The 57,671-nt window shown below is 39.4% G+C and carries 59 protein-coding genes and 1 tRNA gene (1 of these 60 running past the window's edge); 59 read left to right on the top strand and 1 reads right to left on the bottom strand.

The genetic code is table 11. From position 1 onward, the window contains the following. The 9 genes from MF646_RS19440 to MF646_RS19400 form a co-directional block, all read left to right on the top strand. Positions 1–1,154, top strand: the 3' portion of a protein-coding gene (locus MF646_RS19440) for an aminotransferase class I/II-fold pyridoxal phosphate-dependent enzyme (protein WP_250098157.1). 295 nt of this gene lie to the left of the window's left edge; 1,154 of the gene's 1,449 nt are visible here — the last part of the coding sequence; its start codon lies beyond the left edge, outside the window; its stop codon occupies positions 1,152–1,154. Beyond that, positions 1,147–1,785, top strand: a complete 639-nt coding sequence (gene tmk, locus MF646_RS19435) for a dTMP kinase (RefSeq protein WP_250098156.1) — start codon at positions 1,147–1,149, stop codon at positions 1,783–1,785. The genes MF646_RS19440 and tmk overlap by 8 nt, the downstream gene beginning before the upstream one ends. Before the next feature lie 21 nt (positions 1,786–1,806). Then, positions 1,807–2,136, top strand: coding sequence for a cyclic-di-AMP receptor (locus MF646_RS19430; protein ID WP_034633666.1), 330 nt, complete (start codon positions 1,807–1,809; stop codon positions 2,134–2,136). Positions 2,137–2,150: 14 nt separating this feature from the next. After that, a complete protein-coding gene (gene holB / locus MF646_RS19425; RefSeq protein WP_250098155.1) occupies positions 2,151–3,140 on the top strand; it encodes a DNA polymerase III subunit delta' in 990 nt (329 codons plus the stop codon). Between the two features lie 4 nt (positions 3,141–3,144). Beyond that, positions 3,145–3,972: a PSP1 domain-containing protein gene (locus MF646_RS19420; RefSeq protein WP_250098154.1), complete on the top strand. Its 828-nt coding sequence runs from the start codon at positions 3,145–3,147 to the stop codon at positions 3,970–3,972. 15 nt (positions 3,973–3,987) lie between these two features. After that, positions 3,988–4,341: a DNA replication initiation control protein YabA gene (gene yabA, locus MF646_RS19415; protein ID WP_250098153.1), complete on the top strand. Its 354-nt coding sequence runs from the start codon at positions 3,988–3,990 to the stop codon at positions 4,339–4,341. Between the two features lie 91 nt (positions 4,342–4,432). Next, positions 4,433–5,170 carry a tRNA1(Val) (adenine(37)-N6)-methyltransferase gene (locus MF646_RS19410; RefSeq protein ID WP_250098152.1) on the top strand — a complete coding sequence of 246 codons (738 nt, stop codon included), beginning with the start codon at positions 4,433–4,435 and terminating at the stop codon, positions 5,168–5,170. 17 nt (positions 5,171–5,187) lie between these two features. Then, positions 5,188–6,048, top strand: coding sequence for a 16S rRNA (cytidine(1402)-2'-O)-methyltransferase (gene rsmI, locus MF646_RS19405; protein WP_250098151.1), 861 nt, complete (start codon positions 5,188–5,190; stop codon positions 6,046–6,048). 121 nt (positions 6,049–6,169) lie between these two features. Next, the gene (locus tag MF646_RS19400) at positions 6,170–6,535 is read left to right on the top strand and encodes a hypothetical protein (RefSeq protein WP_250098150.1); all 366 of its coding nucleotides are present in this window, start codon (positions 6,170–6,172) and stop codon (positions 6,533–6,535) included. Positions 6,536–6,736: 201 nt separating this feature from the next. Here MF646_RS19400 and MF646_RS19395 read toward each other — a convergent pair whose 3' ends face one another. After that, positions 6,737–7,027 carry an AbrB/MazE/SpoVT family DNA-binding domain-containing protein gene (locus MF646_RS19395; RefSeq protein ID WP_250098149.1) on the bottom strand — a complete coding sequence of 97 codons (291 nt, stop codon included), beginning with the start codon at positions 7,025–7,027 and terminating at the stop codon, positions 6,737–6,739. A gap of 200 nt (positions 7,028–7,227) precedes the next feature. On the opposite strand from MF646_RS19395, the gene MF646_RS19390 reads away from it, so the two are divergent. The 50 genes from MF646_RS19390 to lysS all read left to right on the top strand — a co-directional run bounded on the left by MF646_RS19390 (position 7,228) and on the right by lysS (position 57,410). Beyond that, positions 7,228–8,187: a DNA double-strand break repair nuclease NurA gene (locus MF646_RS19390; RefSeq protein WP_250098148.1), complete on the top strand. Its 960-nt coding sequence runs from the start codon at positions 7,228–7,230 to the stop codon at positions 8,185–8,187. Between the two features lie 29 nt (positions 8,188–8,216). Further along, positions 8,217–10,049 carry an ATP-binding protein gene (locus MF646_RS19385; RefSeq protein ID WP_250098147.1) on the top strand — a complete coding sequence of 611 codons (1,833 nt, stop codon included), beginning with the start codon at positions 8,217–8,219 and terminating at the stop codon, positions 10,047–10,049. A 393-nt stretch (positions 10,050–10,442) separates the two neighbouring features. Continuing rightward, positions 10,443–12,425, top strand: a complete 1,983-nt coding sequence (metG, locus tag MF646_RS19380; RefSeq protein WP_250098146.1) for a methionine--tRNA ligase — start codon at positions 10,443–10,445, stop codon at positions 12,423–12,425. 70 nt (positions 12,426–12,495) lie between these two features. Beyond that, complete coding sequence (locus MF646_RS19375) at positions 12,496–13,263, top strand: TatD family hydrolase (protein WP_250098145.1); 768 nt, start codon at positions 12,496–12,498, stop codon at positions 13,261–13,263. 229 nt (positions 13,264–13,492) lie between these two features. Further along, positions 13,493–14,716, top strand: coding sequence for a G5 and 3D domain-containing protein (locus tag MF646_RS19370; protein WP_250098144.1), 1,224 nt, complete (start codon positions 13,493–13,495; stop codon positions 14,714–14,716). Positions 14,717–14,986: 270 nt separating this feature from the next. Then, on the top strand, positions 14,987–15,556 hold the full coding sequence (gene rnmV / locus MF646_RS19365) for a ribonuclease M5 (protein WP_250098143.1): 570 nt from the start codon (positions 14,987–14,989) through the stop codon (positions 15,554–15,556). Continuing rightward, complete coding sequence (gene rsmA, locus MF646_RS19360; RefSeq protein WP_275980379.1) at positions 15,553–16,434, top strand: 16S rRNA (adenine(1518)-N(6)/adenine(1519)-N(6))-dimethyltransferase RsmA; 882 nt, start codon at positions 15,553–15,555, stop codon at positions 16,432–16,434. Before rnmV ends, rsmA begins: the two co-directional genes overlap by 4 nt. A gap of 49 nt (positions 16,435–16,483) precedes the next feature. After that, complete coding sequence (gene yabG, locus MF646_RS19355) at positions 16,484–17,341, top strand: sporulation peptidase YabG (RefSeq protein ID WP_250098142.1); 858 nt, start codon at positions 16,484–16,486, stop codon at positions 17,339–17,341. 407 nt (positions 17,342–17,748) lie between these two features. Then, the gene (gene veg, locus MF646_RS19350) at positions 17,749–18,015 is read left to right on the top strand and encodes a biofilm formation stimulator Veg (protein WP_034633697.1); all 267 of its coding nucleotides are present in this window, start codon (positions 17,749–17,751) and stop codon (positions 18,013–18,015) included. A 146-nt stretch (positions 18,016–18,161) separates the two neighbouring features. Further along, on the top strand, positions 18,162–18,350 hold the full coding sequence (locus MF646_RS19345) for a small, acid-soluble spore protein, alpha/beta type (RefSeq protein ID WP_250098141.1): 189 nt from the start codon (positions 18,162–18,164) through the stop codon (positions 18,348–18,350). 196 nt (positions 18,351–18,546) lie between these two features. Further along, on the top strand, positions 18,547–19,419 hold the full coding sequence (gene ispE, locus MF646_RS19340; protein ID WP_338035517.1) for a 4-(cytidine 5'-diphospho)-2-C-methyl-D-erythritol kinase: 873 nt from the start codon (positions 18,547–18,549) through the stop codon (positions 19,417–19,419). A gap of 61 nt (positions 19,420–19,480) precedes the next feature. Continuing rightward, positions 19,481–20,332 (top strand): pur operon repressor, encoded by an 852-nt coding sequence (gene purR, locus MF646_RS19335; protein ID WP_250098139.1) that lies wholly within the window; start codon positions 19,481–19,483, stop codon positions 20,330–20,332. Then, positions 20,329–20,703 (top strand): RidA family protein, encoded by a 375-nt coding sequence (locus MF646_RS19330; RefSeq protein WP_250098138.1) that lies wholly within the window; start codon positions 20,329–20,331, stop codon positions 20,701–20,703. Before purR ends, MF646_RS19330 begins: the two co-directional genes overlap by 4 nt. Before the next feature lie 263 nt (positions 20,704–20,966). Further along, positions 20,967–21,260: a septation regulator SpoVG gene (spoVG, locus tag MF646_RS19325; protein ID WP_034633708.1), complete on the top strand. Its 294-nt coding sequence runs from the start codon at positions 20,967–20,969 to the stop codon at positions 21,258–21,260. Between the two features lie 256 nt (positions 21,261–21,516). Further along, a complete protein-coding gene (gene glmU / locus MF646_RS19320) occupies positions 21,517–22,875 on the top strand; it encodes a bifunctional UDP-N-acetylglucosamine diphosphorylase/glucosamine-1-phosphate N-acetyltransferase GlmU (RefSeq protein ID WP_250098137.1) in 1,359 nt (452 codons plus the stop codon). An 89-nt stretch (positions 22,876–22,964) separates the two neighbouring features. Further along, positions 22,965–23,915 (top strand): ribose-phosphate diphosphokinase, encoded by a 951-nt coding sequence (locus tag MF646_RS19315; RefSeq protein ID WP_250098136.1) that lies wholly within the window; start codon positions 22,965–22,967, stop codon positions 23,913–23,915. 93 nt (positions 23,916–24,008) lie between these two features. Further along, positions 24,009–24,641 (top strand): 50S ribosomal protein L25/general stress protein Ctc, encoded by a 633-nt coding sequence (locus MF646_RS19310; protein WP_250098135.1) that lies wholly within the window; start codon positions 24,009–24,011, stop codon positions 24,639–24,641. Between the two features lie 116 nt (positions 24,642–24,757). Beyond that, the gene (pth, locus tag MF646_RS19305) at positions 24,758–25,315 is read left to right on the top strand and encodes an aminoacyl-tRNA hydrolase (RefSeq protein WP_250098134.1); all 558 of its coding nucleotides are present in this window, start codon (positions 24,758–24,760) and stop codon (positions 25,313–25,315) included. Positions 25,316–25,384: 69 nt separating this feature from the next. Continuing rightward, a complete protein-coding gene (locus MF646_RS19300; protein ID WP_250098133.1) occupies positions 25,385–25,612 on the top strand; it encodes an anti-sigma-F factor Fin in 228 nt (75 codons plus the stop codon). Between the two features lie 167 nt (positions 25,613–25,779). Then, on the top strand, positions 25,780–29,301 hold the full coding sequence (mfd, locus tag MF646_RS19295) for a transcription-repair coupling factor (protein WP_250098132.1): 3,522 nt from the start codon (positions 25,780–25,782) through the stop codon (positions 29,299–29,301). A gap of 182 nt (positions 29,302–29,483) precedes the next feature. After that, a complete protein-coding gene (gene spoVT, locus MF646_RS19290) occupies positions 29,484–30,023 on the top strand; it encodes a stage V sporulation protein T (RefSeq protein WP_250098131.1) in 540 nt (179 codons plus the stop codon). A gap of 126 nt (positions 30,024–30,149) precedes the next feature. After that, positions 30,150–31,745 (top strand): putative polysaccharide biosynthesis protein, encoded by a 1,596-nt coding sequence (locus MF646_RS19285; RefSeq protein ID WP_250098130.1) that lies wholly within the window; start codon positions 30,150–30,152, stop codon positions 31,743–31,745. After that, a complete protein-coding gene (gene yabN, locus MF646_RS19280) occupies positions 31,742–33,205 on the top strand; it encodes a bifunctional methyltransferase/pyrophosphohydrolase YabN (protein WP_250098129.1) in 1,464 nt (487 codons plus the stop codon). Before MF646_RS19285 ends, yabN begins: the two co-directional genes overlap by 4 nt. 12 nt (positions 33,206–33,217) lie before the next feature. Continuing rightward, entirely contained in the window at positions 33,218–33,475 is a 258-nt protein-coding gene (locus MF646_RS19275) for an RNA-binding S4 domain-containing protein (RefSeq protein WP_250098128.1), read from the top strand. A gap of 82 nt (positions 33,476–33,557) precedes the next feature. Then, positions 33,558–33,869: a sporulation protein YabP gene (gene yabP, locus MF646_RS19270; protein WP_250098127.1), complete on the top strand. Its 312-nt coding sequence runs from the start codon at positions 33,558–33,560 to the stop codon at positions 33,867–33,869. Then, positions 33,866–34,453 (top strand): spore cortex biosynthesis protein YabQ, encoded by a 588-nt coding sequence (yabQ, locus tag MF646_RS19265; protein WP_250098126.1) that lies wholly within the window; start codon positions 33,866–33,868, stop codon positions 34,451–34,453. The genes yabP and yabQ overlap by 4 nt, the downstream gene beginning before the upstream one ends. A gap of 13 nt (positions 34,454–34,466) precedes the next feature. After that, positions 34,467–34,847, top strand: a complete 381-nt coding sequence (locus MF646_RS19260) for an FtsB family cell division protein (RefSeq protein WP_250098125.1) — start codon at positions 34,467–34,469, stop codon at positions 34,845–34,847. Between the two features lie 73 nt (positions 34,848–34,920). After that, a complete protein-coding gene (locus MF646_RS19255) occupies positions 34,921–35,424 on the top strand; it encodes a S1 domain-containing RNA-binding protein (RefSeq protein WP_250098124.1) in 504 nt (167 codons plus the stop codon). A 147-nt stretch (positions 35,425–35,571) separates the two neighbouring features. Continuing rightward, positions 35,572–35,648, top strand: a tRNA-Met gene (locus MF646_RS19250). A 273-nt stretch (positions 35,649–35,921) separates the two neighbouring features. Next, the gene (gene spoIIE, locus MF646_RS19245) at positions 35,922–38,429 is read left to right on the top strand and encodes a stage II sporulation protein E (RefSeq protein ID WP_250098123.1); all 2,508 of its coding nucleotides are present in this window, start codon (positions 35,922–35,924) and stop codon (positions 38,427–38,429) included. 789 nt (positions 38,430–39,218) lie between these two features. Further along, positions 39,219–39,959: a VWA domain-containing protein gene (locus tag MF646_RS19240; protein ID WP_250098122.1), complete on the top strand. Its 741-nt coding sequence runs from the start codon at positions 39,219–39,221 to the stop codon at positions 39,957–39,959. Further along, on the top strand, positions 39,925–40,923 hold the full coding sequence (locus tag MF646_RS19235; protein WP_250098161.1) for a serine/threonine protein kinase: 999 nt from the start codon (positions 39,925–39,927) through the stop codon (positions 40,921–40,923). Before MF646_RS19240 ends, MF646_RS19235 begins: the two co-directional genes overlap by 35 nt. An 18-nt stretch (positions 40,924–40,941) precedes the next feature. Next, complete coding sequence (locus MF646_RS19230; protein ID WP_250098121.1) at positions 40,942–41,694, top strand: threonine/serine exporter family protein; 753 nt, start codon at positions 40,942–40,944, stop codon at positions 41,692–41,694. A 22-nt stretch (positions 41,695–41,716) separates the two neighbouring features. Continuing rightward, positions 41,717–42,166: a threonine/serine exporter family protein gene (locus MF646_RS19225; RefSeq protein ID WP_250098120.1), complete on the top strand. Its 450-nt coding sequence runs from the start codon at positions 41,717–41,719 to the stop codon at positions 42,164–42,166. Then, positions 42,147–43,547 carry a tRNA lysidine(34) synthetase TilS gene (tilS, locus tag MF646_RS19220; RefSeq protein ID WP_250098119.1) on the top strand — a complete coding sequence of 467 codons (1,401 nt, stop codon included), beginning with the start codon at positions 42,147–42,149 and terminating at the stop codon, positions 43,545–43,547. The genes MF646_RS19225 and tilS overlap by 20 nt, the downstream gene beginning before the upstream one ends. Before the next feature lie 21 nt (positions 43,548–43,568). After that, entirely contained in the window at positions 43,569–44,108 is a 540-nt protein-coding gene (gene hpt / locus MF646_RS19215) for a hypoxanthine phosphoribosyltransferase (protein WP_250098160.1), read from the top strand. Between the two features lie 68 nt (positions 44,109–44,176). Continuing rightward, on the top strand, positions 44,177–46,168 hold the full coding sequence (ftsH, locus tag MF646_RS19210; protein ID WP_250098118.1) for an ATP-dependent zinc metalloprotease FtsH: 1,992 nt from the start codon (positions 44,177–44,179) through the stop codon (positions 46,166–46,168). 198 nt (positions 46,169–46,366) lie between these two features. Next, positions 46,367–47,131 carry a type III pantothenate kinase gene (locus MF646_RS19205; RefSeq protein WP_250098117.1) on the top strand — a complete coding sequence of 255 codons (765 nt, stop codon included), beginning with the start codon at positions 46,367–46,369 and terminating at the stop codon, positions 47,129–47,131. Positions 47,132–47,151: 20 nt separating this feature from the next. Beyond that, complete coding sequence (gene hslO, locus MF646_RS19200; protein WP_250098159.1) at positions 47,152–48,027, top strand: Hsp33 family molecular chaperone HslO; 876 nt, start codon at positions 47,152–47,154, stop codon at positions 48,025–48,027. A 129-nt stretch (positions 48,028–48,156) separates the two neighbouring features. Beyond that, positions 48,157–49,080, top strand: a complete 924-nt coding sequence (gene cysK, locus MF646_RS19195) for a cysteine synthase A (protein ID WP_250098116.1) — start codon at positions 48,157–48,159, stop codon at positions 49,078–49,080. A 122-nt stretch (positions 49,081–49,202) separates the two neighbouring features. Then, on the top strand, positions 49,203–49,859 hold the full coding sequence (locus MF646_RS19190) for a DUF421 domain-containing protein (protein WP_250098115.1): 657 nt from the start codon (positions 49,203–49,205) through the stop codon (positions 49,857–49,859). Between the two features lie 145 nt (positions 49,860–50,004). Further along, the gene (gene pabB, locus MF646_RS19185) at positions 50,005–51,453 is read left to right on the top strand and encodes an aminodeoxychorismate synthase, component I (protein ID WP_250098114.1); all 1,449 of its coding nucleotides are present in this window, start codon (positions 50,005–50,007) and stop codon (positions 51,451–51,453) included. 13 nt (positions 51,454–51,466) lie between these two features. Continuing rightward, positions 51,467–52,063, top strand: a complete 597-nt coding sequence (gene pabA, locus MF646_RS19180; protein ID WP_250098113.1) for an aminodeoxychorismate/anthranilate synthase component II — start codon at positions 51,467–51,469, stop codon at positions 52,061–52,063. After that, a complete protein-coding gene (gene pabC, locus MF646_RS19175) occupies positions 52,048–52,914 on the top strand; it encodes an aminodeoxychorismate lyase (protein WP_250098112.1) in 867 nt (288 codons plus the stop codon). Before pabA ends, pabC begins: the two co-directional genes overlap by 16 nt. After that, the gene (gene folP / locus MF646_RS19170; protein WP_250098111.1) at positions 52,911–53,720 is read left to right on the top strand and encodes a dihydropteroate synthase; all 810 of its coding nucleotides are present in this window, start codon (positions 52,911–52,913) and stop codon (positions 53,718–53,720) included. Before pabC ends, folP begins: the two co-directional genes overlap by 4 nt. Next, positions 53,713–54,075: a dihydroneopterin aldolase gene (folB, locus tag MF646_RS19165; protein WP_250098110.1), complete on the top strand. Its 363-nt coding sequence runs from the start codon at positions 53,713–53,715 to the stop codon at positions 54,073–54,075. The genes folP and folB overlap by 8 nt, the downstream gene beginning before the upstream one ends. After that, a complete protein-coding gene (gene folK / locus MF646_RS19160; protein WP_250098109.1) occupies positions 54,072–54,581 on the top strand; it encodes a 2-amino-4-hydroxy-6-hydroxymethyldihydropteridine diphosphokinase in 510 nt (169 codons plus the stop codon). The genes folB and folK overlap by 4 nt, the downstream gene beginning before the upstream one ends. Continuing rightward, a complete protein-coding gene (locus MF646_RS19155; RefSeq protein WP_250098108.1) occupies positions 54,551–54,748 on the top strand; it encodes a helix-turn-helix domain-containing protein in 198 nt (65 codons plus the stop codon). Before folK ends, MF646_RS19155 begins: the two co-directional genes overlap by 31 nt. 30 nt (positions 54,749–54,778) lie before the next feature. Beyond that, the gene (gene dusB, locus MF646_RS19150; protein ID WP_250098107.1) at positions 54,779–55,780 is read left to right on the top strand and encodes a tRNA dihydrouridine synthase DusB; all 1,002 of its coding nucleotides are present in this window, start codon (positions 54,779–54,781) and stop codon (positions 55,778–55,780) included. A 130-nt stretch (positions 55,781–55,910) separates the two neighbouring features. Next, positions 55,911–57,410 (top strand): lysine--tRNA ligase, encoded by a 1,500-nt coding sequence (gene lysS, locus MF646_RS19145; protein ID WP_250098106.1) that lies wholly within the window; start codon positions 55,911–55,913, stop codon positions 57,408–57,410. Positions 57,411–57,671: the final 261 nt, after the last annotated feature.

The following is a 57,671-nucleotide window of genomic DNA, read 5'->3' as shown; positions in this document are numbered from 1 at the left end:
GAGCGTTTGAACGAGGGGATCAGGTGTTTGTGCAGCGTAATAGCCACAAATCTGTTTTTCATGCAGTACAAATTGCAGGCTTGGTTCCTATTTTGTTAACGCCAGAGTTTGATCATGATTCGAGTCACGCTATTGGGATATCGGTTGAAACAGTAGCTGAAGCGGTACGTCAGTATCCAGATGCTAAGGGTATTATCTTAACTTATCCAAATTACTATGGAGTTAGCATAGATTTACAAGAAACAATTACAACTGCTAAGAAGCATGATTTACTTGTTTTAGTAGATGAGGCACATGCTGCTCACTATTGTCTAGGGACACCTTTTCCTGTATCAACTTTACAACAAGGAGCTGATGTCGTTGTTCAATCTGCACATAAAATGCTGCCGGCATTAACGATGAGCTCATTTCTTCATATAAATGAAAAACAATCTGATGCTTTTAGGCATAAGATAAAGGAAGCGCTGACTATGTTCCAATCAAGTAGTCCTTCTTATTTGCTAATGGCGTCATTGGATGGAGCAAGAGCCTATGCAGAAAGTATCTCGAAAACAGAAATTACTACAATTTTAGCAGGAGTTGAAGCAGTAAAAAAAGAATTATCTAACATTAAGCAAATAAAGGTTGTTAATTGGAGTGACAACTATCATTGTGATCCATTAAAAGTTACAATAAAGACAACAACCAACTTAACAGGATTTGAACTTCAAGATATTTTTTTAGAAAACAATCTTTATCCTGAACTTGCAGACGAGAAACATGTATTACTTGTTTTTGGATTAGGTACAATCGAAGTTCCTAGCCAGTCGCTTCAAGCAATTCGTCATTCATTAGAAGCTTATGAGGTTGTAGAGGAGAGACGTAGTAACCCGCTTCTTAACCTGAAGATAGGGGTGCAAAAGCTTGAACTACATTCAGATGATTTGCGTCAATTGACAAAGAAGAGAGTACCACTAGAAAGGGCTGTCGGGTGCATAGCGGCTGAAGCTGTTGTACCTTACCCACCCGGTATTCCATTAGTATTACCAGGTGAGCGAATGACTGAACAAGTGATCGATGAAATAAAGAAATTGATAGATGCAGGGGCAACGTTTCAAGTTGAACAGGATTTGAAAGATGTTTTGGTAGTTGATGTGGAGGATGACGATGAGTAAAGGTTTTTTTGTAACAGTAGAAGGTGGAGAAGGGGCAGGGAAGACAACTGTCTTAGATCGAATAGAAGCAGAGCTAGTAAGCAAAGGACTCGATGTCATACGTACTCGTGAACCAGGAGGCATTCGAATTTCTGAACAAATTAGAACAGTTATATTAGATGTCACACATACAGAAATGGATAGCCGAACGGAAGCACTATTATATGCAGCAGCTAGAAGACAGCATCTTGTTGAGAAAGTCATACCTGCCCTAAAACAAGGGAGTATTGTCCTATGTGACAGGTTCCTTGATAGTAGTCTTGCTTATCAAGGGTATGCAAGAGGGATTGGGTTCGATGAAGTAAAAGCGATCAATGAATTTGCAATTGAAGGCTATTTGCCTGATTTAACATTATTTTTCGATGTTGACCCGCAAATTGGCTTATCTCGTATTCAAAGTGATGAAGATCGTGAAGTAAATCGACTCGACCAAGAAAAAATGGAGTTTCATGAACGTGTTAGGGAAGGGTACCAAAAAGTGATTGAGGTCTATCCTGAGAGAATTAAGGTTATTAATGCAAATCAGGACGTTGAGACTGTTTATAAAGAGGCAATGAATGAGATCAATCACTTTGTAGGTCGCATACTTTAGTAATAAAGGAGCTGTCTAAAGATGAAACTAATTATGGCTGTAATCCAAGATAAAGATAGTAATAGATTGTCTGATGCATTAGTAAAAGCTGACTACCGTGCAACGAAGCTTGCTAGTACAGGAGGCTTCCTAAAAGCAGGGAACACGACGTTTCTTATTGGTACAGAAGATGAAAATATTGAAGACGTAATGTCAATTATAAAAGAAAATTGCAAAAGTCGAGATCAACTTGTTGCACCTATTTCCCCAATGGGTGGAAACGCTGATTCCTATGTGCCTTACCCAGTTGAAGTGCAAGTAGGTGGAGCAACAGTCTTTGTCTTGCCAGTTGAGCAGTTTGAGCAATTTTAAAGGTGTTGAAATAGATGGAAACGTGGAATCATTTAAAAGAAATACAACCGAGAATCATAGATTTACTGATTAAAACATTACAAAAGGACCGTCTTGCTCATGCCTACCTATTTGAAGGAAGCAAAGGAACCGGTAAGCGTGTAGTAGCTCTTCATTTAGCGAAGAGCTTCTTTTGTGAAAACAAAGACGAGGAGAATCCTTGTTTACAATGTCTGAATTGTAGACGGATTGAACATGGCAACCATCCAGATGTACATTTCATTGAACCGGATGGCCTATCAATTAAAAAGCATCAAGTAGAGCATTTGCAAAAAGAGTTTTCATACCGTGGTGTGGAATCAGCTAAGAAAGTTTATATTGTTGAACATGCTGATTTAATGACGGTTGGAGCAGCAAATAGTATATTAAAATTTTTAGAGGAACCAGCAACAGAGACATTAGCAATTCTTTTAACTGAACAAGGCAGTAAGGTGCTGCCAACGATTCATTCTCGAAGTCAGCATATGACGTTTGCTCCTTTATCAAGAGCTACTTTTTTGGACAAGCTCGTTCAGAATGGAAATTCTAACACAATTTCCAGTTTATTGGCTAGTTTAACAACAAGTTATCATGAGGCAGAGCAGTTATTAGAAGGAGATTGGATTGCACAAGCACGAACCGTAGTGATACAATTGATGGAGGAGCTCTCTACTAGACCGACTCAAGTTCTTTTTACATTACAAGAAAAGTGGTTACCACTTTTTAAAGAAAAATCACAGTTAGACATTGGATTAGATATGATTCTCTTATGGCTGCGTGATCTCATGTTTACAAAGGTCGGAAAAGTTGACTCTTTAAGTTATATTGATCAAATTGATCTATTACAACAGCAAGCCCTATCTAGCTCGCAGGATACAATTAGTCAAAAGATGTCTGCGGTTCTTCATGCAAAAAGGCAGCTTGTTGCTAATGTTAATCCTCAACTTATGATGGAAAAGCTGTTGCTTAATATACAGGAGGGATAGAAGATTGCATCAAGTTGTAGGTGTTCGCTTTAAGAAAGCGGGCAAAATCTATTATTTCTCCCCTGGTTCATTTCAGCTGGAGAAGGGAGAAACAGTCATCGTCGAAACGTCAAGAGGTGTTGAATTTGGCCGAGTTGTCATTGGCACAAAGACAGTCGGCGAGAACGATGTTGTTCTTCCATTAAAGCAAGTAATCCGGATTGCGACTGACAAAGATAAGTTAGTCGTTCAGGAAAATGTCGAACAAGCTAAGAAAGCGTTCGAGGTATGTACAGAGAAAATTATTGAACATAAGCTAGATATGAAGCTAGTAGATGTTGAATATACATTCGATCGGAATAAAGTATTGTTTTATTTTACCGCTGATGGTCGGATCGACTTTAGAGAATTAGTGAAAGATTTAGCAGCTGTATTTCGTACAAGGATTGAGCTTCGTCAAATTGGTGTGCGGGATGAAGCAAAAATGTTAGGTGGGATTGGTCCATGTGGTCGAGTCCTTTGCTGCTCATCGTTTTTAGGTGATTTTGAGCCGGTTTCTATTAAGATGGCCAAAGACCAAAATCTATCACTAAACCCAGCTAAGATATCAGGCTTGTGCGGCAGGTTAATGTGTTGTCTCAAATATGAGAACGACATGTATGAGTCAGCAAAGCAGGAATTACCTGATGTTGGGAAGAGGGTTAGAACACCTGAAGGAAGAGGAAAAGTGATTGGCTTAAACTTATTGGAAAAAGTCATTCAAGTTGAATTAGTTGAAGGTGAGCGAATAGTCGAGTTTACAATGGACGAACTAATGAGCAAGGAAAGCGTGCCGACTGAAGCCACAGAATAATGAGGTGGGAGCATCGTGGACAAAAAAGCAATTTTTACACAGGTGAGCCAACTAGAAGAACGGCTAGGTGAATTGCATCATGAGTTGCGAGGGTTGAAGGAACAGTTGGCCTACCTAATCGAAGAGAATCATTCTCTTCATATTGAAAATGAAAACCTTAGAGACCGTCTTGAAGCGCAAGAAGAAGCGCAGGAGGAAGGAAAGAACGATAAGGCTAGTAGTAAGAAAAAGCCCTTTGTAGGTGAAGGGTACGATAACTTAGCAAGGCTCTATCAGGAAGGATTCCATGTTTGTAATACACACTATGGAAGTATTCGATCAGATGGAGACGACTGCTTATTCTGTTTATCATTTTTACACCAAAAGTAAAACATCAATCAAATAGATTAATTAAGGGGGACAGATCTTGCGTTATCGTTAGGTCTGTCTTTTTAGCCTATTAAAGGAGTGCACAAAAAGCGTGAAATTATTTAATGGAGAACGTTTAGACTATATAGCGGGAACTGACTTAAAAGTTCTTCAGAGCCCAAATGTTTTCTCATTTTCAATTGATGCCATTCTGCTAGGGCGGTTTGTACAAGTACCAATTCAAAAAGGGAATATATTGGATTTATGTACAGGTAATGGTGTCATACCTGCCTTACTAACAACTAGGTCAAAAGCAAATATTATTGGAGTAGAGATTCAGAACAAACTAGTCGATATGGCGAGGCGAACAAGTGAACTAAATGAATTACATAATCAAATTCAATTTGTCGAATCAGATCTTAATCATATTCCAAGTGAACTGAAGCGAGGATTTTTTGATGTCGTTACATGTAATCCTCCTTATTTTGAAACCGTCACAGATGATGAAAAAAACCGTAATGAACATTTTGCAATAGCGAGACATGAAATTTATTGTACATTAGAAGACGTGGTCCGGGTTAGCAGTCAATATGTGAAGCAAAAAGGAAAAGTAGCGTTAGTACACCGGCCTGAAAGATTAACCGACATCGTTCATCATATGCGTACGTATCGTATTGAGCCAAAACGAATTCAATTTGTTCATCCTAAAGTCAATAAGGACGCTAATATGGTGCTTGTTGAAGGAATTAAAGATGGAAAAGCAGGTGTAACTTGTCTTCCACCGATTGTCGTTTACAATGAACAGGGGACATATACAGAACAATTTAGCTCAATTTATGAAGGAAAATGAGCGAGGAAGGGATTATCATGAACCAACAAACAAGTTACAGTGATGGAGTGGAAGGAACGCTTTATTTAATTCCGACACCAATAGGGAATCTTGAAGACATGACATTTCGTGCTGTTCGAATGCTTAAAGAAGTTGATGTAGTTGCAGCTGAAGATACGAGACAAACCCGTAAACTGTTTAATCATTTTGAGATTGAAACATCACTTGTCAGTTACCATGAGCATAACAAGAAAAAATCTGGCGAGTCATTAATTGATCAAATGAAGGCAGGAAAACAAGTTGCTCTTGTCAGTGATGCGGGAATGCCGGCCATTTCTGATCCTGGTCAAGACCTTGTTCAGGAGGCATTAAAGGAAGGGATGAAAGTGATCTCTTTACCTGGAGCAAATGCAGCATTAACAAGTTTAGTTGCTTCAGGCTTATCAACAGAACGTTTTGAGTTTGTTGGATTTCTCCCACGTCAAAACAAGCAGCGTCAAGCAATGCTCGAACAATTAAAAGGCAATCAGACGACGCTGATTTTTTATGAATCACCTCATCGTATAAAAGAAGCATTAGAGGCGATGTTCAAAGTGTTTGGAAATCGTCACATTAGCATTAGTCGTGAGCTCACTAAAAAATTTGAAGAGTATCAAAGAGGAACATTAGAAGAAGCGATAGAGTGGTGTCAAACAGGTACGGTAAAAGGAGAGTTTTGCCTTGTCGTAGAAGGAAGCAGTGAAAAGGAAGAAGAGGACAGTTGGTGGGACTCCTTAACAATCCTCCAACATACCAACCACTACATCGAACTTGGCATGCCATCAAAAGAAGCAATCAAACAAGTAGCCCGCGAACGAAATATACAAAAAAGAATCGTCTATGCAGAGTACCATAGCTAGAACGAAAAGGGCGATCTTCCCTTTTCGTTCTAGCGAAGCGATGAGCGGAGCCGCCGTAATGTTTTAAGCCTAAAGGAACGGGTTTCTCCTTTAGGCGCACGGCGAGAGAAGCCATCGCAACATGTTCGCACAGTTAAAAGGGAAAAAGCCCCAGGTTTCGCTATTTCTGTTTAGCGAAAACGATGACCAGAGCCGCCGTAATGTTTTAAGCCTTTTGAGTGATCTTCTCAAAAGGCGCACGGCGAGAGAAGCCATCGCAAACAATGTTCGCACACGTAAAGAGAAAAAGCCCCAGGTTTCGCTATTTCTGTTTAGCGAAAACGATGACCAGAGCCACCGTAATGTTTTAAGCCTTTTGAACGAACTTCTCAAAAGGCGCACGGCGAGAGAAGCCATCGCAAACAATGTTCGCACACGTAAAGAGAAAAAGGCCCGAGGTTTCGCTATTCTGTTTAGGAAGGATAGCGGAGCCGCCGTAATGTTTTAAGCCTTTTGAGTGATCTTCTCAAAAGGCGCACGGCGAGAGAAGCCATCGCAAACAATGTTCGCACTGTTTTACCTTTTATTTAATTTCTTTTTATCTAAACTAAAGGCCAATAAACAACAAAAAGGGTGGCTCACCGAGAACATACCAACAATATCAGGGATTGTGGTAGAACTAGGAGTAGCCACCCTTTTTAACAAGGAGTTAAGCTTGAGTAGAACGAGATACGTACTCTTGAAGCTCTTTAATAATTTCTTTTGCACCTTGCGGGCTAAGAATGATCTTGCCATTAGCAATCGAAAGATTCTCATCAGAAACTTCACCTGTAACTTGGCAAGTCATATTCGGTTTGTATTTTTTTAAGATGATGCGATCGTTATCAACATAAATTTCTAACGCATCTTTTTCAGCAATGTCTAATGTGCGACGTAGCTCGATTGGAATAACTACACGGCCTAATTCATCAACCTTACGAACGATTCCAGTAGATTTCATTGAATAAGTCTCCTCTCAGACTAAAAAGTAATTTATTTTTTTGGCGTCAATATTCGACAATTTTCTATCTGATTTTAGAGTACCAGTGTTTCCAAATCAAGTCAATTACTTTTTTATGTTAATTTAATATTAAAACAATTCTATCTCAAAGTGGAAACCGTTGATAAAATAGTATTTTTAATGCGAGGTGATTACAATATATGTTAGAAATTAACCATGGTCTTGTAGAAAAACTAAAAAAAATGAATGAAAATTTGTTAACCATTTACCAAAAAACACCTTCAGATAATTTAATTATTCGACAAAAACTTCAGTTGTCGAATGCGGAAATTCGACATATTCCTCGTTTTTCGACAAAGGCTTTGTCGGATTGGTTGAAAGGAAGAGAGTTAGCTGCTGTTGATGGCTCTGTTAATCAAACAAAAGGTGAGGCTCCACATATCCTCTACTTGTTTCAAGCATTAGCGAAAACAACAAAAGGGTATCAGTGCCAAGCTACAGATATATATTCGCCTTTGCTGCATAGTAAAGTTGAAGAAGACGAAAGCACCCCGGCAAATTACCGTTCACATTTATTAGCTAAATTAGAATTAGAAGTCGCGATACAATTACTAGAAGAAAGACCATTAGCCATTTTGCTTATGGACGGAGCTTTGTATCATTACCGGATTGATGCCCCGGACGAATGGGAAATGCTACGCAAAAAAGCAATTGAGAAGGATGTGTTGCTAGTTGGTGTTTCTGAAGAGATTACGACGGAAAATTTAGTGAAACTAGAACCATTTCTTCTGTTCGAAAAACAGCCCCATACATATGATCGCGATTTATTGTTTGGTGTCCTTGAGCAGGAGGAAATGGTTTTTATAGAAAAGATTCAAAGCAAAGCGGGATTGCAATCGGTCTGGATGAGGTTAACATCGGATCCTGCTATTACAGGCTTTGATGTGTTAGAGGAACAAGCATCTTTTAAAGACGAGATTGCAAGTCTGTTGTTAACTCTCACACCACGAGATGGGCGGGGGATTCCTCTTTGGCTAGACCATATTGATCGAGAGGTAAGGGTGACGGACAAGCTAGTCGAAGCACTTGTCGAACAATATATAGATCCTGATATTAGAAAGAAGTTTTTTGAGAAGAAACGAGTTTCTAGACCATATTGAGTGAGTTTGGGAAGAAGGAGGAGAAGTAAATGCAAATTGTAGGTGTTACAACGCAGCATGAAGTGTATGTTGCCTCAAAAACGCATAAATTTCGAATGAATGAAATGCTAGTTATTGAAGATGTGTCCCTTTATCAGCCAAAAGGCGAAGTTGTCGAAACATTTTCATACAATCGCTATATTCCTATGGGATTTGATAAAGGCATTGCTGATGAACAAGTATTAAAGACACTCGAACATATTGGCTATGATATCGGAGCAGATGATATTCACTTAGCGAAGGTTCGATTATTTGAAGAGGCCATTCAACCAATTCAAACAGGAGCTAGTGTCCGCCACCCTCACTTTGATGAGATATCTGATTTACTAGTAAAAACAGCGCCAGAGGACGGCCTTGTCTTAGGTGAGGTGAAGTCGACTGATTTTATTGATTCGACATTGCCTGATTCATTAAAAGGGCTGTTACATATTCACGACCATAATGGTTTGCGTGAGCAAAACGGCGTTCCTTTTGTTTTTGATATAAGAGCAATGCAGCAATATCCACATATTGGTGTGTTTGGTGGATCTGGTTCAGGAAAATCATTTGGCCTTAGAGTCATGCTTGAAGAGTTAATGAAGTTACAAATTCCAACTCTAGTCTTCGATCCTCATTTTGAGATGAACTTTGCAACGGAAGCATTAGATACAAACGGGGCTATTTCTTATCGAGAGCGTTACACAGTAGTCCAGATAGGGCAAGATGTCGGAGTTGATTTTTCGGCGCTTTCAACTAGAGATGTTGAACGGCTATTATCTGCTGCTGGATCATTAACAGAGTCCATGGTTAATGTGATTCAATCTGTTCATAAAAGAAAAGATAGCTATCAGTCTTTTAGCGACCGAATTGCTAATTTAGCAGAGGCGTTAGAACTGGGAAAGCATAAAATTGAAGGAATGCTTAACGATGGGGGAATGACTAGAGATGAGTTAACTCGCTTTTCAACATTCCGGAAATTGCTCGATCAATATGGTAGCCTTCCTTTAGCTTCAGTGAAAGGAATTTCATGGCGTGTCAACCGACTGTATCAAGCTGGGTTGTTCCAGCAAAATATTAGAGCGATTGAGCAAGGAATTCATGCTGGGAAGCTTGTTGTGATTCAAGGACCTGTATGGTTGTTGCAAGTATTTTCTAGTTATGTCATCGGCGCACTATACGGGAAAAGGCGGTCGTTTCGAGATGCTAAGCTACAACAAAAGCAAGGAGAGTTTTTTCCACCATTTGTCGTAGTTACAGATGAAGCTCATAATTTTGCACCAAAGGGCTATGATGCACCGGCAAAGTCAGTTTTAAAAGAGATCGCACAAGAAGGACGGAAGTATGGTGTCTTTCTAATCTTTGCTACACAGCGCCCGACCTTGCTTGATGAGACAATTACAGCTCAGTTGAATTCTAAGTTTGTGTTCAGGACGGTGCGCGGAACAGATATTCAAACGATTAAAGAAGAAACGGATCTAACGCATGATGAAGGAAAACGCCTCCCTTATTTACGGTCAGGAGATGTGTTTGTCTCATCAGCCATTATGGGACGGACCATGGCCATTCGAATTCGTATGGCACACTCTGCTAGTCCACACACATTAAATCCGTTTGATGAACTGAAAAAAATGAAAGAACAAGACTCGGAACAATTGGTAAAAGCCCTTGATTCTTATTTTCCATTAGCTGAGATGAATATTATGACTCACTTAACAAAACTAAACCAAGACGCAGAGAAAAACTGGGATGTCCAAACGTGGAAACAGGAGCTAGATCGTCTGAGCGGTGAGGGGGTTATTAAAAAAGAGAAAACTCCTTTTGCGACAATGTATAACCGCTCTTGACGAGATACAGTGAATTAGGTATATTTTGGTTAGAATTTTGACATGATACATATGTATGCTAAAACATGTCTTAACAATGGTTTTTCAATATATGATATCCAATGAAGGGATGAGTACAAATAGAGATCTATAGGTAGCAATGCTATGCAGAGAGCCGGGGTAGCTGGGAACCGGTATAGATTCTAGTTGGAAGATGGTCCTGGGAGGAGCTTGCTTTCGAGTGTTTGTACATAAGGGAGTAACGTTGCTGGCGTTAACAGAGGAAGTCTTAGACTTCATGAGCCTTCTTATTGTGAAATAAGAAGGGAATTTTGGGTGGTACCACGTGAGATGCTCTCGTCCCGATCGGATGAGGGCTTTTTGTATTGTTTTTTAAAATGAGGAGGAAGTATTGTGACAGATCAAAAAAAGACTTTTTATTTAACAACCCCAATTTATTACCCTAGTGATAAGCTTCATATTGGTCATGCTTACACAACGGTAGCAGGCGATGCGATGGCACGTTATAAGCGTCTTCGCGGCTATGATGTCCGTTTTTTAACTGGTACGGATGAGCATGGTCAAAAAATTGAAACAAAGGCAGCAGAAAAAGGCCAGACGCCTCAGGAATTTACAGACCAAATTGTTGCTGGAATTCAAGAGCTTTGGAAAAAGTTAGATGTATCCTATGATGATTTTATTCGTACGACAGAGGAGCGCCACAAAAAGGTTGTGGCACAAATTTTTGAGCGCTTACTTGAAAAAGGCGACATTTATTTAGATGAGTATGAAGGCTGGTATTCAATCCCTGATGAAACGTTTTATACAGAACGCCAGCTAGTCGACCCTGTAAAAAATGAAAACGGAGAAATCATTGGCGGAAAGAGCCCAGACAGTGGTCACCCGGTTGAAAAAGTACGTGAGCAATCGTATTTCTTTAAGATGAGTAACTATGCAGATCGGCTCTTAAAGTTCTATGAAGAGAATCCGACCTTTATTCAACCAGAATCTCGTAAAAATGAAATGATCAATAACTTTATTAAGCCGGGATTAGAAGATTTAGCTGTATCTCGTACTTCGTTTAAATGGGGTGTACAAGTTCCGAGTAACCCAAAACATGTCGTCTATGTATGGATTGACGCATTATCGAACTACATCACAGCGCTTGGATACGGTAGTGAAGATGAGGAGTTGTATAATAAATATTGGCCAGCTGATGTTCACTTAGTAGGGAAAGAAATTGTCCGTTTCCATACCATTTATTGGCCGATCATGCTAATGGCTCTTGATCTACCGCTTCCAAAGAAAGTATTTGGTCATGGTTGGCTGTTAATGAAAGACGGCAAGATGTCCAAATCAAAAGGAAATGTCGTTGATCCGGTACCACTTATTGATCGCTATGGTCTTGATGCTCTTCGTTACTATTTGCTGCGTGAAGTACCATTTGGATCAGATGGAGTTTTCACACCAGAAGGGTTTGTAGAGCGAGTCAATTATGATTTAGCAAATGATTTAGGAAACTTACTAAATCGAACAGTTGCTATGATCAACAAATACTTTGACGGTAACATCCCTGACTATGTAAAGGATGCAACTCCGTTTGATGCGCCTCTTGTTGAGCTAGTCGAAGCAACAGTGGAAAAAGTAGAAAATGCAATGGAAGAAATGGAATTTTCAGTAGCTCTGACAGCGATTTGGCAGTTGATTAGCCGTACGAATAAATACATTGATGAAACACAACCTTGGGTGCTTGCCAAAGATGAAGCGAAGAAAGAAGAGTTAGGATCTGTTATGTATCACCTTGCTGAGTCACTTCGTCAAGTATCGATTATGATTCAGCCATTTATGACGGAAACACCAAAACGAATCTGGAAACAATTAGGGCTCACAAGCGAAGTAGTAGCTTGGAATACACTTGAAACGTTTGCTCAAATTCCGAGTGGTACAACGGTTGAAAAAGGAGACCCTATCTTCCCTCGCTTAGACATGGAAGATGAAGTTGCTCATATTGTTGAAATGATGGGGGGTTCTGCGAAAAAAGCTGAGGAAGAGGCCGTTCCTGAAGTAGAAGAGAATGAAATCACAATTGATGATTTCACAAAGGTAGAATTACGTGTGGCAGAAGTCATAGAAGCAGAGCCTGTAAAAGGGGCAGATCGCTTATTAAAAATTCAGCTAGATCTTGGCCATGAAAAGCGCCAAGTTGTTTCCGGAATTGCTAAACACTATACACCGGAAGATTTGGTTGGGAAAAAGGTCATTTGCGTAACAAACCTAAAACCGGTTAAACTACGAGGGGAACTATCTCAAGGTATGATTCTAGCTGGTTCAAAAGGGAAGAAACTGCAGCTGGCTACGATAGATGGAAATCTGCCAAACGGGGCACAAGTAAAGTAAGCAATTAGGGGAGGGAGCATCGTATTCTCTCCCCTCTTAACTAATTATCTTGAAAGGAAGTATAGACAAAATGTTATTTGATACACATGTTCACTTAAATGCTGACCAGTTTGAGGAAGACCAGGATGAGGTTATTTTGCGTGCAAAGGAAGCTGGAGTGGAATATATGGTTGTCGTTGGTTTTGACGAAAAAACAATCAACCGTGCATTGGATTTAATTGAAAAGTATGAATTTATCTATGCAGCTGTCGGCTGGCATCCAGTAGATGCGATTGATATGACAGATGAACATTTACAATGGTTAGAAGAATTAAGCTCACATCCAAAAGTTGTTGCACTTGGTGAAATGGGTTTGGACTATCATTGGGATAAGTCACCAAAAGAAATTCAAAAAGAAGTATTTCGTAAGCAAATTCGTTTAGCAAAAAAAGTTCAATTGCCAATTATTATTCATAATCGTGAGGCAGATCAAGATATTGTTAACATTTTGAAAGAAGAGGAAGCAAGTGAAATCGGGGGGATTATGCACTGCTTTGGTGGAAGTGTAGAAATTGCTAAGGAATGTTTGGCCATGAATTTTCATATATCTCTTGGAGGTCCTGTTACATTCAAAAATGCCAAACGTCCGAAACAAGTTGCCAAGGAAATACCTATTGATCGACTACTTATTGAAACAGACTGTCCATATTTAGCGCCACATCCATTTCGAGGGAAAAGAAATGAACCGGCTTATGTGAAACTAGTAGCAGAAGAAATCGCGGAGCTAAAAGAGATAGAATTTGAACAATTAGCGAAGCAAACAACAGCAAATGCAAAAGAAATTTTTGGCATTTCTTGATAGCGAAAAATCACTTTTTTTGCCGAGGCTTGTCTAAATATAGCTTCATTCGAAACAGTTCTACAAACTTAGGCGGATGCATAGAGTGGACTTGTCGATAAGTTTTTGTTTCTTTTGCCAGCCTTTTCATAGATAATAAAGACAATGCGGCAATTAACAAAAATAGTGAGTTGACAAAAGGAGGTACAGTGTTTATAATTCGGACGTTGAGAAGGAGGAATTCATTGAGATGGAAACAAACAGGAGCCAACTCCTTCCTGCTATAAGTTTTAGGAAAAAGTTGGTCATCTCCGTTATCAGTCTCATACTCTTTGGAGGCGTGATTACTTACGCTGTATACGAGGCGACAAAAGCAACAGTAACAATCTCCATGGATGGTGAGGAAGTTACAGTGCAGACACATGCATCTACCGTTGCTGAACTGATGAAGGAGCAAGAATGGGAAGTCCAAGAATATGATTTTATAGATCCAGGGTTGGATACAGAGATAAAAGGAAATCTAACAATTACGTGGGATCAAGCTAAGAAAGTCTTTGTAACAATTCAAGGTCATGAAGAACCAGTATGGACGACTGCAGATGATGTGGAACAACTCATACAAGAATTGAATATTGACTTCAAAGAGGAACATGATTTAATTGCGCCAGCATTAAACGAAGAAATAACTGACAGAATGAATCTAATCTATGAATCTGCGTTTCAAGTTGAGCTTACTAGTGACGGCGAGCAGCATGAATTATGGACAACTTCGACGACTGTCGCTGACTTTTTAGAGAGAGAAAGTGTTACCTTAGGTGAGCTTGATCGTGTTGAGCCGGGGATAGATACAAGGCTTGACCGTGAATCAGAAATTCAAGTAATACGTGTAGAAAAAGTCACCGATGTGGTGGAAGAGTCCGTCGCTTTTGGAACAGTGACAAGAAAAGACAATTCATTAAGATCAGGAAAAGAAGAGGTTGTTCAAGCTGGTGAAGAAGGTACTGTCAATAAGCACTATGAAGTCGTGCTTGAAGACGGAAAAGAAGTATCTAGAGAGCTTGTGAAAACCGAGACAGTCAAAGAAAGTACAGACCGCATAGTCGCTGTTGGAACCCAACCTGCCCCTACTGTGTCACGTGGATCAAGCTCAAGCAGTAGTTCGAGTGGATCTGCTCCTAGTGGCGGTCGGACGCTAACCGTTACTGCTACAGCATATACTGCTGGTTGCAGCGGGTGTAGTGGGATTACAGCAACAGGTATTAATTTAAATAATAATCGCAATATGAAAGTAATTGCCGTTGATCCTAGCGTTATTCCTCTAGGCACACGTGTCCATGTTGAAGGATATGGAAATGCTATTGCTGGAGATACTGGCGGTGCAATTAAAGGAAATAAAATCGATGTTCATGTACCAACAAAAAGTGAAGCTTTTCGTTGGGGATCAAGAACGGTAAAAGTCACCATTTTAGATTAAGTGTCAGCCTATCACAGAGTGGTTATCCACTCTGTTTTTCTTATGCTTTAAGAAATGGAAAAGTTCGCTTGGGCCTATTTTTACCCATTACCTATACTTTAAAGTACATAAAACTCATGGAACAACCTCTAGGAAGCCGCAATAGCTTTATACGTTGTGCTCATTGCTTAGAGGGTCATACCAAAGGGGAAACCTTCTTTTTCAGTGCGCTCTGTTAATTCAATCATTTTCCGGCTAAAATAAGATTAGCCTAATTGTTAGGGGTATACTATGAAAATAAAAGAAGTGATTATTGTTGAAGGGAAAGATGATACGGTAGCTATAAAGAGAGCTGTCGATGCAGATACAATCGAAACAAATGGCTCAGCAATTAACGAAAGTACCCTTGCTCAAATTGCCCTTGCGCAAGAACGGAGAGGAGTAATCGTTTTAACTGACCCTGACTATCCAGGTGAACGAATTCGCCGGATTATTAGTGAACGAATTCCAGATTGTTTGCATGCTTTTTTACCAAAAAAAGAGGCGATATCAAAAAAACAAGATGATCTCGGTGTAGAAAATGCAACTCCAGAAGCGATACGCCAAGCTTTGATTCATGCAAAACAAGAGGATGATACAAAACAAGTGGAGTCAAACGTAATTGATTGGCAGGACCTACACGCTGCAGGTTTAATAGCTGGAAGCAATTCGAAAAGAAGAAGAGAACGTATTGGTGAGATTTTGCATATTGGCTATGCCAACGGAAAGCAACTTCATAAACGACTGCAAAAATTTCGAATTACTGAAGCTGAGTTCAAAGAAGCAATACAGCGTGTGTTTGAGGAGGAACAAAACGAATGATAAAAGACATAGCAACACCAGCACGTACGAAGGAGATATTAAATAAGTTTGGATTTAGCTTTAAAAAAAGTTTAGGACAAAATTTTTTAATTGACACAAATGTATTAAGAAATATTGTTGATGCAGCAAATATTAGCGAATCAACAGGTGTGATTGAAGTGGGTCCAGGAATTGGGGCGCTCACAGAACAATTAGCAAAACGAGCGAAAAAAGTCGTCTCTTTTGAAATTGACCAAAGACTGCTTCCTGTACTAGATGAAACACTAGCCCCTTACGACAATGTGAAAATTATTCACTCTGATGTTTTAAAGGCAGATATTCATCAAACGATAAAGGAGGAGTTCAAAGATACAAGTGACATTATGGTTGTCGCCAATTTGCCTTATTATGTCACAACTCCGATTTTGATGAAGCTATTAGAAGAGCATTTGCCAATTCGAGGTATTGTTGTCATGATTCAAGCTGAAGTTGCTGATAGAATTGCAGCAAAGCCAGGGACAAAGGAATATGGAGCGTTGTCCATTGCAGCTCAATATTTTGCAGAGGCAGAACGGGTTCTAACTGTACCTGCAACTGTATTCGTACCACAACCAAGAGTGGATTCTGCTGTCTTGCGTTTAACAGTTCGAGAAGAGCCTGCTGTGGCAGTTTCTGATGAACCTTATTTCTTTCAAGTGTTCCACGCGAGTTTTGCTAATCGGAGAAAGACGATTCTTAATAACCTAGTGCACAATTTAGGTCATAAGGAAAGAAAAACTGATATTGAAGAGGCTCTTCATGAAGCAAGCATTGACCCTAAGCGTAGAGGAGAGACATTATCCCTTGAGGAGTTTGCCCTTTTAAGTGAAGCTCTTCTGAAAAGATTCCCGAGAACTTAGCACACATGCCCCCTTTTCCACATATTTTAAGTGGAGAGGAGGCGTGACAATGAAGCTGAATAAAGGGGATATCGTCGCTCGCCTTTCGTATCAGTGTGATTTGTTGTTTAGGGTAGTAGAAATTTATGCCGACTATGTAGAACTCGCTGGAGAGGATATGCGTCTACTTGCCGATGCCCCGTTAGATGATGTTGTCATCGTTTCGGAAGAAGATCGAACAGCACATGCAAAAAAGGCGAGAGAACTTGAAGAAAATTCATATCGACTTTTCAGGCAAGATGCAAAATTGATGAAACAACGTGGAGACTACCAAGTCACATCAGGATACAAGAGCGAAACTGCTTATTTTGAATTGCGAGGGCGCGTCCTTCATATTGATGGTGATGCTCTATACCTTCGTAAATGTACAGAGTTATATAATAAATTAGGTGTTCCGGTATATGGAGTCCACCTTCCTGAACGTGAGATGCCTGAACAAATAGGTTCGTTATTAGAAATGGTTAAGCCTGATATTGTAGTTATAACCGGTCACGATGCGTATTTAAAAACAAAAGGAGATGAACGAGATGTGCGTGCCTATCGTAACACAAAGTACTTTGCAGAATGTGTACGGATTGCACGGAAACATTCGTGGCACCGTGATGATTTAATTGTTTTCGCTGGTGCTTGTCAATCTCATTTTGAAACGCTCATTAAAGCTGGAGCTAATTTTGCTAGTTCACCTGAACGTGTGAATATCCATGCTCTGGATCCTGTTTATATAGCTTCAAGAGTAAGTTTGACTTCGTTTATGGACCGTGTGAGTCTAGCCAATGTACTGCGTAATACAATAAGCGGTGAAAAGGGACTAGGCGGAATTGAAACAAAGGGTGTCATGAGGCGCGGCATGCCAATGAAATACGATTGAAAAGGAAGCCCTTAGATTGGGACCCAGATTGGGTAAGGTCTAAGGGTTTTTCGTTTTCACAAAAAAGAGAAGTTCACTCTTTTTCAATATAGGGAAAAGAGCGACCATTTGCGATGGCTTCACTCGTCGTGCGCTTTTTGAGAAACCCGCTCAAAAAGCTTAAAAGATAACGACGGCTCCGCGCATCGCAGCGTTTTCACAAAAAAGAGAAGTTCACTCTTTTTTGTGAAAACTTACATAATTTTTTTTGTTATTGGCATACTAAGGTTGAATTGGTAGTGGGGCTATTTTATTTTTTCGTCAAATTAGATTGACAAAATTCTTGTTCACTTGATATAATTTTAAATTTATTTGACGAAAATTGTAGATTGTGCTATACTACACATACAGTGAGGTGGGGTGTCGTAATGGCAAAAACGTTAATAGACATTAAGCGTGCATTAGATGCTAATGTTGGTAAGAGAATTACAATCAAGGCAAATGGTGGTCGTCGGAAAACGTCGGAGCGTTCTGGTCTTCTTGAGGAAACATACCCTTCTGTGTTCATAGTGAAATTAGATGAACAACAAAATGCATTTGAGCGCGTATCTTACAGTTATGCTGATATTCTTACAGAAACAGTAGAACTTATGCTCTGTGAAGAGGGTATTGATTCAACAGTTCTTAAGGCGTAATTGGGACTAGATATACGATATACAGACAAATATAACCCTCTGAAGGTTCAATTCAGAGGGTTATATTTGTTTTGATTTGAGTACATACTAAGTATGTCGTGTATAAAACGACATTTTCTGATATACAGAAAAGGAGTTGTTGTGACATGAGCAGGCGAAGAGGAATCATGTCTGACCAATTTAAAGAGGAACTTGCGAAGGAACTAGGCTTTTATGACACTGTTCAAAAAGAAGGCTGGGGCGGAATACGTTCAAGGGACGCTGGAAATATGGTCAAAAGGGCAATTGAAATCGCCGAAGAGCAGCTCGTCCTTCAACAAAACGATCGAAATTAATTACATGAAGCCAGAGCGAAAAGCCTGGCTTCTTTAATTATTAATTCTAGAGCGTGACAAAAAACGGCATTTACAAGTGAAATTTTCTAATTTCTTTTTGTTATGTGATAATATGACTATATTGTAGAAAAAGAGACAACAGGTGGTATGTTGATTAGACAAGTGATAAAATAGCCTAAGCAAATGGATATAGAAGGTGACGAGTGTGAGATGTTCAGTGAAAGCACCAGCGAAAATTAATTTGTCGCTTGATGCAATAAGAAAAAGGGAAGATGGTTTTCATGAGGTTGAAATGATTATGACGATGGTTGATCTTGCGGATCGGATTGACCTGACGGATAGAGAAGATGGGGTTATCAAAGTGGACGTATCAGAAGGATTTGTCCCTAATGATCATCGGAATTTAGCTTATCAAGCTGCTGACCTTTTGAAAAAGCGATATAACGTTAAAAAAGGCGTTTCAATTTATATTACAAAACGAATTCCTGTTGCCGCTGGGTTAGCTGGAGGGAGTAGTGATGCAGCTGCAACATTAAAGGGATTAAATCAATTATGGCAGTTAGGATTGAGCATGGATGAACTTGCTCGCCTTGGTGCTGAGATTGGATCGGACGTATCGTTTTGTGTATATGGAGGAACCGCTCTTGCGACGGGACGTGGAGAATTAATTCAACAAATTTCGCCCCCGCCTCCTTGTTGGGTGATCCTTGCCAAGCCGCCAATAGGAGTATCAACTGCAGAAGTGTATAAACGTTTAAATGTGCAAGAAATAGAACATGCCAATACAAAAGCAATGATCGAAGCAATTGAGCAACAAAGCTTTGCAGGCATTTGTGATAATTTACATAATGTACTTGAGTCAGTTACGTTGGACATGTATCCAGAAGTACGAAATATTAAAGAGCAAATGATTCGTTTCGGTGCTGATGGTGTATTAATGAGCGGAAGTGGACCAACTGTATTTGGACTAGTAGAACATGAATCAAGATTACATCGTGTTTACAATGGACTTAGGGGATTTTGTCAAGATGTCTACGCTGTCAGGTTAATTCGTTCAACAGACTCTTGATTAAAACCGAACGTACGTGATATATTTAAATTAAAATATTCGGTTTTTAAGTGGAGGTCGTATGAAAAAGCTTAAACGTAGTGGTCGTCTTGTTGATATGACCTATTTTTTACTGCAACACCCTCATGAGGTCATTTCTCTTACTCATTTTTCTGAACGTTATCAATCAGCTAAGTCTTCCATTAGTGAAGATTTAGTCATTGTTAAAGAGATTTTTGAAGGTGAAGGATATGGCTCTCTTCTAACTATTTCCGGAGCTAGCGGTGGAGTCAAGTTCATTCCTCGTATTCACCCCGAGCAAGCTGAAGAATTTGTCAATGAGGTGATTGAACAGCTTGCTGTACCTGAGAGAATCCTTCCAGGTGGGTATTTGTACATGATGGATCTTCTTGGAAGTCCAAAGTTCATTCAACGCTTAGGACAAGTCTTTGCTTCCGTTCTAGCCAATAAAAAAATAGATGCCGTCCTAACTGTTGCGACAAAAGGAATCCCTCTTGCATATGCGGTTGGTCAGTATTTAAATGTTCCGGTTAGCATTGTAAGGCGAGACCACCTTGTCACAGAAGGGTCAATGGTTAGCATTAATTATGTATCTGGCTCGTCGAAACGTATTCAGACGATGACGTTAGCGCGTCGAAGTTTAGCACCAGGGTCAAGAGTATTTATTGTCGATGACTTCATGAAAGCTGGTGGAACGATAAGAGGGATGATGGATTTGCTCGAGGAATTCCAAGCCGAGCTAGTAGGGATAGGCGTATTGGTAGAATCAGTTGAAGTCGAAGAGCGCTTAGTTGATGAGTATATGTCAATTACAAAGCTCTCAAATGTAGATGTTAGAAACAAAACAATTACTGTAGAACCAGGCAGTGTGTTAGAGTTATTACAAAAGATGGAATTGGAGGAGAACAAATGAAAACAATTCATACTAATTTAGCACCAGATGCAATCGGACCATATTCTCAGGGGGTAATTGTCAACAACATGTTCTATAGTTCGGGACAAATCCCTTTAACTGCTGAAGGGGAATTGCTACAAGGAACAGTAGAAGAGCAAACTCATCAAGTATTTAAAAACCTTAACGCTGTGTTAGAAGAAGCAGGTGCTTCATTTGAATCCGTCGTAAAAGCGACAGTATTTATTAAAAACATGGATGATTTCCCACGAATCAATGAAGTTTATGGAGAGTATTTCCATACACATAAGCCTGCAAGATCATGTGTAGAAGTGGCGAGACTACCTAAAGATGTGTTAGTTGAAATTGAAGTCATTGCATTAGTAAAGTGATCGCTAAAAGAGTGGTTATAAGCCGCTCTTTTTCTTTTTTTTGAATCAATTAATTAATTTTAAAATAGTCCTCCCTAGAGGTCAGACATTTAAAAGAAATGTTGTAATCGCTTTCGTTGGAAGATGACGAAAAGACAGTTTTTTTAGGAGTTTTCGAAAAAATCAATTTAAAAATTAAAAAATTTTTTGTCTAAAGAAGGAATTCCAAAATTTATAGAGAATTGTGTAAGTAAGAATAAACAAATATTAGGTGGTGGCCAACAATGCAGGTAACAGATGTGAGATTGCGTCGAGTAAATACGGAAGGCCGTATGCGGGCAATAGCTTCGATAACGATTGACCATGAGTTTGTGGTGCATGATATTCGCGTAATCGATGGTAATAACGGGTTATTTGTAGCAATGCCAAGTAAGAGAACTCCAGATGGTGAATTTCGCGACATCGCACACCCAATCTCTTCACAAACGAGAGAGAAAATCCAAACAGCCGTCCTAACAGAGTATGACAAAGCAGGAGAATACGAAGAAATTGAATTTGAAGAAGCTGGAGCTTCATAAAAACAGAAAGAGTCCTAAATAGGGCTCTTTTTTTGTCGAAACTAATTGCAAAGCTCTGTTTTTAAACGTAAGCTCCGCTTGGAAAGGTTGATTTTCCCCATTTTCAGTGCCTCCATTTGGAGGTGACATTCTTTTTATTTTTTAAAAAAAGAAGTGACAAAATTATTGTCATTGCTCATGAAACTGATATTTCCTTGAAAAGACCGCGTTTTTGAGATATATTCGTAATGGAAAACGCAACACCTGGAGGGGAATTATGAGCAATCGTTATGCGGTTATATTAGCAGCTGGTCAAGGAACAAGAATGAAGTCGAAATTATATAAGGTGCTTCATCCTGTCTGTGGAAAGCCAATGGTTCAACATGTTGTTGATCAAGTTTCTAGCTTAGGATTTGAGGAGAAAGTTGCTGTTGTTGGGTTTGGTGCGGAAGTTGTTCAACAACAATTAGGAGAAGAGGTCTCCTATGCTGTTCAAGAGGAGCAATTAGGCACAGGTCATGCAGTCATGCAGGCAGCGAGTATGTTAGAAGGCAAGGAAGGTACGACAGTTGTACTATGTGGTGATACGCCACTGTTGACGGCAGAAACGATTGATCAATTACTTAAACGCCATGATAAAGAAAAAGCTAAGGCAACAATTTTAACAGCTGTCGCTTCTGATCCTACAGGATACGGCAGAGTGATTCGTAATAAAGAGGGTCTTGTTGAACGTATTGTCGAACATAAAGATGCAACAGAAGAAGAGCGAGGCGTAACGGAAATTAATACAGGAACGTATTGCTTTGATAATGTAGCACTGTTTGAAGCTCTTAAAAAAGTTGGAAATGATAATGTTCAAGGAGAGTATTATCTTCCTGACGTCATTGAGATCCTCCAAAAAGGTGGAGAGACGATCTCGGCATACCAAACGCCTTCTTTTAATGAAACACTTGGTGTAAATGACAGAGTGGCTTTAGCTGAAGCGGAAGTAATTATGAAACGTCGAATAAATAATCATTGGATGAAGCAAGGTGTAACCATTATTGATCCAAATAATACTTATATCTCAACAGAAGCTTCCATTGGTCAGGATACTGTTCTTAATCCTGGAACAGTTATTTTAGGTACAACAACAATTGGTGATGAATGCATCATTGGTCCGAATACAGAGATTAAAGACAGTACAATTGGTAATGGTACGAACATTCGCCAATCTGTAGTGTATAATAGTGAAGTTGGAAACAATGTTACTATTGGACCGTTTGCACACATCAGACCTGACTCGACAATTTCCGATGATGTTCGGATTGGAAATTTTGTTGAAGTGAAAAAATCGGTAATGGGTCAAGGGAGTAAAGCTTCACACTTAAGTTATATTGGTGATGCAAAAGTGGGCAAAGATGTGAACTTTAGCTGTGGCGCAGTAACGGTCAATTACGATGGCAAGAATAAGTTTAAGACAGTGATTGAAGATGGGGCTTTCATTGGCTGTAACGCTAATTTAATTGCACCTGTAACAGTTGGGAAAGATGCATTAGTAGCAGCGGGTTCAACGATTACGGATGACGTTCCAAGTCAATCTCTTTCTATTGCTCGGGCTAGACAAACAAATAAAAGCGATTATTTGAAGAAGTAATGCTTTTAGATTTTCTTTGCATCTTCAATTTTGAGTAAATATAAAATTAAAAATTATAAGGTTAATTAGAATACCGGAGGGAAAATATAGTGGCTAAATATGGCGATCCTAGCTTAAAGGTTTTTACGTTAAATTCAAACAAAGGTCTTGCGCATGAGATAACTGAACATATAGGTGTACCTATGGGAAAAAGTTCTGTTACTCGTTTTAGTGATGGGGAAGTACAGATTAACATCGAAGAGAGTATTCGTGGTTGTGATGTCTATCTTATTCAATCTACTTCTGCTCCGGCTAACGAACATATCATGGAACTTTTGATTATGATTGATGCGCTGAAGAGAGCTTCAGCACGAACAATTAATGTTGTATTGCCTTACTATGGTTATGCTCGTCAAGACCGAAAAGCACGTGCTCGTGAACCGATCACAGCTAAGCTTGTGGCAAACCTTATTACAACAGCTGGTGCAACAAGAGTTCTTACTCTTGACTTACACGCTACCCAAATTCAAGGATTCTTTGACATCCCTGTAGATCAGTTAATGGGTGTACCGATTTTAGCTGACTATTTTTCTGAAAAACAACTTGATGATATTGTCATTGTTTCCCCAGATCATGGTGGGGTAGTACGTGCTCGTAAAATGGCTGATCGCTTAAAAGCTCCAATTGCCATTATTGATAAACGCAGACCAAAGCCGAATGTTTCTGAAGTTATGAATATTGTCGGAAACATTGAAGGGAAAACAGCGATCATCATTGATGACATTATTGATACAGCTGGTACGATTACACTTGCGGCTAATGCATTAGTCGAGCATGGTGCAAAAGAAGTGTATGCGTGCTGTACGCATCCAGTATTGTCAGGTCCGGCTATGGAGCGCATTAACAATTCCAAAATTAAAGAGCTTGTCGTAACAAACTCTATTGTTTTAGAAGATGAGAAGAAGAGCGAAAAAGTAACTGAGCTTTCTGTTGCAGCGCTAATGGGTGAAGCGATTATCCGTGTGCATGAACATGCGTCTGTAAGTACATTATTTGATTAAGTTAGCCGGGTAAATTGCTAAAAAAAGGTTTAAATACTCTTTTTAAGGGAACATATGATATAGAGGATTTAAATCTAATTTGAGGTGATTACTATGGCAACTGTTTTACAGGCAAATCCAAGAGATGACCTTAGAGGGTCAGCTACGAGAAAGATTCGCAAAGAAGGGTATGTTCCTGCTATCTTGTATGGTAACAAAATCGAAAGTCAACCAGTTGCTGTCATGAGTGTTGATCTACTCAAAACAGTTAGAGAAGTAGGGAAGAATGGATTGTTCTCGTTAGATGTAACAGGCAAAAAGAAGCATCAAGTCATGATTCATGACATTCAAATTGATCCTCTAAAAAATGAATATACACATATTGATTTCTTTGAAGTAGACATGACATCTGAAATTGATGCAAATGTTCCAGTAAGATTGACGGGTGAAGCTCCTGGAGAAAAAGAGGGAGGAATGGTTTCACACTTATTGTATGAAGTAGGTGTGAGATGTTTACCTGCTGATATTCCAGAAGAGATCACAGTCGATGTGTCTAGTCTAAATATTGGTGATTCTATTCAAGTAGCAGACATTCGTTCACAAGTCTCCGTTGATATAACGAGTGAAGATGAAGAAACGATTGTTACGGTACAGCCACAAGCTGCTGAACAAGAAAATGGCCAGGCTCCAAAAGAGCAGGCTGAAGAGGCAGAGGAAGCTGAAGAAGGTAAGTCTGAAGAAGAATAAGGACAAAGGTGTCTCAAAAGGTATGATATGCCTTTTGGGACACCTTTTTATAGAGGAATTAAGATCCAATTGGAGAACCATACTACAGTAGAAATAAAGTTCAAGGGGATGTTGAAGTGAAACTAGTTGTTGGCTTAGGGAATCCAGGACCTAAATATGCCGGAACTCGTCACAATGTCGGTTTTGATTGTATTGACTATTGTGCGAAGCAAGTGGGAATAGAGTTAGATCAATCAAAGTTTAAAGGTGTATTTGGAAAAGGGATGATCAATGGTGAGAAAGTTATTCTTCTAAAACCACTTACATATATGAATTTGTCAGGAGAAAGTGTTCGGCCATTAATGGACTATTTTAATATCGATGTAGAAGACGTCCTAATTATCTATGATGATATGGATTTACCAGTAGGGAAAATCAGACTACGTCAAAAAGGAAGTGCTGGTGGTCATAATGGAATTAAATCACTAATTCAACATTTGGGGACGCCAGAATTTAAACGTATTCGAGTCGGAGTAGACCGCCCGCAAAATGGAGAATCCATTGTGAATTATGTTCTAGGTACGTATCGACCAGAAGAACGAGAGCATGTTGAACAAGCCATAATCCACTCTTCAAAAGCGGTTGAAGCATGGACGACAAAGACTTTCCTTGAAGTTATGAACGAATTTAATTAAAATCGTATAGAGAGACTTTTTGCTGTTAATAATAATGGGTACTTAATATAGCAAAAGGAGGCTTTTGCCTTGACTATCCATTATCAATGCCGTCATTGTAAGACAAATCTTGGCGCAATTGATCAGCAAATGCAGTCTGAGTCATTAGGTTTCAATCATTTAACAAACGACGAACGAACAGATATGGTATCATATCATTCAAATGGAGATATGCATGTAAATGCAATCTGTGAGGATTGTCATGAAGCGTTAACGAGAAACCCAGACCTATATGAGTTGGATCATCTTATTCAATAATTTAAGGATTAACAAAGCTTTGGTTATTAACCAAAGCGTTTTTCTGTTATGTCATGCAGGATTCTAGTCATGAAGAAAGAATAGAGAAAAGAGAGTAAGAATATAGTAGGTAAGAGGAATTGAGCTATATATAATACTGAAGGTGAAGAATTAACAGGGGGAACATCATGTCAGGATTGCAACAATATTTACGTACTAACGATGAGATAAAAGCGGTTTCAGATAGTTTAGAAGCAAATATGAAAGAACAACTTATTTCAGGTTTAACAGGATCGGCGAGAACGTTGTTTATGTCATCGATCTACTTAGAAACGAAAAGATCGATGCTAGTTGTTACTCACAATTTGTTTCAAGCACAAAAGCTTTATGAAGATTTAGTAGGACTTCTATCGGAAGAGGAAGTTTTGTTATATCCAGTTAATGAATTAATTTCTGCTGAAATTGCGATAGCAAGTCCAGAAATGAAGGCGCAAAGAATTGATGTATTAAATAAGCTCACTCAATCATTTCAAGGGGTTATTATTGCCCCATTAGCAGGAGTGAGACGACAACTTCCACCAGCGCAATTGTGGAGAGACTGTCAAATTGCTATTGAAGTTGGAACAGATATAGGTGATATTTCTTCATTGCTAGAAAAGCTTGTTATGATGGGTTTTCAACGAGTAGATATGGTCGCTGCGCCGGGAGAAGTGAGTGTGCGTGGAGGCATTATTGATCTGTATCCATTAACGGAATCAGACCCAATAAGAATTGAGTTGTTTGACACAGAAGTTGATTCCATTCGAACGTTTGAAGTGGATAATCAGCGCTCAAAAGAAGAACGAAAGAATATCATTATCGGACCTGCTCAAGAAGTTCTCTTACATAAAGAGCATTATCAACAAGCAGCAAACCGTTTATCAGAAGGCCTAACAACGACTTTGAAAAAAGTGAAGGCGAAAGAAACGAAAGAAAAATTATCACAACATATTTCTTATGAAATTGGACAACTGAAACAAGGATCCACGTTTCAAGGAATGTATAAATATATGTCACTATATTATGAAGGGCAGCATTCACTTTTATCGTATGTTTCGGGTGATACGGTTGTTGTCATGGATGAGATTTCAAGGGTTAAAGAGATTTCTGATAATTTAGAGAAGGAAGAAGCGGAATGGAACACGGCATTGCTTGAGCAAGGAGAAATTGTTCATGATGTCTCGATGTCTGTTCCGATTTTTGAAGTGCTTAAACAATCTCCTTTATCGATTGTCTATTTGTCCCTTTTCCTAAAGCACGTGGCAGCAACAAATCCAGAAAATGTGATGACGATTTCATGTAAATCGATGCAACAATTTCACGGTCAAATGGAGCTTCTTGTATCTGAAGTCAACAGATGGCTTAAAGGCAATCAAGCTGTTGTATTTCTTGCTGCTTCCAAGGAACGTGCTAACAGGCTTTCGCTGAACTTAGAAGATGAGGGAATCGATACAAGAATTATTGAACAGGCTACCGAGCTAGTTGGTGGCAGAGTACAGATTGTTGTCGGTAGCTTGCAATCAGGGTTTGAACTTCCATCAAGTAAGCTCGTCGTTATTACTGAGGAAGAAGTGTTTGCTAAAAAGCAGTCAAAAAGGCCACAACGCAAGCAAGCTATCTCTAACGCTGAGAGAATCAAGAGTTACTCTGAGCTTAAGGTTGGCGATTTAATCGTTCATACGAATCACGGAATTGGAAAATATCTTGGTGTTGAAACGCTTGAAATCAATGGCTTGCATAAAGACTATCTTCATTTACGTTATGCAGGAAATGACAAGCTCTACGTCCCTGTCGAGCAAATTGATCAAGTTCAAAAGTATGTTGGCTCAGAAGAGAAAGATCCCAAAATATACGCCCTTGGTGGAAATGATTGGAAAAAGGTAAAGAAAAAGGTTCAGTCATCGGTAGAAGACATTGCTGATGATTTGATTAAGCTTTATGCAGAACGTGAAGCAAGTGTTGGGTTTGCATTCTCAGAAGATAACAATGAACAGGCTGAATTTGAATCATCTTTTCCATATCAAGAAACGGAAGACCAAATTCGTGCTATATCAGAAATTAAAGAAGATATGGAAAAAACCCGCCCAATGGATCGACTGTTATGTGGAGATGTCGGCTATGGTAAGACGGAAGTTGCTATTCGTGCTGCTTTTAAAGCAATTATGGATGGGAAACAAGTAGCTATTTTAGTACCAACAACCATTTTGGCCCAACAGCATTATGAAACAATCAAAGAAAGGTTCTCGGACTTTCCGATTAATATTGGTGTATTAAGTAGGTTCCGTTCTAAAAAAGAACAAACAGAAACATTAAAAGGAGTAAAGGCTGGATCAGTTGATTTGATCGTTGGGACCCACCGCCTTTTGTCAAAAGATGTTGTGTTTAAAGATTTAGGTTTACTGATTGTCGATGAAGAGCAGCGTTTTGGAGTAACTCACAAAGAAAAAATTAAACAGTTAAAAGCAAATATTGATGTTCTTACATTGACAGCAACTCCGATACCAAGAACGTTGCATATGTCAATGCTTGGCGTGCGTGATCTGTCTGTCATTGAAACGCCGCCTGAAAATCGTTTCCCTGTTCAAACGTATGTTGTCGAATATAATGCTGCATTAATTCGTGAAGCTATTGAACGTGAAATGAGCCGAGGTGGGCAAATTTATTTTCTTTATAACCGTGTAGATGATATTGAGCGAATGACAGAACAATTAGGCATGCTCGTTCCTGATGCTCGAATTAGTTATGCTCATGGGCAAATGAATGAGCGTGAACTAGAAACGATTATGCTTGAATTTTTAGAAGGAAATAGTGATGTGTTAGTGACAACAACCATTATTGAGACAGGCGTCGATATTCCAAATGTAAATACGTTAATTATTTATGACGCTGATAAAATGGGACTATCCCAGCTTTATCAAATTCGAGGACGAGTCGGTCGTTCGAATCGAGTTGCGTATGCATACTTCACGTATCAACGCGATAAAGTACTAACGGAAGTAGCAGAAAAACGATTGCAAGCAATTAAAGAGTTTACAGAGCTTGGTTCTGGTTTCAAAATTGCGATGCGTGATTTAACGATTCGAGGTGCAGGAAATCTCTTAGGTGCTCAACAGCACGGATTTATCGAGTCGGTCGGATTTGATCTCTATTCACAAATGCTAAAAGATGCGATTGAAGAACGAAAAGGGGATAAGCCGAAGGAGCCTCCTTTCCAAGTTGACCTTGATGTCAAAATTGATGCTTACATTCCGGAGTCATATATCCAAGATGCGAAACAAAAAATTGAAATGTATAAGAGATTCAAAGGTGCGGAATCAGCTAGTGATTTAACTGACTTGAAAGACGAGATGTTCGACCGTTTTGGTGAATATCCTACGCAAGTGGACTTCCTTCTTCGTTTAACACATATCAAATTAATCGCTAATGAAGAAAAAGTTGAACAAATTACAGAAACAAAAGATCAAATTGAAATGATTTTATCAGAAGAGACCTCTAAAAATATGGATGGGGCGAAACTGTTTGAAGTATCTCATAAATTAGGGCGAGAAATTGTTTTAGGTACAGCAGGAGATAAAATAAAATTTGTGATTAAAACAAAATCTTTAAGTGATGAGCAAGTGTTGCTCTTTATTGAAAAGTTACTTCAGGGGCTTCAAGACGCGAAAAAGTAACAAGTATTTGCCTCGTTTTTCTAGATAATGGAATAGGTGGGTTATTTAGCCTATCAAACAAATTCATGAATTGGTGAATAGTTCTTTTTTTACGAAAGATACTAGTGATAAGAAAAGAAATGGTTATTTTCTTACCACTTACCATCAAGTGAATACATCATTAGAAAGTGAGGCAATACAGTATGAAAGCTACAGGTATCGTACGTCGTATTGATGATTTAGGACGGGTTGTTATCCCGAAAGAAATCAGGAGAACACTTCGAATCCGAGAAGGAGATCCTCTCGAGATTTTCGTTGATCGTGATGGCGAAGTGATTTTGAAGAAGTATTCGCCTATTTCGGAGTTGGGTGATTTTGCCAAGGAGTATGCGGAAGCACTTTATGATAGTTTAAATCAATATGTGCTTATTGCTGACCGCGATACTTTTATTGCGGTTGCAGGAGCATCGAAAAAAGAGTATGCCAATAAAGGCATCGGTGAAATTGTTGAAAAAGTTATGGATGAAAGAAAAACGAAGGTGGAAACGACAGCAGGAGAACATAATCTCGTTGGTGACCACACGGATGAATTAAAAGGCTATGTAGTTACACCTATTATTGCGAATGGGGATCCAATTGGTGCTGTTGTGATTTTTAGTAAAGAGCAGGAGCTTTCGGGCACAATTGAACAGAAGCTCGCAGAAACGGCAGCAAGCTTTTTAGCTAGACAAATGGAACAATAAATTAAAATTGGTTAAAGCTCGTCTTCTTTTGGAGGACGGGCTTTTTATTGCAGTAAAGGAGCTATTGACACATTACAAAATTTGTCTTTGTTATGATAAGATGATGGAGAGAAAGGTGAGAATCATGTGAGAAATAAAGATTTATTACAAGGGGTAGCCATCCTTTCGGCTGCCGCATTGCTTGCTAAAATACTTAGTGCTGCTTACCGGATTCCGTATCAAAACTTATCTGGTGACATGGGCTATTATGTCTATCAACAAGTCTACCCTCTTTATGGGATTATCATAACACTTTCGATGTATGGTTTTCCTATTGTTTTATCAAAGCATCGAGCAGAATTATTGGCAGTTGGGAAGAAAGAAGAAGCGAGAAAGATAACGAGCTTACTTTTTTATGCATTATTCATAGTAGCAGCATTAAGTTGGATATTTTTGTTTTTCCTTGCTCCTATGATTGCTGAAATGATGGGTGATAAGAATCTTGTTAGTCCAATTCGGGCAATGAGCTATGTTGTTTTTTTGCTGCCATTTTTAAGTGTTGGACGAGGATATCATCAAGGGGAAGGGGAATTGATTCCTACAGCAGTTTCCCATATTGTTGAACAATTTGTAAGGGTTGTGCTCATACTAGGTTTTACATATTTTTTTGTCGTAGCAGGCTTTGATGCTTATCAAATTGGTTCTGGTGCAGCATATGGTTCCTTCTTTGGCGGGTTAATCGGAGTCATTGCTTTGCTTTTATTAACGAAGGCTGTGTGGATGAAAGAACTCCTACAACCGAACAAGCTTAAAGGTCGAAATCTTTTCAAGCAGAATTGGAGTATGTTCAAGCATAGCTTATTTATTTGTTTAAGTGCGCTTATGTTTGTACTCATACAACTTGTCGATGCGTTTACAATTGTCCAGCTTTTGCAAATGAGTGGAGTACAACCTGAAGCAGCCTTTAAAGCGAAAGGGGTCTATGACCGTGGTCAGCCTCTTATTCAGTTAGGGACGGTGTTAGCAACAACCTTAACATTGGCGTTAGTTCCTTTGCTCTCAAAAGCCGTCACAGAAAATGAAATGCATATGGCAAAAAAATATCAAAATCTGTCCTACCGCTTGGTGTTTTTAATAGGGGGAGCTGCAACTGTAGGTCTGGTCATCATTATTGAGCCGACCAATCATATGCTTTTTACAGATACTACAGGCACAGATGTATTGGGTGTGCTTAGTATTGCAATAGTACTTAGCTCGTTTTTTGTGACCCTTTCCGCCGTATTACAAGGATATAATTATACATATGTACCAGCGATTGCAGTAGGAGTAGGTGCTGTAACAAAATTAGGATTAAACGTCTTATTTGTCCCGATTTTTGGAACAATAGGAGCAGCTTGGTCAACTGTCGTTGCGATGTTGGTGATGATTATCTATTTGGTAATGTCTTTAAAAAGAAAGAGACAATTGTATGTTGGTCCTTTTTCTCCCTATGTTCGTATTGGAAGTGTTTTAGTGATGATGGGACTTCTGACTTCAATATGGAAAAGGGGGATAACAATCGTCCTGCCACTGGAAGATCGAGGAATGGATACGATTATTGCTCTTTCGTCAGCGGGAGTTGGTGGCATCGTGGTCGTTTGCTGTTTGTTTTTGTTACCTATATTCACTGAAGAAGAGTGGAATAAGATTCCCAAATTAAATAAAGTAAGGGCACGCTTTGTAAAAAGGAGAAGGTGGAAGTGAAAAAAATTAATATTATCGGCTTAGGTGCTGGTGATCTTGAACAAATGCCATTAGGGATTTATCGTCACCTTAAGAAAGAACCGCTCGTTTATACGCGAACCAATGATCATCCGGCTATAACGGAACTTGAAAAGGAAGGTGTTAGGTTTCAATCATTTGATCATATATATGAACAACATGATGAGTTCCATTCTGTCTATGCAACAATTACAGAAAAGCTAATGCAACAGGCAGAAGAAAATGAAGTTATTACATATACGGTCCCTGGTCATCCTCTTGTTGCAGAAAAAACCGTTCAGCTTTTGTTAGAAGAACAGAGGAACGGAAAGGTTACAGTAGAAATCTTAGGGGGACAAAGCTTTTTAGATGCCATGTACACCTCCTTGCAAATTGATCCAATTGAAGGTTGTCAAATCGTTGATGGAACTGCACTTAGAAGAGATGAGCTTGAACTAAACCACCATATTATTATTGTTCAAGTGTACGATGCATTGATTGCATCTGATGTTAAGTTAACATTAATGGAGCGACTTCCAGATGATTATGAAGTGACGATCGCTACAGCTGTTGGTTCTTCTGAGGAACAACTAATAAAGGTTCCGTTATATGAATTAGATCGTGCAACAACATTGAATAATTTAACAGCTGTTTACATCCCGCCTGTTCAAAAGGAGCAAGATTTGTATGGGGAATTTTCCAAGCTTCGTGAAGTCATTGCAACACTACGAGGTCCGAATGGCTGCCCATGGGATCAAAAACAAACACATAAGTCATTAAAAAAATACTTTGTCGAAGAAGTTTATGAAGTGTTAGAAGCTATTGACGAGGAAGATGATGAACATTTGGTAGAAGAGCTTGGAGATGTTCTTCTACAAATTATGCTCCATTCACAAATTGGAGAAGATAATGGCTACTTTTCCGTACGAGATGTCATTTCAAATGTGACAGAAAAGATGATTCGAAGACACCCTCACGTATTTGGAGAAGTAACGGTTGAAAATGCAGATGAAGTAGTGAGTAATTGGGATGAGATTAAAAAACAGGAAAAAGGAAAAGAAGCAGAATCAATTTTATTATCAATTCCAAAAGGGTTACCTGCTTTAATGGAGGCAGAGAAGCTACAAAAGAAAGCGGCAAAGGTTGGCTTTGATTGGGATGACGCCGCACCGATGTGGATGAAACTTCAAGAAGAGCTTGGGGAATTCATGATTGAGATCAAAGCAAATGATCCTGAAAAAATGCACAAAGAACTAGGGGATATTCTTTTTGTCGTTGTCAATCTTGCTCGGTTCTACAAGATTAATGCAGAGGATGCGTTACAAAGCACGAATCGAAAGTTTAAAAAGCGTTTCGGTTATATTGAGACAGCTTTACAGGCAGAAGGAAAAAATATTCTTGAAATGACATTAGAAGAGCTCGATCAAAAATGGGAAGAAGCCAAACAATTTGATTCTAAATAGGGGGAATATGCTATGCGTTTAGATAAATTTTTAAAAGTCTCAAGATTAATCAAACGTCGTACGTTAGCAAAAGAAGTGTGTGATCAAGGGAGAATTACAATAAATGGTCAGGTAGCTAAAGCTGGTTCAGCGGTGAAGGCAGGAGATGAATTAGTCGTTCGCTTTGGTCAAAAACTTGTAACGGTTCGAATTGATGATGTCCGTGAGGTTGTAAGAAAAGATGAAGCTGCTACGATGTATACTATTATTAGTGAGGCACCGGTATCATAAGTAACAAAAAGAGATAGCTTGTTCTAATTTGAATCCCTTTCTCATACACTGCTATGAAAGCATATGGAGGAGGGATTTTTGGATGGATCAACATTATGAATTTGGTACACCAATGGGACGTGAACGACAAACAAACGACCACGATGTCATCCTAAAAGGAAGAAGGCAATTAGATATTACAGGTGTGAAACAAGTGGAGAGTTTCGATAATGAAGAATTTCTTTTGGAAACAGTAATGGGCTTCTTATCTGTACGAGGTCAAAACTTGCATATGAAGAACTTGAACGTCGAGCAAGGGATTGTTTCCATTGAAGGGAAGGTATATGATTTAATTTACCTTGATCAAAATCAACAAGACAAATCAAAAGGTTTTTTCGGGAAGTTATTTAAGTGACGCTGACAGTGCAATTCTATACGATGTTATCAATGGCTGCAATGGGCGTGTATATGGGTGCAGCTATTGATACGTATGGACGATTCACTCGTAAACGAAAAAAACCTTCTTTCAATTGGATCGTTGCTTGTAATGATGTATTGTTTTGGCTCGTACAGGCCCTCATCGTTTTTTATGTCTTGCTGCAATCAAATTATGGCGAAATACGCTTTTATATTTTTTTAGCTTTAGTATGCGGGTTTTCTGCCTATCAAGCTTTATTTCGAACCTTTTACCAAACGTTACTTGAGCGCACAATTGAGAAAGTTATCCAATTATATCGAATAACTATAAAACTTTTTACAATATTATTGATCAACCCTGTTAAGTACTTATTGAAACTCCTCTATTCCTTATGTATTATGGTATTAACAACTTGTTTGACAGTTCTGTTGTTCTTGCTTCGCCTCATTTGGAGACCAATAAAATGGGTGTTACTCCTTCTTTATAAATGGACAGGGCTACACAAACAAGTAAAAAAAGCAGAACCCATTTTACGTAAAATAAAGGGATTTTTCCAATCAATGAGGAAGAAGAAAGAATAAGGGGTGATGAATGATGGTCACAGATCGTACGTCTAGAGTGAGAGAGATGGATAAATCCTATATCCAGCAACGAGAGCAAGAACTAGAAATGGCGGCAAGAAAGAGAAGAGGTCTCTTTCGTAGGTTAAGTGTAATAGCCATATTCGTTGTAGCTTTAGGTAGTATTGCATGTGTGTCAATCTATACCCAAGCTTCTTCATTAGAGGAAAAAAGGCAAGAGCAAGTGGCGTTAGAAGAGGAACTCAAACAATTGCAACTCGAGGAAGCAAGGTTACGAGAGGACATTAAGAACTATAATGACCTTGACTATATTGCTGAGATTGCAAGAAGAGACTATTATCTAACGAAACCTGGTGAAACGTTGTTTAAATTACCTGAATCATCGTCAAATTGACACGTTTTTTTCTATTCGGGTATAATATAAAAAATGAACATTTTCAGATTTCTTAAGGAGGATCTATTTTTTCATGTCAATCGAAGTAGGCAGCAAGTTACAGGGTAAGGTTACAGGAATCACTCATTTTGGTGCATTTGTCGAGCTGCCGGGTGGTTCTACTGGCCTTGTACACATTAGTGAAGTCGCTGATAATTATGTTAAGGACATTAACGAATTTTTGAAGGTTGGGGACGAAGTAACAGTTAAAGTCGTAAACGTTGAAAACGACGGCAAGATTGGACTTTCCATTCGTAAAGCAGTTGATCGCCCTGAACGACCAGCAGCTCCTGAACGACCAGCGCGTCCAGACCGTCCTAGTCGCCCTTTCAACAATTCACAACGTCCAGGTGGCGGCCGTCCACAAGGTGGAAATCGCCCACAAGGTGGTCGTGGACCAAGACCCAACCAAGCACGTCCGTCTTTGTCATTTGAAGACAAAATGAGCCGCTTCTTAAAGGATAGTGAGGAGCGCATCTCAACATTGAAGCGTCAAACAGAATCTAAACGCGGGGGTCGAGGCGCCCGTAGAGGATAACTTGCTGCTCTAATGCGAGGGACATCTAGGTAGAGGATGGCTTACGTTTAAGTCATCCTCTTTTTAATGTTAGTAAGAATCATGAAATTTATTATTGACAATTGGTTGAGGTGTTAGTATACTAATAAATGTCGCTAGTGACAATTTGGCGGTGTAGCTCAGCTGGCTAGAGCGTACGGTTCATACCCGTGAGGTCGGGGGTTCGATCCCCTCCGCCGCTACCAAATACATAATTATAACCTGTACTCGTTGGAGTGCGGGTTTTTTTGTTTTGTCAAAAGTGGCCTCGGAACTACTTTTTTATCCTCACCTTTCTCCAAAGACTACAATAATCCATCATAATAATAGTTTCTATGTCAGATTCTTTATCTATTGCTACCTATTTTGGCCGAAAGAAGTCGAACGTTTTTTGGTATTCGTCCTGCGATTTTGACAAAAAATGAAGCTTCTATCTGTTTATAATGGGTACACGAATAAAACTAGGGTGGTGGATGTTGATGATTCAGAAGTTGACGAAAGAATGGACGGAACCCGCTGAAGAAGGAAGGACTTTACGGAGTAAGTGGACGGGCTTTGGTAAAGGAGTAACTGAAAAACTTGCTTCTGGTACAAAAGCGGCTATTTATCAATATGGTTTAATGGTCGCTATTGTTGGTTTCTTACTCGGGAGGGCAATGATCTTATCTGAACTTACGCCATTTGTCCTACCGTTTTTAGCGGCTATTTATATGCTAAAACGTGAGCGTGCACCAATAGCAGCCCTTTCGTTAGTTGCTGGGGCAATGACTGGATACCATGGACAAGTTGGTTTTGTGATTTTGGCCATCATTGCTTATGTGCTTATTCAAAAAGTAGTTGCCAAATACGTTCAAAATCCAACGAAAGCACTGCCTTATACTGTGTTTGGAGCTAGTATGGCAACACGGCTAGGAATTGTCTTTTTCTTAGAGGGGACGATTTCGAACTATGCTTTAATGATGGCTACTGTCGAAGCGGGGCTAAGTTTTATTTTAACAATGATTTTCTTACAGAGTGTTCCTATTGTGACATCTCGTAAAATGAAACAGCCACTTAGAAATGAAGAAATTGTTTGTTTGATCATTTTACTGGCTTCGGTTATGACAGGTACGGTAGGGTGGGTCATTTATGATATGACAGTTGAACATGTTCTGGCGAGGTATTTAGTTCTTGCTTTTGCTTTTGTAGGAGGTGCCGCAATTGGTTCTACTGTAGGTGTTGTGACAGGATTAATCCTTAGTTTAGCTAGTGTGGCAAGCTTGTACCAAATGAGTTTGCTAGCTTTCGCCGGTTTGTTGGGAGGTCTCCTAAAAGAAGGGAAAAAAGTTGGCGTTGGGATTGGGCTTCTCGTAGGGACACTATTAATAGGCTTGTACGGCGAAGGAGCAACACAAGTGTCCGTCACATTAATGGAGTCGATGGCAGCAATTTTAGTCTTCTTTTTAACACCTAAAAGTGTATTTACGAATTTGGCTAGGTATATTCCAGGTACAGTGGAACATTCAAAGGAGCAGCAGCAATATTTACGAAAAATTAGAGATTTAACGGCTGGTAGAGTTGAGCAATTTTCGACTTTGTTTCAAACGTTATCTAATAGCTTTCAAACCCCTGCTCAAATGTCTAATAGAGAAGATGCAGAAAGAGACGTTGACTTTTTCCTTAGCAACGTCACGGAAAAGACATGTCAGACATGTTTTAAAAAGGAACGCTGCTGGGTACAGAACTTTAATAAAACATATGATTCTATGCAACGTATTATGACTGAAACAGAAGAATATGGAGAAATAAAAGATCAGGTGCTTATGAAAGAGTGGAAAAAGGAATGTATTAAGCCTGAGAAGGTCGTGCAAGCAATTAGGAATGAGCATGGTCAATATCAAGCAAACCAAAAGCTTAAGCGCCAAGTGATGGAAAGTCGTCGGTTAGTAGCTGACCAACTGCTAGGTGTATCTCGTGTGATGGGGGACTTTGCAAAAGAAATTCAAAAAGAAAAAGCAGCTCATCATTACCAAGAAGAGCAAATGCTAGATGCCCTTCGTGAAGTGGGATTAGAAATTGGGCATATTGATATATATAGTTTGGAAAAAGGAAATCTTGAAATTGAAATGAGCATATCTTCTGACAATGGTCATGGTCAATGTGAGAAGGTCATTGCACCGATTCTTTCTGATTTGTTAAGTGAAACAGTCATTGTAAAAAAAGAGGAGGTAGGATTTTACCCGAATGGCTTTAGTCATGTATCGTTTGGGTCTGCGAAACAATTCGTAATAGACACGGGGGTGGCTCATGTTGCTAAAGGAGGGGCATGGGTATCTGGTGACTGCTACTCAACAATTGAGTTAGGATCTGGGAAATATGCCATTGCGATCAGTGATGGCATGGGCAATGGAGAGAGAGCTCACTTAGAAAGCAACGAAACATTACAATTGCTTCAAAAAGTTCTTCAATCTGGTATTGAAGAGACAGTCGCAATTAAATCGGTAAATTCCGTTTTGTCGCTTCGTACGACAGATGAGATCTTCTCGACACTTGACCTAGCGATGATAGATTTGCAGGATGCGACTACGAGATTCTTAAAAATAGGTTCAATCCCAAGTTTTATTAAACGAGGAAACAATGTAATAAAAGTTGAGGCAAGCAATCTCCCGATGGGAATGATTCAAGAGTTTGATGTTGATGTGGTAAGCGAACAGTTAAAAGCTGGTGATCTGCTTGTCATGATGAGTGATGGAATCTACGATGCTCCTAAGCATGTAGAGAATAAAGAAATGTGGATGAAGCGATTACTAAGTGAACTAAAAACGGATGATCCACAAGAGGTGGCGGATGTCATTTTAGAAAAAATAATCCGGAATGAACAAGGGAACATCAATGACGATATGACAGTGATTGTCGCAAAGGTTAAACGAAACACGCCGAAGTGGTCAGCGATTCCATTATATAAATCACCAAAACTAGTAAAGAAGAGAGGAAGAAAGTCTTCGTAAAAAATAGAAAATTGAATTGAAAAAAGATGACATCATTGACTAACTAACATTAAATTTTCAAGAAAGGGGTCCTTTTTTGGGAATTAGTAGGAGAGTTTTAAGAAAAAAAGGAAGGGCGTCTTTTTTGGAGGAATTAGTAGGATTGAGGGATGTGCAATGGCTCGGCGCGCCGTGCGCCTTTTGAGAAACCCGCTCAAAAGGCTTAAAAGAAAAACGGCGGCTCCGCTCATTGCAAGAGTTTTAAGAAAAAAGGGAAGGGCGTCTTTTTTGGAGGAATTAGTAGGATTGAGGGATGTGCAATGGCTCCGCGCGCCGTGCGCCTTTTGAGAAACCCGCTCAAAAGGCTTAAGAGACAACGGCGGCTCCGCTCATTGCAAGAGTTTTAAGAAAAAAGGGAAGGGCGTCTTTTTTGGAGGAATTAGTAGGATTGAGGGATGTGCAATGGCTCCGCGCGCCGTGCGCCTTTTGAGAAACCCGTTCAAAAGGCTTAAAAGAAAAACGGCGGCTCCGCTCATTGCAAGAGTTTTAAGAAAAAAAGGAAGGGCGTCTTTTTTGGAGGAATTAGTAGGATTGAGGGATGTGCAATGGCTCCGCGCGCCGTGCGCCTTTTGAGAAACCCGTTCAAAAGGCTTAAGAGACAACGGCGGCTCCGCTCATTGCAAGAGTTTTAAGAAAAAAGGGAAGGGCGTCCTTTTTTCTTAAAACTCTTCGACAAAGTTCCTCTTTACGTATAAAACCTCTGAGGCTAGTGAATGATGGTAACATCTGACTACTTGGAGGGGATGCAAAGTGAGTAAAGGTACGTTAAAACAGATTTTGCTGTTAACAGACGGTCATTCAAATCAAGGTGAAGATCCAGTCGCGATTGCAGCACTTGCTAGAGAGCAAGGAATTACTGTAAATGTAATTGGTGTCGTTGATGGGAATCACTTAAATGAACAAGGAATAGAAGAAGTAGAAGCGATTGCGATGGCAGGTGGCGGGGTAAGTCAAGTTGTCTATGCAAAGCAGTTAGCACAAACTGTTCAAATGGTTACAAGAAAAGCAATGACTCAAACGATTCATGGTGTGGTAAATAAGGAGCTATCGCAAATTCTTGGTGGAAACCAAGAGATGGAAGACCTTTCCCCAGCTAAAAGAGGTCAAGTAATGGAAGTAGTAGATGAGCTTGGTGAAACGATGAATTTAGATGTACTCATTTTAGTAGATACAAGTGCTAGTATGAAAAACAAACTACCGATGGTTCAAGAAGCATTAACTGATTTATCTATCAGTCTTACTTCGAGAATGGGAGCGAATCGCTTTGCTTTGTATTCATTTCCCGGGAAGAAAAAGGATATCGATAAGTTACTTGATTGGTCGCCGCAGCTTAATTCACTCTCAGGAATCTTTCAAAAGCTTTCTTCTGGCGGGATTACTCCAACGGGTCCTGCTTTGCAAGTTGCCCTGCAGAAATTTACGAAGTCAGGCTCAAGAAGGAGTTTGATGGCTGGTGATGAAGAACAGCTACTCGAAGAATCAGGTATGTAAATTACAATCTGGGGCCAAAGTTGTTGGGAAGTGGCATAGTCATCCTTATAAAATTATCCGTCCTCTTGGGGCAGGAGCGACTGGATCTGTCTACTTAGCTGATTCGGCTAAAGGTTTGGTTGCTTTAAAAGTGGGTATGGATAGTATGTCAATAACATCAGAGGTTAATGTATTAAAACATTTCTCGAAGGTTCAAGGACAAATTCTTGGACCTTCTTTGCTAGATGTCGATGACTTTGTTACATCAGAGGGGACCTTTCCATTCTATGTAATGGAATATTTAAAAGGGACTCAGTTTATTGAGTATATGCAAAATAAAGGGGCAGAATGGCTTGGTATTTTAATGATTCAATTACTTGGAGACTTGGACCGCTTGCATACAGCTGGCTGGGTATTTGGAGATTTGAAACCAGACAATGTCTTAGTCGTTGGACCTCCTGCTAGAATTAGGTGGCTTGATGTAGGGGGCACAACACTAGTTGGCCGTTCAATCAAAGAATATACGGAGTTTTATGATCGGGGTTATTGGGGACAAGGTTCTCGTAAAGCGGAGCCGAGTTATGATTTATTTGCAGTAGCAATGATGATGATCAATTGTGCCTATCCAAGTAGGTTTGAGAAGCAAGGCGAAAAAACATTTGCACAGCTGAAACAACGAATCGACGAAAAGGCATTGCTTATCCCATATCGAGACGTAATCTTAAAGGCTCTGCAAGGAAAGTATCATTCAGCTATAGAAATGAGAAAAGATATGGTTAAAGCTGTTTCAAAAAGTTCTAGCTATAAACATATTCCAGTAAAAGAGAAAATAAAGCAGAAAAGCAAACCAAAACAAGCGAAAGGATCACAAAAACAAAGTGTACAGAAAAAGGAAAAGAAATCCTCCTACTTTGTTGAAATCTTCCTGCTTTCCTCTTTTCTTCTATTAGCTTATATCCTATACTTATTTGGACAAATGATGTGAGGATGAAGGAGAAATGAAATGAATGCCGATCGGATGATGGATATGTGTTTGCTTGCTGGTGAAATCATGCTTACATATGGCGCGGAAACGTATCGAGTTGAAGAAACTTTGGAGAGGATGGCAAAATCAGCACAGTTTAAAAATGTCCATAGTTTTGTGACGACAACTGGGATTTTTCTTTCATTTGAAGATGATGGCAAGGGGGATGTCATGCAGATGATCCGTATTGATGATAGGCTGCAAGACTTAAATAAAGTGACCCTTGTAAACCAAGTCTCTAGAGAGTTTGTAAGTCGAACAATTACGGACGATGAGGCACTAAGAAAGCTTGAAGAAATAGCAAAAGCACCGATGAATTACCCTCCAATACTCCTGCATTTTTCCTCCGGGGTTGCTGGTGGTGCTTTTTCCTATTTGTTCGGAGGAAACTTATATGATACAATTCCAGCGTTTATCGCAGGGTTTGTTGCCAGTTGGTGCATCGTTATGATTCAAGACTATACAAAGGTTAAATTTTTTGCTGAATTCACGTCTGCATTTTTAGGTGGAACAGTAGCTATTTTTCTCGTTCTTCTAGGACTTGGAGAAAACCTAGATCAAGTCATTATAGGAACGTTAATGCCTTTAGTACCTGGAATTCCACTAACAAATGCTGTTCGAGATTTAATGTCAGGTGATCTTATTGCTGGTGTGAGTCGAGGAGCTGAAGCGGTCATAACGGCTTTATCGATTGCGACAGGCATAGCACTAGCGATCGCTCTATTTTTATAGGCGAAGGGTTCGGGAGGAAAAAATGATTATTGAATTAATATTTTGTTTCTTTGCTACAGTAGCATTTGGTGTCATATTTAATGTTCCAAAGCGCATCTTATGGATTGCTGGAGCGATTGGTGCCCTAGCCTGGTATATATATTCGGTGTTGCCGGCGTTTGGTATGTCAGATATTTTTGCTACAGCCGTTGCTTCATTTATTTGTGCTACTGTTGCCCATCTGTTAGCAAAAAAGTTTCGAGTTCCAGTTACAACTTTTAGTATTCCAGCAATCATCCCTTTAGTTCCGGGGAGTAGAGCTTATTTTACAATGCTTGCATTTGTAGATGGTGACTATTTAAATGGATTGCAATTAGGTATTGAAACAATGCTTAGGGCTGGAGGAATTGCCGCAGGACTTGTTTTTGCTTTATCTATTTTCTCCATTGGTAAAGGAGGGATTGGACAGCGCTATGAAATCAGACGTCCATAATTTTATAAAACGGCATCATCTATTTGAAGATTGTAGGCTTGTCATTGTTGCTGTTTCTGGCGGACCAGATTCCATTGCTCTTCTTCACTACCTCTGGTCGAATAAAGAACACTATCAAATTGAAGTCGCTGCTTGTCATGTTCATCACCAGCTCAGAGGGGAAGAGGCTGATGAAGATGCTCACTATGTTGAGCATTTCTGTCATGAGCGCGGAATATCTTTCTATCAGAGACGTGTAAATGTAAAAGAGTATGCTTGTAACAATAATATGAGTACTCAAGTAGCTGCTAGAGAATTGCGTTATTCTTATTTTGAAGAGCTCCTGTCGCGATATCCTAATAGTATTTTAGCAACAGGTCACCATGGAGATGACCAAGTAGAGACTGTACTTATGAGGATGGTTAGAGGAAGTCTCCCCTTAATTACATATGGAATTCCAGTCAAACGTAAAATTGGACAGAGTGTAATAATTCGTCCATTTCTAGGAATAACTAAAGATAAAATTGAGCAATATTGTATAGAAGAATCATTGCATCCAAGACGTGATTCCAGCAACGAATCGTTTGCTTATACAAGGAATCGTTTCCGACAAGAAATCCTCCCTTTCTTAAAAGAAGAGAACCCAATGGTTCATACCCATGTACAAAGGAAGAATGAATGGGAAACGGATGATCAAAGTTTGTTAATGGCTTTAGCAGAAGAAGCGAAATCTACTATTATTACAAATAAAAGTGAACGAAACGTTACAATTTCTCGTATCGCTCTTCTAAACATAGCCCTCCCTTTACAAAGAAGGGTGATTCATCTAATATTAAATTATCTTTACGGGAAAAATTCACCATTGATTACGTCTATACATATTGAACAAGTGCTCGAAATGCTTCAACATGGGAAACCATCAGCCGATCTTCATTTCCCAGACTCTACCCTCATTCGACGTGAGTATGATTTATGTCATTTTATGAAAGATCATACAAATGAGGTTGAACAAGTAGTCCAAACGCTGCCCATTCCTGGGAGTCTTTCAACGAAAACATGGATTATTGAGTCATATGTGACAGAGGATCAGGATATAGTTGAAAAGGACAACCAAATTATCTTGGATTATGATGTTGTCTCGGAGCCTTTACTTGTTCGAAGTAAAAAACCATCCGATCGCATGACGTGTAGGGGTATGGATGGGACGAAAAAAGTAGGACGACTGTTTATTGACAGGAAGGTTCCGAAACAAGACAGGGAACATTGGCCCATCATTATTGATGGTGAAGGACAAATTGTATGGGTGCCATTTTTACACAGGTCTAAAGTTGCCGATGTTGGACACGATACGAAAAAGGTATTAGTTTTAACAAGCTATAGGAACGAGAGATCTGATGAATAGTAGGAGGTTTGTTTGACATTGATAAGGGACGAGATTAAAGAAATACTTATTTCTGAGGAACGAATACAGGAAAAGTGTAAAGAGTTAGGGAAACAGATAACAGAGGAATATGATGGGAGATTTCCTTTGGTCATTGGTGTATTAAAAGGTGCTATGCCTTTTATGGGAGATTTAACAAAACGCATTGATACTCACATCGAAATGGACTTTATGGACGTTTCAAGCTACGGAGCAGGGATGGTTTCTTCAGGAGAAGTGAAGATTGTTAAAGATTTAGATACTTCTGTTGAAGGTCGGGATGTGCTCATTTTAGAAGATATTATTGATAGCGGTCTAACACTAAGCTATCTTGTGAAGCTTTTCCACTACCGAAAAGCCAAATCAGTGAAAGTAGTAACGCTATTAGATAAACCAGACGGAAGAAAAGTTGATCTCGTTCCGGATATGGCTGGATTCACGGTTCCTGATGCGTTTGTCGTTGGCTACGGACTCGATTTTGCAGAACGATATCGTAACCTGCCTTACATAGGAGTTTTAAAGCCAGAAATTTATGAGAGTTAATGTTTGTGAACGAAAGAACAATTATGGTACGATAAACAAAGCTGTATTGTCGTGGGAGGAGGTCAAGGATGAATCGTATATTCCGTAATACTATTTTTTATTTACTTATCTTTCTCGTTATTATTGGAATTGTAAATGTCTTTAGTACTGATCAAGCGCAAGTTGAAAACGTTACGTTTACTGAATTTACTGAAAGACTTGAGCAAGGTCAGGTTAATGAGCTTTCTGTTAAGCCAGTAAGGCAAGTTTATTTAATACGAGGACAATTTACTGACCAACAAGAGGGAGAGTATTTTGAAACATATGTCCTGCAAAGTGAGCAAACTGCAGACCTGCTATTTGGACCTGGAGGAGCTGCTGGTGGCTTTGATGTCGATGTTCAGCCTGCTGATGAGACAAGTGGTTGGGTTACATTCTTTACATCGATCATTCCTTTCATCATTATCTTCATCTTATTCTTCTTCTTATTGAGCCAAGCTCAAGGCGGCGGTGGCCGTGTCATGAACTTTGGAAAGAGCAAAGCTAAGCTAGTAAGTGATGATAAGAAGAAAGCGAAGTTTAAAGATGTTGCAGGGGCCGATGAAGAGAAGCAAGAACTTGTTGAAGTTGTTGAATTCTTGAAAGATCCACGTAAGTTCTCTGCTATTGGTGCACGTATTCCAAAAGGGGTTCTTTTAGTTGGACCGCCAGGAACGGGTAAAACATTGCTTGCAAGAGCAGTTGCTGGTGAAGCGGGCGTACCGTTCTTCTCAATTAGTGGTTCGGACTTCGTTGAAATGTTTGTTGGTGTCGGTGCTTCTCGTGTACGTGATTTATTTGAGAACGCGAAAAAGAATGCACCATGTATTATCTTTATTGACGAGATTGACGCAGTTGGTCGTCAACGTGGAGCTGGACTTGGTGGCGGACACGATGAGCGTGAGCAAACATTAAACCAGTTGCTTGTTGAAATGGATGGTTTTAGTGCAAATGAAGGGATCATTATCATCGCAGCGACAAACCGTGCTGATATCCTAGACCCTGCCTTATTACGTCCGGGGCGTTTTGACCGTCAAATTCAAGTTAACCGTCCAGATGTAAATGGCCGTGAAGATGTCTTAAAAGTACATGCTCGTAACAAGCCATTAGATGATGATGTTGATTTAAGAGCAATTGCAGAACGAACTCCAGGATTCTCTGGTGCAGACCTTGAGAATTTATTAAATGAAGCTGCTTTAATTGCCGCAAGAAATAATAAAACAAAAGTAAATATGATTCATGTTGAAGAAGCGATCGATCGCGTTATAGCTGGACCTGCGAAAAAGAGTCGTGTCATTTCACCTAAGGAGAAGAATATTGTTGCTTGGCACGAAGCTGGACATACGGTTGTAGGTGTTAAGCTTGAGAGTGCTGACATGGTTCATAAAGTTACCATTGTCCCAAGGGGTATGGCTGGTGGTTATGCGGTTATGCTTCCTAAGGAGGATCGTTACTTTATGACGAAACCTGAGTTGCTTGACAAGATTATCGGACTACTCGGAGGGCGTGTTGCTGAGGAAGTTCAATTTGGTGAAGTAAGTACAGGGGCTCATAATGACTTCCAACGAGCAACGGCAATTGCTCGTAAGATGGTGACAGAGTATGGAATGAGTGAAAAGATGGGGCCAATGCAGTTTGGTTCTGGCAATTCTGGTGGGCAGGTTTTCTTAGGCCGAGATATTCAGAATGAACAAAATTATAGTGATGCATTCGCTCATGAGATTGATCTAGAAGTACAGAAGATTATTAAAGAGTGTTATGAACGTTGTAAACAGATCTTGACTGAGAATAAGGCAAGTTTAGATCTTGTTGCAGAGACATTAATAAAGCTCGAAACACTTGATGCAGAGCAAATTAAATCGTTAATTAACGAAGGAAAGCTTCCTGATAACCATCATACAAATAAGTATTTAGATGGGGGCAGTGAGGCGGATATGAAGGTGAATATCAACTCTAAAAAGGATGAAGATACAACTCCGGAAGAGGTTGATGAAAAGAAAGATGAGGAGCCTTCTGCTGAAGATAAGAAAAAAGATGAATAATAAACAGGGGATGTCATATTGGCATCCTCTTTTTGTTTCGCTGTGGGACAATCTGCAAGTCCAAATGGAAGCATAAAAATGTTGCTTGTTTTATAATGAACATTGGTAAATTAAAATTGGTCTGTCTGTTATTGTGTTGATTTGCACAAAATAGGAGAGATAGCCTTTAGTATAGAGAGAAGTTGGCGGTGAGTACATATGATAATGGTAGTAGATGTAGGAAATACAAACATCGTACTAGGTGTCTATAAGGGGAAAGAGTTACGCTATCATTGGCGAATTGCAACAAGTAGGCAAAAGACAGAAGATGAGTGGGCCATGTCATTAAAAGGGTTATTCGAACATGAAAAATTATCGTTTGGAGAAATAGAGGGAATTATTATTTCTTCAGTCGTTCCCCCGATCATGTACACGTTAGAACTAATGTGTAAAAAGTATTTCGGCATTAAACCAATGGTCATTGGTCCGGGTATTAAGACTGGCTTAAATGTTAAATATGACAATCCAAAAGAAGTAGGCGCGGATCGAATTGTGAATGCAGTTGCAGCTATTCACCTTTATGGCAGTCCGCTTATCGTTGTTGACTTTGGTACAGCGACGACATATTGCTACATTAATGAGGATAGACAATATATGGGTGGAGCTATCTCACCAGGGATTTCAATTTCAACAGAAGCATTATATACAAGAGCATCGAAATTACCAAGAATTGAAATAGCAAAGCCAAAGAATATACTTGGAACAAATACTGTCCACGCGATGCAAGCGGGAATATTTTACGGTTATGTAGGCCAAGTAGACGGTATTGTTAACAGAATGAAAGCCCAAGCTAGTACGGTTCCAACAGTCATTGCAACAGGGGGAATGGCTTCATTAATAGCCTCGGAAACAGAGACTATTGATGTAGTCGAACCGTACTTAACGCTAAAAGGGTTACAAATGATTTACGAAAAAAATGCTTAAAAAAGAAGGGAAATATGATTATGGAAGATTATTTAATTAAAGCTATTGGATTTGAAGGAAAAGTAAGAGCGTACTCATTAGTTGCAACAAATATGGTCAATGAAGCAGTTAGACGGCAAGGAACATGGCCTACAGCGTCCGCTGCCTTAGGTCGTGCGATGATGGCCAGTACGATGATGGCAACGATGCTAAAGGGTAATTCAAAGCTAACGGTCAAAATTGAAGGGAAAGGTCCAATCGGGGCGATCGTGATTGATGCTAATACAAAAGGCGAGACAAGAGGGTATGTAACAAATCCGCAAACTCACTTCGACTTAAATAGCCAAGGAAAACTGGATGTTGCGCGTGCTGTTGGTACAGATGGGTTTCTTTCCGTTGTAAAAGATTTAGGATTAAAAGAGAATTTCACAGGTAGTGTACCCCTCGTCTCAGGTGAACTAGGAGAAGATTTTACGTATTATTTTGCATCGTCTGAACAAACGCCATCCTCTGTTGGTGTAGGAGTGCTTGTTAACCCGGATAATTCGATTTTAGCAGCAGGTGGATTTATCATTCAAATCATGCCGGGAGCTGATGATCAAATAATTGATGAGATTGAAAAACGTCTTTCCTCGATCCCTCCGATTTCAAAGCTGGTAGAGGCTGGCATGCCGCCAGAAGAAATGCTTTATGCACTACTTGGTGATGACAATGTGAAAATCCTTGATAAGTTACCAATTGCATTTAAATGCCAATGTTCGAAAGAGCGAGTTGAAAATGCCATTATCAGTTTAGGGAAAGACGAAATTCAGGCGATGATTGATGAAGATGGAGGTGCAGAAACCGTTTGTCATTTCTGTAACGAAGTGTATAAATTAACAGCTGAGGAATTAAAAGAATTATTAGAGCAAGCATAAAACAACTAATAAACCTCACCTGAAAAAAATAGGGAAATTGTAACATGTTGATTGACTTATCAGAAAACGTCTGATACTATAATCTTAATAAAACCAATAAAGTTACTAGGGATTGAGGAGGCGTCATTTATGACAGTTGTAAATTCAGTTACAGAACTTATCGGCCAAACACCATTAGTTAAATTAAATCGTCTTGTATCAGATAAGCATGCAGATGTTTATTTGAAATTAGAGTATATGAATCCAGGAAGCAGTGTTAAAGATCGTATTGCGCTTGCAATGATTGAAGCGGCAGAAAAGGCTGGCGTGTTAAAGCCTGGAGTTACAATCGTTGAACCTACTAGTGGGAACACAGGGATTGGACTTGCGATGGTTGCAGCAGCAAAAGGGTATAAAGCAAAATTAGTTATGCCTGAGACAATGAGTATGGAGCGTCGTAACTTATTACGTGCTTATGGTGCGGAGCTAGTATTAACTCCAGGACCAGAAGGTATGGGTGGAGCGATTCGCAAAGCGACAGAACTTGCGAAAGAAGAAGGTCACTTTATGCCGCAACAATTTGAAAACGAAGCAAACCCTGAGATTCACCGTAATACAACAGGAAAAGAGCTTCTTGAGCAAGTTGACGGACAAATTGATGGATTTGTTTCTGGTATTGGGACAGGTGGAACAATCACAGGTGCAGGTGGGGTACTAAAAGAAAACTTCCCGAATCTTCACATTGCAGCAGTTGAGCCACAAGATTCCCCAATTCTTTCAGGTGGTAACCCTGGACCTCATAAAATCCAAGGGATCGGTGCCGGATTTGTACCGAAAATCTTAGATACAGATATTTACGATTCAGTTATTCAAGTTTCAACTGAACAAGCGTTTGAATATGCACGTGCTGCAGCGCGTGAAGAAGGAATCCTAGGTGGAATTTCTTCTGGTGCAGCGATCTATGCAGCTCTTCAGCTTGCTGAGAAGCTTGGACCAGGTAAGAAAGTAGTAGCAATTATTCCTTCAAACGGTGAGCGTTACTTAAGTACACCACTATATCAATTTGAAGACTAATGTATAGCGAAAAAGACTATGAGGGTAGGCCTCATAGTCTTTTTGTGTTGATTAAAGTGCATTGAATTGCATTTGGGGGGAACGATAAGAGTTGATTAGAATGTGAAAGGAGCATACGAAAAGTGAGTGAAATTATTGTTATTTTGCTTAGGACAATTGTAGTGTTTATCATCATTCTAACGTTTTTTAGATTTATGGGAAAAAAGGAATTAGGAGAATTAAGTTTACTAGATATTATCGTTTCTCTTATGATCGCAGAGCTTGCCGTTATTGCTATTGAAGATCCAGAAGTTTCAATGGCGAGGGGGTTAGCTCCTATTTTCTTATTAATCCTAATTCAAGTAATACTCACAACAGTGAGCTTAAAAGATCAACGATTTAGGGATCTCATTGAGGGTCGACCAGTCATGATTATAGAAAAAGGCAAGATCAATCAAACAAATATGAGAAAGCAGAGATACAACCTTGATGATGTCTTATTCCAACTTAGAGAAAAAGGAATTTCTGATATTAGACAGGTTGATTTTGCTATTTTAGAAAGGTCAGGAAACTTATCAATTTTCCGGAAAGAAGATACGAGTTCTGTCTTCACTCTCCCGTTAATCCAAGATGGTGTTATCCAAGACGATCACTTAAAGGTCATTGAAAAAACAAAAGAGTGGTTGTTATCGGAATTAGCAAAAAGAGGGTATGAACAAATTAAAGATATTTTTTATTGTAGCTACATGAAAGGGGAGTTTTTTATAGAAGAGAAAGATAAGAGAACTGTTGGCAAGTGATTTGTGAAATTGTGAAATTGTTAGAGTCTGTCCAAAAAGAGAGAAATCACCCCTTTTTGGACAGACTCTTTAATAATTTGTTTTTACCTCTCTTAAGTTCTCATGTAGAATAGACAAAAAGGAAATCGAGACGGGAGTGAAGGCATTGCAGAATAAGACGAAATCATTAAACCGGACAAGCAGAGTGAAGTCTTTCTCTCTTAGTCAAGAAAAGTGGTTTGAAAGTTACCAGACATTAGCAGCAAGTGAACCTCAACATGTTCTATTAGAGAGTGGAAGAGGGGGACGTTATCATATTATCGGACTAAGACCATTTGCAACGATTTCTGGAAAAGGACAGACGTTGTCTTTTGAAAAGGGTGGGCACATTGAAACGAAAAAAGGGCCGTTACTTGAAAGTTTAAAAGAAGTTCTTGCGCCATATACTCAAGAGACAATTCCGGAACTTCCTCCTTTTCAAGGTGGAGCGATTGGGTATTTTTCATATGATATTGTCCGGGAAATCGAAAACATACCGGAAATAGGGGAAGATGACTTAGCATTACCTGATTTATATTTTATGCTTTTTAACGAAGTGTTTGTTTATGATAATGACAAAGAAGTCATGTGGGTCATCGTTCATGGACAAAAGCATGAGGGTGAGATGCTAGAGAAGAAAGTAGAACAATATACAAAGCAGTGGAAAGTAGCTAACGAGAAGGAAGTTGTACGAAGCAGGAAGAAGAAGGAGAGAGCAACTACTGTTCAGTCTTCCTTAACTGAAGATGCTTTCTGTGAAGCTGTTGAAAAGATTAAGAAATATATAGCGGCAGGAGATGTCTTTCAAGTTAACTTATCGGTAAGGCAATCAAAAGAAATGGTAACTGAACCGTTTCATGTGTATGAAGTATTACGAAAGTTAAATCCATCTCCATATATGAGCTATTTTCAAACCCCTCAATTTCAGTTTGTAAGTGCCTCACCTGAACTATTGGTTAAAAAAAATGGTTCAGAGTTAAGTACAAGACCGATCGCTGGGACTCGTTCACGAGGAAAGGACGAGGAGGAAGACCAACAGCTAGCTGAGACATTAATTAATAATGAAAAGGAACGCGCTGAACACGTTATGCTCGTTGACTTAGAAAGAAATGATTTAGGTCGTGTTTCTGCTTATGGAACAGTAGAAGTCGATGAGTTGATGGTGATTGAAAAGTACTCACATGTGATGCATATTGTGTCCAATGTAAAAGGGACGTTATCGGATAAACATGACCTTTATGATGTCATTCGGGCAACGTTTCCAGGAGGGACGATTACAGGTGCACCGAAAGTGAGAACGATGGAAATTATAGAAGAGCTTGAACCTGTGCGAAGAGGCATTTATACTGGATCTATAGGCTGGATCGGATTTGATGAGAATATGGAGTTAAACATTGCTATTCGCACAATGGTTTGCAAAAATGGAAAAGCCCACGTACAGGCTGGTGCTGGCGTTGTCATTGATTCCATTGCAGCTAATGAATACAAAGAGTCATTAAAGAAAGCTAGAGCACTTTGGCATGCGCTAGAGACTAGTGAAGAAGAGTTGAGTGAAGATATTGTCAGTTTGAGTTGAGGAGGAGTTTTTAATGATATTAATGATTGATAATTATGATTCTTTTACGTACAATTTGGTTCAATATTTAGGGGAAATGGGGCATGAATTAGTTGTTAAACGTAATGATCAAATTACGTTAGAGGAAATTGAAGAACTCTCCCCTGATTTTATTATGATTTCACCAGGACCTAAAAGTCCAAACGAAGCAGGGGTAAGTTTAGATACGATTAAGCATTTTGCTGGAAAAATCCCGATCTTTGGGGTTTGTCTTGGGCATCAATCGATTGCTCAAGTTTTCGGAGGAGACGTCATTCGTGCTGAACGCTTGATGCACGGGAAAACGTCAGATATTACTCATAACAATGAAACCATTTTTAAGGGGCTGCCTTCCCCACTGACGGCAACAAGGTATCATTCGCTTATTGTAAAGAAAGAGACGCTGCCAGATTGTTTTGTTATAACAGCTGAGACAGATGAAGGTGAAATTATGGCCATTCGCCACCGAGACTTGCCGATAGAAGGGGTTCAATTTCATCCAGAGTCAATTATGACAGCAGAAGGCAAGCAGCTCTTGAGGAATTTTCTAGAAACGTATGGCAAGGAGAAATCAACGTGTTCGTCTATATAAATGGTCAGATTGTAAGCAAGGAGCAGGCGGTAATTTCAGCTTTTGACCATGGATATATGTACGGTCTAGGTCTGTTTGAAACGTTTCGCGTTGATGATGGTCATCCATTTTTATTGGATGACCATTTTCGGCGTTTACAGGCCGGCTTGCAGATGTTAGGAATAAGTTGGTCGATGGAGCGGGAAGTTGTTTTAGAGATTATTCAAAGGTTGCTTTTGGCAAATAACTTACAGAGTGCGTATGTAAGGTGGAATGTATCAGCTGGCCCACAAGATCTTGGTTTGTATACAGGACAGTATGAGGAGCCAACGGTCATTGTTTATATGAAGCCGCTCCCTTTAAGTCAAGTAAATTCGAAGCGAGCGAAAGTAGTAACTATTAAGAGAAATACTCCAGAAGGATCAATGCGGTTAAAGTCACATCATTATTTGAATAATGTTTTGGCAAAACGTGAATTAGGCGATGATAATACAGTGGAAGGGATCTTTTTAACTGAGGATGGGTTTGTTGCAGAGGGAGTGGTTTCCAATCTCTTTTGGGTGAAAAACCAAGTTGTTTATACACCGTCCATTAAGACAGGGATTTTAAATGGGATTACGAGACAGTTTATTCTTGCTGTATTAGAGGAAAAAGGCATTTCGTATGAGCAGGGTTTTTATCGTTTGGACGATGTAATGAATGCAGATGAGGCATTTATAACAAACTCGATACAAGAAGTTGTACCCTTGTCCTCTTTTAACGGAAAGAAGTATAAAGGGGAATCGATTTTAACTGAACAATTAAAGCGAGCGTTTCATATTTATCGGAAGCAGCTTTGGAGTAGAGCGGACCTTAAAGGAGGAAGCGAATGAGTAAGGACTTAGAGAGTAAGCGTACACGTATAATGGGGATATTAAATGTCACGCCAGATTCATTTTCGGATGGGGGCAAATATACAGATGTAGAACTTGCTGTTGAACGTTGTAAGAAACTTGTTGAAGATGGTGCTGATATCATTGACATCGGTGGTGAATCGACGAGACCAGGAGCTAAGCAAGTTGAGGTAGGAGAAGAAATAAGGCGAGTCATTCCTATTATTGAAGCAGTTGCAAAGGAAATCAATGTCCCGATATCGATTGATACATACAAAGCAGAGGTAGCCAAGCTTGCGATTGAAGCAGGGGCCGATATTATTAATGACGTCTGGGGAGCGAAATGGGACAAGGATATGGCAAAAGTCGCTGCGGATTATAAAGTTCCGATTATCTTGATGCATAATCGGAATGATCCAACTTATCGCAATCTCATGAAAGATGTTATTCATGATTTAGAAGAAAGTATTTCTATATGTTTACGTGCTGGTGTTTCAAAAGAAAACATTATACTAGATCCTGGCATTGGTTTTGCTAAAAGTCATGAGGAAAATCTAGAAGTGATGAGAAACTTAGATTTAATTGTAAAAATGGGATATGAGGTACTGCTCGGTACTTCTAGGAAGTCTTTAATTGCTAAAACATTAAATCTCCCGGTTGATGAGCGAGTAGAAGGGACAGGAGCAACGGTTTGTTTTGGGATTATGAAGGGATGTCAAATTATGCGCGTACACGATGTGAAGGAAATGTCTCGGATGGCAACCATGATGGATGCTTTAGTAGGTGGGAGTGTAAGCGATGGATAAAATTTATATGAATCAGCTAACTTTTTACGGCTATCATGGTGTTTTTCAAGAAGAAAACAAATTAGGTCAGCGATTTATTGTGGATTTAATTTTATGTGTAGACTTAAAAAAAGCAGGAACAACAGATGATCTTCAAACGACCATTAATTATGGTGATGCCTACAAAAGAGTTAAGGATGTAGTGGAGGGAAAACCCTACAAGCTTGTTGAATCGGTTGCAGAAACGATTGCGAGTGATTTACTAAGCGCCTATGAAATGTTACAGGAAATTACAGTGAAAGTGATAAAACCGGATCCGCCGATTCCAGGACATTATCATTCTGTTGCTGTAGAAATAACGAGGTCAAGATCATGAAGCATGACGTATATATCGCATTAGGGTCAAATATTGGTGATAGAGCTGACCACTTGGAAAAGGCCATACAGTTGCTGAAGAGTCGAGAAGATATTCAACTAATTACACGTTCGTCGATTTATGAAACAGATCCAGTTGGGTACGTAAATCAGCAATCGTTTTTGAATATGGTCGTGCATATAAGAACAACAAAGTCAGCAAGGGAAATATTGGAAGTTACTCAGTCAATTGAGCATCGCTGTGGGCGTGAGAGAGATATCAGATGGGGACCTCGAACAATAGATCTTGACATTTTACTGTATGGCGAAGAGAATATGATGTTGGAGAACCTAATTATCCCCCACCCAAGGATGTGGGAAAGGGCATTTGTGATTGTCCCACTTATGGAAATTCATCCGACTCTATACGCAGAGCACCTTGAACAAACAATTCAAGAGATATATGATGAACTACCAGATAAAGAAGGGGTAAGAAAATGGAATCCACAAACTATGGCAAAAAAATAAGAGCTTACCGAAAGCTCAAAGGATATACGCAACAAGAATTTGCAAAACAAGTAGGGATGTCTGTGTCTGTTTTAGGTGATATCGAGAGAGGCAATAGGCAGCCAAATGATACAATGCTAGAACAGATGGCGAAAGTATTAAATATATCAAAGTTTCAATTGCTATAAAAGTAGAACCGTTTTTTGGAGGTGAAAGGTATGTTAAAGATCGGGAACATTGAAATGAAAAATCAAGTTGTGCTTGCACCAATGGCCGGTGTTTGTAATCCAGCCTTCCGATTAATCGCAAAAGAATTTGGCGCTGGTTTAGTCTGTGCAGAGATGGTTAGTGATAAGGCGATTTTACATGGAAATGAGAAATCGCTAAGCATGTTATATGTTGATGAACGTGAGAAGCCATTAAGTTTACAAATTTTTGGCGGTGAAAAAGAAACATTAGTAGAGGCTGCTAAGTTCGTTGATAAAAACACGAATGCAGATATTATTGATATTAACATGGGATGCCCAGTGCCCAAAATCACAAAATGTGATGCTGGTGCAAGATGGTTGCTTGATCCAAACAAGATTTATGAAATGGTTGCAGCGACAGTAGACGCAGTAGATAAGCCTGTAACAGTTAAAATGCGTATCGGTTGGGATTCTGATCATGTCTATGCTGTAGAAAATGCCCGTGCAGTTGAACGTGCAGGAGGTAGTGCAGTGGCTGTGCATGGTCGTACACGAGTTCAAATGTATGAGGGTAAAGCTGATTGGAATATTATTAAAGATGTAAAAGACTCTGTGAACATTCCTGTTATCGGAAATGGAGATGTAACGACTCCGCAAGAGGCACGTCGTATGTTAGATGAGGCGGGTGTTGATGGCGTTATGATTGGACGCGCAGCGCTAGGGAACCCATGGATGCTTTATCAAACGATACAATACTTGGAGAATGGTACACTTGCTGATGAACCAACTCCACGTGAAAAAATTGATGTGTGCATGATTCATTTAGATCGCCTTATCAAATTAAAGGGCGAACATGTTGCTGTTCGTGAAATGCGTAAGCATGCAGCGTGGTATTTAAAAGGGATGCGCGGAAGCGGTCGAGTGCGTGATAAAATTAATAGCTTTGAATCAAGAGATGATGTAGCAAAAACTCTTTATGCATTTGTAGATGAGTTAGAAGCTCAAGTGGCTGAGGAATCAACTGCTGTTTGACTTTTCTAATAGACTTCACTATAATTCGTTTGTAATTATTAAACTGTCAGTGTGATACGCTGGCAGTTTTTCTACATATAAAAACAGACAAAATAGGCTAAAATGATTGATGATAGAGGAGATGATGTATATGACTCAAGAGCTTGAGTTAAATGATCAGCTAGCTGTACGTAGAGACAAGCTGGCAAAACTACAAGAACAAGGACAAGATCCTTTTGGTGGACGTTTTGAGCGCTCTCATACGGCAACTTCAATGAGCGGGGCATACGGTGAACAAACAAAGGAAGAACTAGATGAGGCAGGTCATGAAGTGACTCTTGCTGGACGAATTATGACAAAGCGCGGAAAAGGAAAAGCGGGATTTGCCCATATTCAAGATTTAACAGGGCAAGTGCAAATCTACGTTCGGAAAGATGCAGTTGGTGATGAGCAATATGATTTGTTCAATACAATCGATATTGGTGATCTTGTAGGTGTAACGGGTACGGCGTTTAAGACAAAGGTAGGAGAGCTTTCTATTAAGGTTACCGATTTTCAGTTGCTTTCTAAATCACTAAGACCGTTACCTGATAAATTCCATGGATTAAAAGATATCGAACAGCGCTATCGTCAACGTTATGTCGACCTCATTGTTAATCCAGAGGTGAGAGATACGTTTGTATTACGCAGTAAAATTTTGCAATCTATGCGTCGTTATTTAGATTCAAAAGGATATTTGGAGGTAGAAACTCCGACAATGCATTCAATCGCAGGGGGAGCTTCAGCTCGTCCGTTTGTCACTCATCACAATGCATTAGATATGACTCTTTATATGCGAATTGCCATTGAGCTGCATTTAAAGAGACTTATTGTTGGTGGTTTAGAAAAAGTTTATGAGATTGGTCGTGTGTTCCGTAATGAGGGGGTATCAACTCGCCATAACCCTGAATTCACAATGATTGAGCTGTATGAGGCATATGCTGACTACAATGACATAATGGAATTAACGGAGGAATTAGTTGCTCACATTGCTAGAGAAGTACTTGGAACAACTAAGGTTACTTATGGTGAATATGAAGTGGATCTAGAGCCAAAGTGGAAACGAGTTCACATGGTTGATGCTATTAAAGAGAAGACTGGCGTGGATTTCTGGAAGGAAATGACGGATGAAGAGGCGCGTGCAATTGCGAAGGAACATAATGTACACGTGAAAGAAACAATGACATATGGACATGTTGTTAATGAGTTCTTTGAGCACTTTGTCGAAGAGGATTTAATCCAGCCGACATTTATTTATGGCCATCCTTTAGCTATTTCGCCATTGGCTAAAAAAAATCCAGAGGACCCTCGTTTTACGGATCGTTTCGAATTGTTTATTGTTGGCCGTGAGCATGCTAATGCATTTACGGAGTTAAATGATCCAATTGATCAACGTGAACGTTTCGAACAGCAGCTGGTTGAACGTGAGCAAGGAGATGATGAGGCTCATATGATGGATGAAGATTTCGTTGAAGCCCTTGAGTATGGTATGCCTCCGACGGGTGGTCTTGGAATTGGGATCGACCGTCTAGTTATGCTATTGACGAATTCTCCTTCAATACGAGACGTTCTTTTATTCCCGCAAATGCGTCACCGTGAGCAAGGAGAGTAAATGCTCTAGTTTTCTTTTGAAAACGGGATAGTTAAAAGGGGCATGGTTCTAGTGAAATATTTAGCTTGGATTCATGCCTCTTACTTATTTTTGAGCTTCTTTCGGATATTTAATTTAAATATTTTTTTAAAAAGGGTTGCAATAAAAATACAGGGATGTTATATTATTTCTTGTCGCCAAGACGACTTAAAGAAATTCAAAAACAAGTTGACATTACAATTTGGTTTTGTTATGATACAAAAGTCGCCATGAGACGACACG

Origin of the sequence: Halalkalibacter alkaliphilus (assembly GCF_023555415.1) — a bacterium.
GTDB classification, from domain to species: Bacteria; Bacillota; Bacilli; order Bacillales; family Bacillaceae_D; genus Halalkalibacter; species Halalkalibacter alkaliphilus.
The sequence above is the reverse complement of the archived record's forward strand: the minus strand, read 5'-3'. Positions and strand labels throughout refer to the sequence as shown.

Coding starts and splice junctions, on each gene's coding strand:
- yabP (WP_250098127.1), top strand. CDS start 33,558: ATGGATCAACATTATGAATTTGGTACACCAATGGGACGTGAACGACAA.
- MF646_RS19235 (WP_250098161.1), top strand. CDS start 39,925: ATGAAGAACAGCTACTCGAAGAATCAGGTATGTAAATTACAATCTGGG.
- folB (WP_250098110.1), top strand. CDS start 53,713: ATGGATAAAATTTATATGAATCAGCTAACTTTTTACGGCTATCATGGT.
- rnmV (WP_250098143.1), top strand. CDS start 14,987: ATGAAAATAAAAGAAGTGATTATTGTTGAAGGGAAAGATGATACGGTA.
- lysS (WP_250098106.1), top strand. CDS start 55,911: ATGACTCAAGAGCTTGAGTTAAATGATCAGCTAGCTGTACGTAGAGAC.
- mfd (WP_250098132.1), top strand. CDS start 25,780: ATGTCAGGATTGCAACAATATTTACGTACTAACGATGAGATAAAAGCG.
- rsmA (WP_275980379.1), top strand. CDS start 15,553: ATGATAAAAGACATAGCAACACCAGCACGTACGAAGGAGATATTAAAT.
- MF646_RS19370 (WP_250098144.1), top strand. CDS start 13,493: ATGGAAACAAACAGGAGCCAACTCCTTCCTGCTATAAGTTTTAGGAAA.
- tilS (WP_250098119.1), top strand. CDS start 42,147: ATGAAATCAGACGTCCATAATTTTATAAAACGGCATCATCTATTTGAA.
- purR (WP_250098139.1), top strand. CDS start 19,481: ATGAAAAAGCTTAAACGTAGTGGTCGTCTTGTTGATATGACCTATTTT.
- MF646_RS19230 (WP_250098121.1), top strand. CDS start 40,942: ATGAATGCCGATCGGATGATGGATATGTGTTTGCTTGCTGGTGAAATC.
- cysK (WP_250098116.1), top strand. CDS start 48,157: ATGACAGTTGTAAATTCAGTTACAGAACTTATCGGCCAAACACCATTA.
- dusB (WP_250098107.1), top strand. CDS start 54,779: ATGTTAAAGATCGGGAACATTGAAATGAAAAATCAAGTTGTGCTTGCA.
- MF646_RS19390 (WP_250098148.1), top strand. CDS start 7,228: ATGTTAGAAATTAACCATGGTCTTGTAGAAAAACTAAAAAAAATGAAT.
- MF646_RS19385 (WP_250098147.1), top strand. CDS start 8,217: ATGCAAATTGTAGGTGTTACAACGCAGCATGAAGTGTATGTTGCCTCA.
- MF646_RS19205 (WP_250098117.1), top strand. CDS start 46,367: ATGATAATGGTAGTAGATGTAGGAAATACAAACATCGTACTAGGTGTC.
- spoVG (WP_034633708.1), top strand. CDS start 20,967: ATGCAGGTAACAGATGTGAGATTGCGTCGAGTAAATACGGAAGGCCGT.
- MF646_RS19345 (WP_250098141.1), top strand. CDS start 18,162: ATGAGCAGGCGAAGAGGAATCATGTCTGACCAATTTAAAGAGGAACTT.
- MF646_RS19310 (WP_250098135.1), top strand. CDS start 24,009: ATGGCAACTGTTTTACAGGCAAATCCAAGAGATGACCTTAGAGGGTCA.
- tmk (WP_250098156.1), top strand. CDS start 1,147: ATGAGTAAAGGTTTTTTTGTAACAGTAGAAGGTGGAGAAGGGGCAGGG.
- spoIIE (WP_250098123.1), top strand. CDS start 35,922: ATGATTCAGAAGTTGACGAAAGAATGGACGGAACCCGCTGAAGAAGGA.
- MF646_RS19155 (WP_250098108.1), top strand. CDS start 54,551: ATGGAATCCACAAACTATGGCAAAAAAATAAGAGCTTACCGAAAGCTC.
- MF646_RS19260 (WP_250098125.1), top strand. CDS start 34,467: ATGGTCACAGATCGTACGTCTAGAGTGAGAGAGATGGATAAATCCTAT.
- MF646_RS19400 (WP_250098150.1), top strand. CDS start 6,170: ATGTTCGCACAGTTAAAAGGGAAAAAGCCCCAGGTTTCGCTATTTCTG.
- rsmI (WP_250098151.1), top strand. CDS start 5,188: ATGAACCAACAAACAAGTTACAGTGATGGAGTGGAAGGAACGCTTTAT.
- MF646_RS19330 (WP_250098138.1), top strand. CDS start 20,329: ATGAAAACAATTCATACTAATTTAGCACCAGATGCAATCGGACCATAT.
- glmU (WP_250098137.1), top strand. CDS start 21,517: ATGAGCAATCGTTATGCGGTTATATTAGCAGCTGGTCAAGGAACAAGA.
- veg (WP_034633697.1), top strand. CDS start 17,749: ATGGCAAAAACGTTAATAGACATTAAGCGTGCATTAGATGCTAATGTT.
- spoVT (WP_250098131.1), top strand. CDS start 29,484: ATGAAAGCTACAGGTATCGTACGTCGTATTGATGATTTAGGACGGGTT.
- MF646_RS19255 (WP_250098124.1), top strand. CDS start 34,921: ATGTCAATCGAAGTAGGCAGCAAGTTACAGGGTAAGGTTACAGGAATC.
- MF646_RS19375 (WP_250098145.1), top strand. CDS start 12,496: ATGTTATTTGATACACATGTTCACTTAAATGCTGACCAGTTTGAGGAA.
- MF646_RS19430 (WP_034633666.1), top strand. CDS start 1,807: ATGAAACTAATTATGGCTGTAATCCAAGATAAAGATAGTAATAGATTG.
- ftsH (WP_250098118.1), top strand. CDS start 44,177: ATGAATCGTATATTCCGTAATACTATTTTTTATTTACTTATCTTTCTC.
- yabG (WP_250098142.1), top strand. CDS start 16,484: ATGAAGCTGAATAAAGGGGATATCGTCGCTCGCCTTTCGTATCAGTGT.
- holB (WP_250098155.1), top strand. CDS start 2,151: ATGGAAACGTGGAATCATTTAAAAGAAATACAACCGAGAATCATAGAT.
- folK (WP_250098109.1), top strand. CDS start 54,072: ATGAAGCATGACGTATATATCGCATTAGGGTCAAATATTGGTGATAGA.
- MF646_RS19225 (WP_250098120.1), top strand. CDS start 41,717: ATGATTATTGAATTAATATTTTGTTTCTTTGCTACAGTAGCATTTGGT.
- hslO (WP_250098159.1), top strand. CDS start 47,152: ATGGAAGATTATTTAATTAAAGCTATTGGATTTGAAGGAAAAGTAAGA.
- folP (WP_250098111.1), top strand. CDS start 52,911: ATGAGTAAGGACTTAGAGAGTAAGCGTACACGTATAATGGGGATATTA.
- MF646_RS19395 (WP_250098149.1), bottom strand. CDS start 7,027: ATGAAATCTACTGGAATCGTTCGTAAGGTTGATGAATTAGGCCGTGTA.
- pabA (WP_250098113.1), top strand. CDS start 51,467: ATGATATTAATGATTGATAATTATGATTCTTTTACGTACAATTTGGTT.
- MF646_RS19275 (WP_250098128.1), top strand. CDS start 33,218: ATGCGTTTAGATAAATTTTTAAAAGTCTCAAGATTAATCAAACGTCGT.